Origin of the sequence: Bacteroides fragilis (assembly GCF_019583405.1) — a bacterium.
Lineage (GTDB): Bacteria > Bacteroidota > Bacteroidia > Bacteroidales > Bacteroidaceae > Bacteroides > Bacteroides fragilis_B.
Genome location: NZ_SZUU01000001.1, coordinates 115,344 through 173,014, shown reverse-complemented (window position 1 = coordinate 173,014; position 57,671 = coordinate 115,344). Strand labels below are relative to the sequence as shown.

Below are 57,671 nucleotides of genomic sequence, written 5' to 3'. Positions count from 1 at the left end.
GGCACTTGCCGACGAGTTCCTTATCGGCTATGTTATTGATGAAATAGAGAGATCCCAGGATGCGTGCCAGAAAAAACACGGCCAGTCCCAGAATCACATTCCAGATATTGGTCAGCGCATCGAGCCCATGCCAGCCGTTGCCCCAATGGCTGATGACAGGCATAATCTCGTTCACCATATTGCCCTTATTGATATAAAAATCGGACCCTGTGAAGAAGGTAGCTACCGCACCTCCCAAGAGCAGAGGGCCGACCACACCGTTGATCACCAGAAAAGTACGGTAAGTCTTCTTCCCGAGCAGGTTGCCCGCTTTGCTCTGAAATTCGTAGCTGACAGCCTGCAATACGAAGCTGAAAAGAATGATCATCCAAAGCCAATAGGCGCCGCCGAAACTGGTACTGTAGAACAGAGGAAATGAAGCAAAAAACGCGCCACCGAAAGTGACCAGTGTGGTAAACGTAAATTCCCACTTACGTCCGGTGGAATTTACCATCATCTTGCGATGCTCCTCCGTTTTACCCAAACAAAACAGCAGAGAGTTGCCACCCTGCACAAACAGCAAGAATACGAGTATAGCCCCGAGCAGTGAGACTACCAGCCACCAATATTGTTGTAGAAAAATGTATGTACCCATAGTTTAAATGATTAATGGTTCGTGATTAATGATTAGCCGCCGGTCCCTTCTTGATCTCCCGGACCATGATGCCGATTTCCGCAATCAGCATTACCGTAAACAGAATAAGGAATATGAAGAATGTGGCCTGTACAGAGCCTACATCCAACTTTGAGATGGCTGCCGACGTGGGCAGCATGTCCCGTATCGCCCAAGGCTGGCGACCACATTCGGCCACTACCCATCCTGCCTGTCCGGCAATGTAAGCAAACGGAATGGTCCATAGTCCGATGTATTGCATCCATCGCATTTGCGACAGGTCTTTCTTATAGACAAAGAAGAGAATCGCAATGAAGAACAGGATAAAGTATCCACCCAAGATCACCATCACGCGGAAGGCATAAAAGTTGAGCGGCACATTGGGAACCAATTGGTTCACATCCTTAATATAACCATAACCAAAATAGGCAACATTCTCTTTCAGCGTGGCGGATGCCTGCTGCATAGCAGCCTCGTCACCGTCTTTTTTAGCCGCACGATAGGTGCCCAATGCAGTAATCGCTTTTTTACCCCGTTCTATTTTCTCGGCAGCCGAAAGCGCTTTCGTGCCGTCTTTCAGTTCGTATCCCCCCTCAATGATATTTTTGATGCCCGGCACAAAAGCATCTGCTTTACGCTCGGCCAGGAAGGAGAGCATCTTTGGAATCTCTATACGGAACAAAAACGGATTCTGACCGTCGTCATAAGTCTTCTTATCAGGATTCAGCACCCCGACAGCTACCAGCCCGGCTCCGTTCTGTCCTTCGTAATATCCTTCTACCGCTGCCAGTTTCATCGGCTGTGTTTGCGCAACGGCATAACCGGAACCGTCGCCGGTCCACACCGTCAGCACCGAAGCTACCAACCCGAAAATGGCACCAATCTTAATGCTGGCTATGGCAAACTCCTTGTCTCTCTTCTTCAGCAAGAACCAGCAACTGATGCCTATCACGAAAACAGCTCCCAGCACCCAACTCGAGAGCACCGTGTGGCAAAATTTATTAACGGCGACAGGCGAAAAGGCAACTGCCATGAAATCGACCATCTCGTTGCGCACTGTATCGGGATTGAACTCCATACCTACCGGATGCTGCATCCAGGCATTGGCTACCAGAATCCACCAGGCGGAGATCGTAGCTCCCAGTCCTGTGAGCCAGGTAGAAGTCAGGTGGAAACCTTTGCTGACCTTATCCCACCCGAAAAACATGACGGCAATAAACGTGGCCTCCATAAAGAAAGCCAAAATGCCCTCGATGGCAAGCGGCGCGCCAAAAATATCACCTACAAACCAGGAATAGTTACTCCAGTTGGTTCCGAACTCAAACTCAAGGATCAGTCCCGTGGCTACACCTACGGCAAAGTTGATACCGAAAATCTTCATCCAAAACTTGGCTGTCCGTTTCCAGAACTCATTGCCTGTTTTATAATAAAGGGTTTCCATGATACCCATAACGACTGCCAAGCCGAGAGTGAGCGGCACAAAAATCCAATGGTACATGGCTGTCAGAGCAAATTGGGCTCTCGACCAGTCAATAAGTGAAGTGTCAATACTTTCAATCATATCATTAGTAGTTAGAGTTAAACTTCAGCCGTTTATTGCCCGCGTTGTATCAGTTCGCCTGCAACGTATTCTTCCTTGTCCTTGTCGGTAGGCTGGCTGCTCAGAAAGTTAGGAAAGAAAAAGAGGCGGAGAATGAAGAACATGATGAAGAGTTTCACCAGTATAATCAGCCACAGGGTGCGGCCCAGAGTCATGCTTCGAAAACCTTCGACATAGAAGTTCCAGATATGGAGCAGTGTATTCTTCATAATACAGGGTAATTTTATAACATATCAAAATTAGTGTCTATACAAATAATAACAAAGATAATCTTAAAAATGTTGATGAAACAAGCAAAATAAACGGTTCTTACTCACCACAGAGGACACAGAACGACACAGAATCGAATCTAAGTTTCTGATTATTATAAAGATAGTCAGACAGCCCGAAGTTGAGCAGCACATCTCTGAACAACTCAACGGTACCGTTATTGCAACGCGCCAACTGGCTCAATAAGGAAGGTCTGTAACACGTCGTATAGGCAGGCTGATGACGCAAGTAGATCAGAATTGCCATATAGGCTCCCACTCCTCCCGGTCCGAGAGCTTCTATCAAGTCTCCCACTTCCCGTGTGTTCAGGAAATCTTTCTCAAGAATAAAAAATTGTTTTCTTTCCATTTGTTTTTGAGTTTAATTCACCACGGAGGACACAGAGAACACAGAGAGTATCTTTCTCTTAAACATCTTAATAAACAAGAGATTAAAACTCTGTGTCCTCCGTGTACTCTGTGGTGAATCGTATTCATTTCTATACAGTTCATCGTTCTAAACGTTCCGGCTTACAAAAGTAAATATTTACCTTTTAAGAAGTGTGACCTGACAGGTCACACTTCTATCAAAGTTCCTGAAACACACCTCCTTTTTACCTGTGAGGGCAGTTACCGGTCACCGGGACATTTCCCACTCAGGAAATCTTAAAAAAGATTCTCTGTGGAACTCTGTGTCACTCCGTGGTAAACTTCATTCATCGATTATAGTTCATCTTTTATCGTTAAAACCTCCGCTCCCGTCTATCGCTTTTGCGCCTCTTTCTTATACGCTGTACCTTTGTTTCAGTAAAATCAAAGAACCAAGCGTATGACAAACGTAAAAAGAATCACCCTGATAGCCCTCTGCCTGGCAGCCACCCTGCCCGAAGGCGGATTGTGGGCGCAACAAACCGGAACCTCCGGGCAAATGCAGGCCAGCGACTCGGTGGCAATACCTGCCCGGTGGGACCTGCAAAGCTGCATCGATTATGCTTTGCAGCAAAACATCAGCATCCGTCGCAACAGAATCAACGCACAAAGCACACAGGTGGACGTGAAGACAGCCAAAGCGGCCCTCTTCCCCAGCCTTTCATTCTCCAGCAGCCAGAATCTGGTGAACCGCCCCTATCAAGAGTCGAGCAGCATCATCAGCGGATCGGAAGTGCTGAAGAGCAGCAACAAGACAACCTACAACGGAAACTACGGGCTGAATGCACAATGGACCGTATACAACGGCAGCAAACGCCTGAAGACCATCGAGCAGGAAAAACTCAACAACCGGGTGGCGGACCTCGACGTGGCTACTTCGGAGAATGACATCCGGCAGTCCATCGCCCAGACCTACATACAAATACTGTATGCGGCCGAGTCGGTGAAGGTGAACGAAAACACCCTGCAAGTATCCGAAGCCCAGCGGGACCGCGGCAAGCAACTGCTGGATGCGGGAAGCATCGCCCGGAGCGACTATGCCCAACTGGAAGCACAAGTCAGCACCGACCGCTATCAACTGGTCACGGCACAGGCCACGCTTCAGGATTATAAACTGCAACTGAAACAACTGCTCGAACTGGACGGCGAACAAGAGATGCAGATATATCTGCCTGTGCTGGGTGACGAAAATGTACTGTCGCCCCTGCCCACCAAGGCGGACGTGTTTCAGGCTGCCGTGGCCCTACGGCCGGAGATCGAGGCAAGCAAACTCAGTGTGGAGGCTTCGGAACTGGGCATCGGAATAGCCCGGTCGGGATATCTGCCCAGCGTCAGCCTGACAGCCGGAATAGGGACAAACCATACGAGCGGAAGCGACTTCACCTTCGGGGAACAGGTGAAAAACGGATGGAACAACTCCATCGGACTCAGCATCAGCGTACCTATCTTCAACAACCGGCAGACGAAAAGCGCCGTAGAAAAGGCCAAACTTCAGTATCAGACCAGCCAACTGACGCTGCTCGATGAACAGAAAACGCTGTATAAGACCATCGAAGGGTTGTGGCTCGATGCCAACAGCGCACAACAACGCTATGCGGCAGCTGTAGAAAAGTTGCGCAGCACGCAGACCAGCTATGAACTGATCAGCGAACAGTTTAATGCCGGCATGAAGAATACGGTAGAACTGCTTACGGAGAAGAACAATCTGCTGCAAGCACAGCAGGAGTTGCTACAGTCCAAGTATATAGCCATTCTAAACACTCAACTGCTGAAGTTCTATCAGGGAGACGAGTTGACAGGACTCACCGCAGAGAACAAAAACATTTAATACGTATAAACGATATGAATAAGAAAAAGATCATCCTTATCGCCGCAGGCATCGTCGTACTGGCAGGCGGAGGGCTTTGGCTCTTCGGAAGCCCGACGGCCAAGCACAAAGTGACCTATACCACGGCGACCGTGAGCAAAGGCGAGATATCCGAATCGGTGACCGCCACAGGAACCATCGAACCGGTAACGGAAGTGGAAGTCGGTACACAGGTATCCGGAATCATCGACAAAATCTATGTGGACTATAATGCGGCAGTGACCAAAGGACAGTTGATTGCCGAGATGGACCGCGTGACGTTGCAGAGTGAACTCGCTTCACAACGCGCCACTTACAATGGAGCGAAAGCGGAATACGAATATCAGAAGAAGAACTATGAACGCAGCCGGGGACTGCACGAAAAGGCGCTGATCAGCGATACCGATTACGAGCAGTCGCTCTACAACTATGAAAAGGCAAAAAGCTCGTTCGAGAGCAGCCAGGCTTCGTTGGCCAAAGCGGAACGCAACCTGTCGTATGCCACCATCACTTCACCGATCGACGGCGTGGTCATCAGCCGCGATGTGGAAGAAGGACAGACCGTAGCTTCGGGATTTGAAACACCGACCCTATTCACCATTGCCGCCGACCTGACTCAGATGCAGGTTGTGGCCGATGTGGATGAAGCCGACATAGGCGGTGTGGAAGAAGGACAACGGGCTACATTCACCGTAGATGCCTACCCGAACGACGTATTCGAAGGAACGGTCACGCAAATCCGACTGGGAGACGCAAGCAGCACCAGCACGAGCAGTACGTCGACCACCGTAGTCACTTACGAAGTAGTGATCTCCGCCCACAATCCGGACTTGAAGTTGAAACCCCGCCTGACAGCCAATGTCACCATTTATACCCTGGACCGCAAAGACGTGCTCTCCGTGCCCGCACGCGCACTGCGCTTCACCCCGGAAAAGCCGCTGATAAGCGACAAGGATGTGGTAAAAGACTGTGAGGGCGAACATAAACTGTGGACACGTGAAGGAAATACATTCACGGCACATCCCGTACAGACAGGTATCACCAACGGTATCAATACCGAAATCACCGGAGGAGCCTCCGAAGGAATGGTAGTAGTGACCGAAGCAACCATCGGAAGCATGCCCGGTGGGAACGTAGCACCCGAAGCCGGACCGGACGGTGGCGGAGAGCAAAGCCCGTTCATGCCAAGCCACCCGGGCAGTAAGAAGAAAGGAAAATAAGTATGAGCAAAACAGTCATCGAACTTCAGAACATCAAACGCAACTTCCGGGTGGGAGACGAAACGGTACATGCGCTGCGCGGAGTTTCGTTCACCATCACCGAAGGGGAGTTTGTCACCATCATGGGTACTTCCGGTTCGGGAAAGTCGACGTTGCTGAACACGTTGGGTTGCCTCGACACACCCACCAGTGGAGAATATCTGCTGGACGGTATCTCGGTGCGTACCATGAGCAAGCCGCAACGCGCCGTATTGCGCAACCGCAAGATAGGCTTTGTCTTTCAGAGCTACAACCTGCTGCCGAAGACGACCGCCGTGGAGAATGTGGAGCTCCCACTGATGTACAACTCGGGAGTCAGCGCCTCCGAACGGCGCCGGCGGGCCATCGAAGCCCTCCGCGCGGTAGGGTTGGGCGACCGGTTGGAACATAAATCCAACCAAATGTCCGGCGGACAAATGCAGCGTGTAGCCATCGCCCGCGCGTTGGTCAACAATCCGGCAGTCATCCTCGCGGATGAAGCGACGGGTAACCTCGATACACGCACCTCTTTTGAAATTCTGGTGCTGTTTCAGAAACTGCATGCCGAGGGGCGTACCATCATCTTTGTGACGCACAACCCGGAAATAGCCCAATACAGCAGCCGCAACATTGTGCTGCGCGATGGGCAGGTCAAGGATGATAGTGTCAACCCGAACATTCTTTCGGCAGCCGAGGCACTGGCCGCACTGCCTGTGCAGGAAGAATAATACTGTGTAGAAACGAATACGATTCACCACAGATTACACGGATTCTCACAGATTAGTAATTTATTTTACTGAGAGTTAAACTAAAATATCTGTGTTAATCTGTGTAATCTGTGGTGAACTCAAAACCATTACCATTATGAATGGAACCAATTTATTTAAAATAGCCCTGCGTGCCCTGAACAACAACAAGCTGCGCGCATTCCTTACGATGCTTGGAATCATTATCGGTGTGGCATCTGTCATCACCATGCTCGCCATCGGACAGGGATCAAAGAAAAGCATTCAGGCACAAATCTCCGAAATGGGCTCCAATATGATCATGATCCATCCGGGAGCAGATATGCGCGGAGGAGTCCGTCAGGACCCCAGTGCCATGCAGACACTGAAACTGACCGACTACGAATCATTGCGGGACGAAACCAGTTTTTTAGCTGCCGTCAGCCCGAATGTTTCCAGCTCCGGGCAACTGATAGCCGGTAACAATAACTATCCGTCATCCGTCAGTGGCGTGGGTACGGACTATCTGGAGATACGCCAGCTCTCGGTCGACAACGGCGAGATGTTCAGCGAAGCCGATATCCAGTCCAGCGCCAAGGTGTGCGTGATAGGAAAAACCATTGTAGACAATCTTTTCCCCGGTGGAGAAGACCCCGTGGGACGCATTGTCCGGTTCAATAAAATCCCGTTCCGCGTAGTGGGCGTACTGAAGTCCAAAGGCTACAACTCCATGGGTATGGACCAGGATGACATCGTACTGGCCCCCTACACCACCGTGATGAAGCGCCTGCTGGCACAGACCTATCTGCAAGGCATTTACGCCTCTGCCCTCACCGAGGATATGACGGACAATGCTACTGAAGAAATCACAAAACTCCTCCGCCGCAATCATAAACTCAAGGAAGGGGACGATGATGACTTCACCATCCGCAGCCAGCAGGAACTGAGCAGCATGCTCAACTCCACCACCGACCTGATGACCACCCTGCTTGCCTGCATCGCCGGCATCTCGCTTGTGGTAGGCGGAATCGGAATCATGAACATCATGTACGTCAGCGTCACCGAACGTACCCGGGAAATCGGCCTGCGCATGTCAGTCGGTGCACGGGGAATCGACATCCTGAGCCAATTCCTGATAGAAGCCATCCTGATCAGTATCACCGGCGGCCTTATCGGAGTAATCATCGGCTGTGGTGCCAGCTGGCTTGTGAAAAGCGTTGCCCATTGGCCCATCTTCATCCAGCCCTGGAGTGTATTCCTGTCGTTTGCTGTGTGCACCGTCACCGGGGTCTTCTTCGGATGGTATCCGGCCAAGAAAGCAGCCGACCTCGACCCGATCGAGGCAATCCGATACGAGTAATCTATCACAGAGGACACTGAGAACGTAAAGTAAAAAAAAGTATAAAGAACGACGAAAGCCCGATATTCTATCAGTAAAGCCTATGATGCTGATTGCTTTCATTGCCTATTATATATTCTTTATACATTATATATAATAAACTCTGTGTCCTCTGTGGTGATCCCCCTTTATCGTTCATCGTTCAAAACCTCCCAAACGTAAACTAAAATTAGTATCTTTGTCCCCATGAAACAGTCTCTGACATCAGCCCGCCGCCCTCTGGAAATACTGATACATATTATCAGCTGGGGGATCGTGTTCGGTTTCCCTTTCTTCTTTATCGATCGTGCGGGAAACAGTATCAATTGGAGTGCCTATCTGCGCCACTCTGTCGTACCCATCTCCTTTGTCACCGTATTCTATCTGAACTACTTCCTGCTGGTCCCCTTCCTCTTGTTCCGGGAACAGAAGAATAAGTACATCATCTATAACATCCTGCTGGTCTGCATAATCGGCCTCCTGCTGCACATCTGGCAAAGCCTGAATGCCCCGGTCCCTCCCATAAAGAAACCTCACATGCCTCCCGGATGGATCTTCTTTGTACGGGACATCCTAAGCCTTATCTTCACCATCGGCCTGAGTGCCGCCATCCGCATGAGCGCCCGCTGGGGAGAAGCCGAAGCCGCCCGCCGCGAAGCGGAAAAAAGCCGCACCGAAGCCGAACTGAAAAACCTGCGCAATCAGCTCAACCCGCACTTCCTGCTCAATACGCTGAACAACATCTACGCACTGATTGCCTTCGACAGCGACAAAGCGCAGCAGGCTGTACAGGAACTCAGCAAGTTGCTCCGCTATGTGCTTTATGACAACCAGCAGAACTACGTCCCCCTCTGCAAAGAGGTCGACTTTATCCGCAACTACATCGAACTAATGCGTATCCGCCTCTCCGGAAACGTAGAGGTCATTACGCAACTCGACATACAACCGGACAGCCAGACGAAGATCGCCCCGCTGATCTTCATCTCCCTTATTGAGAACGCCTTTAAACACGGCATCTCCCCTACCGAACTGAGCTTCATCCATATCCTTATCTCCGAGAATAAAGAAGAGATCCGGTGTGAAATACGCAACAGCTGCCATCCCAAAACCAATATGGATAAAAGCGGATCGGGCATCGGCCTCGAACAGGTGAGCAAGCGCCTCGAACTGTCTTACCCCGGACGCTACCGATGGGACAAAGCCATCTCTGAAGATGGCAAAGAATATATATCGAAATTATTAATATTTAATCATCCACAGCCGTGAAACTACATTGCGCCATAGTAGACGACGAGCCTCTGGCACTCAGCCTGCTGGAGAGTTACGTCAACAAAACCCCTTTCCTTGAACTGGCAGGAAAGTATTCCAGCGCTGTACAAGCCATGAAAGAACTTCCGGGACATCAGATTGACCTGCTGTTTTTGGATATCCAGATGCCGGAGCTTAACGGCCTGGAATTCTCTAAAATGGTAGATGCCCGTACCCGTATTGTCTTTACCACCGCCTTCGGTCAATACGCCATCGACGGATACCGGGTCAACGCACTGGACTACCTGCTCAAGCCCATCTCGTATGTCGACTTCCTGCAGGCGGCCAACAAGGCATTGCAGTGGTTCGAACTCGTTCAGAAACCCGAGGAAATAGACAGTATTTTCGTGAAGAGCGACTACAAACTGGTACAGGTAGAGCTCAAAAAGATATTGTACATAGAAGGTCTGAAGGACTATATCAAAATCTATACCGAAGATGCTCCCAAGCCCATCCTATCACTTATGAGTATGAAGTCCATGGAAGAGCTGCTTCCCCCCACCCGCTTTATACGTGTACACCGCTCTTTCATTGTCCAAAAGGACAAAATACGCATCATCGACCGCGGCCGCATCGTATTCGATAAGACCTACATCCCCGTCAGCGATAGCTACAAACAAGCTTTCCAAGCTTTCCTTGACGAACGAAGTTGAAAGGATTTGCAGCTGATTTATCGGTAAAATGTGAGCATTTGTCGATTATTATTTATATATAAACAAAAAAATCTCTATCTTTGTAACAAACAGAACGGAAGTTGTGAAACTTCCAAGAATAGAATAGTTTAGTTAAGTCTAGTTTAGTTTTTGTGTTGAGTCGGAAGCCTGCAAGCGAGCATGAGCTTCCGGCTTTCTTTTTGCTGTAATTCAGTAAGTTACATTCACAATCGAACTTTTTTTATATCTATTAGTAGCCCATATTAGAGAATTAAAACAAATCATAATGTCACTTTTGACGCTATATAATGGTCGAAAAATGGTCGGATTATGGTCGGATTATGGTCGGAAAACATGATACGATCGAAAACAGAATAAAGTATGGCTACATTTTCATTGGTAATTGTCCCAGCTAAAAAACTATCAGACGGGACACATAAAATAAGAATCAGAGTAGCACATAACTCTGATACAAGATTCATCACAACAGAAATTGTCGTTCGTGAAAACGAACTAAAAAACGGAAGGTTACAGACCTTTATATACAGAAAGATTTCTCTCTAATTAATGAAGCAAACTTCAAGCTTATTGAATACATCTTCAGGAAAGAAAGTAAGTATAAAGGCAGCTTATTCGGCTGCCTTTAAAAATAGCACCAACTTAAATAACAGTCTTTGACCAGGTAGCTATTGACGGATTCTGGTTAAATCTATCCCAAACCTCAATAATCACCTTACGATTCAAAAGAAGAACTCTATTGGCAAGAATAATTTTATCAGCAGCAGCTTGATAGGAAGCTGTTTCCTCGACAGCTTGCCGTACTATTAAAACCGCGTTTGTAGCGGTATCTCTTATTTCTACATAAAATGTTTGCCACATAATCATAATTTTTTTCCTACTCTCTTAAAGGCTTTTCGGAACCCGCCTATAAATTAACTATCTCCGTAAGCTTACATTGCAAAGATATAGGGATAGAGAGCCAAGAACAATTATAAATTTTAGATAGGTTGATTGATCTTTCAGAAACGAAAAAATTTCTCTTAAATATCTTACCCTAAAAATTTAACGAATCAAATAACCAAGCCTAAAAATAATTTATGAAGAAAATACCCAAAAAATCTAACCGAACGAATCAAATGCCGCAACGCTTTGTTAAGGTACAACTCAAATGAAATAGAATGATGAAAAGAAAATTTGAAATACATAAGATAGACGTATCCAGCAGCCTTCCTTTGCAATACGCCAATGAACGCATACAAGCCGCTTTCCCTTCTCCTACACAGTTATCATAAGCTTATGATAACTGTGCATAAAAAATATTCTACCACTATTAAGTAACAAAATCTTATTAGCCTTTTTTCTCTTCCGAATATATTCCTTCATTTTCATCGTTAGAGTCTATTAAATTTGTACATTTGCTCACACTCTAAAAAATGATTATGGAAAATCATCGCATTTCTTTCATTCATGATAATATAGAATATTCATTCATTAAAGCCATAGGCGGGTATTTAGAAGGTTATGAACTAATGGTAGCTTGTCGTGCAGAAGTCCGAGCCTATATGAAAAAACATAATTTAAAAGGCAAATACATACTAACTGGCATGGCTAAATTTTAGCTATGCATTCATTGACAAAATGCACATTAACCATAATCCATAACACAAGATTTGATTATTTTCCCCAAAAGTAAGGCTCCGAGCCTTTCAACCCGGAGCCTTACACATTCTGTTAAATAACAATGTTAGCTTCTACGTGACAAAGATGGTATTTCTTTCCGGTATACCTCGAATCAGAAAGGCGGGGTATATAAAAAATTGCCAACTCCAAAGAGAAGGAAACCGGGAACAATTATAAATCTTAAATAAGCAGACTAACCTTCTGGAAGCGGGGAGATTTCTCTTAAATGAGAAAGCCCCGATTCCTAAGAACCAGGGCCATAAAAGTAGAAATTAAGTTGAAAAGCTCACTATTCCTTCACAATCTCACCTTTCTCATTCAAAAGAACAGTGACATCTTCTGTAGATTGATCTTCCTTGGTTACAGTCACAATCACTTTATATACCTTACCAGTTTCTCTTTCCGAAACGAAAGCCTCTTTTATAGAAGCACCTTCATAATCTTTGGCCAATGCATTGATGACAGGAGTAGGAAGTTCCTTTGCGGCAACTTTTGTAAATTCGTCCTGAGGAGTTTGCAGAGTTCGTTCTACTGCTAAAGTGTCACCCGATACGCCGGCAAATGCTACTGAAGTGCCTAATCCCATAATCATTGCTAATGCTACTAATACCTTTTTCATAATCGTAATTTTTTAGTGTGAATAATTAAAACTAACTCTTATGCTAAATAAAAGACAAAGGACATGCCAGAATACTAACAGGCCACAAAGCAACTATAAAACAGCAAGTTACATTCAATATAATAAAAAAAAGATTGGGAAATAAATGGGGAATAGACACACACTTTGGGGAATAAATACACAATAAGCTCCGAATCTTTCGATCCGGAGCCTTACACGATTATAAGAGAAACAACGAGAAGAATCGCGTAGTTTTCCGTTTACACAATATTGGAGATAGTTACTTTAGGTGCCAGGGTTACCGATTTACTACTCAAGCAATATATTTCCATACTACCTCGGATATTTCTTCCTACCCTGTGATCACTTTTCAGAACCCGCCCATAACATTTAAAGCACATCAACTAAAGTACCGGACAAATAAAGAACTCCTTGGTTTTGCTGCTTTGTGCAAGTATATAACATGCTTGATTCTCTTTGAACGAAGTAACCGTATCATAAAACGAATCAAGATTTCCATTATTTAAATCTTTGTCTGTTTTTCTATCTGTAGAAAGTTCCCACATAAACCAACGTCTATCTTTCTCGCTGTGGAAATATGCAATAGGTTTGCCCAAATGCACAAATGCAGTCACACTTGGGTAATAGCGTGCCCAATTGCCACATCTCAATTCTGATTGACCGTTCCATTTTGTAGATAACTCAGAAACAAACCATCGATTGTCTTGTGCACTATGCGCAAACAAATAACTACGCCCATTTTCGACAAAAGGTATCAAAACCTTGTAAAAACGTGCCCAACGCCCTTCTTTAATCCTGTTCTTTCCATCCCAATTAGTGGACAACTCAGTCATAAACCAACTCTTATCCGAACTGCTATGAGCAAAAATATAATTTTTACCGTTTTCATTAAAGGGGATCATAACATCATAGTCTTTGCCGAATCCCTGGCCATTTTTTATTTCTTTCTGTCCATCCCATTTAGTAGATAACTCAGAAATAAACCACCGATTTCCTCTGTTACTATAACAGAATATGTAATTTTTTCCATTCTCAACAAACGGAACCTGAGAATTATAATACCAATGCCATTTATCATCGATAAAAACCTGACCTTCTCCCTCTGACGTCAGAGATGACAACTTAATCTTATTTCCATCAGCACTATGAGAAAAAAGAAAATTCTGACCATTCTCCTCAAATCTCACCATTGGTGAAAAGAAATAACTCCAATTTCCTCTCTTCATACCTTTCACATTAAGCAGGTTGCCCGCTTTTCCGTTACCCGCAATATTTCCTATGTTGAAACCTGCTGTGTCCATCTTTTCATTCATAACCCTAAAAATATTGTTCTACTCTATCAAAGGCTTTTCGAAACCCACCTATACGTTTTAACTATTTCTGCAAGCTTACGATACAAAAATATGGGATAAAAAGGGCGGGAACAATTATGAATTTCTGATGAGCATATTGGCCTTCCGAAAACCGGGAGATTTCTTTTAAATCGAAGAGAAAAAAACGAAATAGCATCAGTCAGATGGATGCCGAAAAGGTAATATTACCAATATCATCTAACATATTTGTGGTATTTTTCATATAAATTTTAAAAAAAAGCAATGAAATGTGTTTGTTTTCCAGCATAGAATAATAGTTTTGTAAAATATAGAAGTACCTATTTTAATCAAAACCTGAATATATATGAAGAAATTTAAAGTTTATAGAGATAATCAGATGTAGGCGGATTCTTTCCACAAGAAGAATTCGCCAAGTGATATTTCAATCATAAGATACCTGAATATGATTGAGCATGCTATGGATCTGAATAGCATAAAATCCCATTGATGATACAGTTCCGTTGCACGTTTCTCGTGACAACATTAATACACAGTCTATACCTGTTCGTATTATACCTAATTTAATCCACTATAATTTGCTTATTCGAACCACAACATCCGTTTGGTTCTTTGTTTAATTTAAACATTAATTTTATGAAAAAACAAGTAGCAATTTTCATTCTGTTAGGAATTATAACAATTCCTTCATCTGTAAAAGCACAGAAATTAAAAGTTAGTTTGGATGTCGGTATCTCCAGGAGTATTTTAAGTAGCGACGTTTCCAATCTGGTCAATACACGTTACAATACCCAAACAGGGGTTGCAACCGGTGTAAATCTTGAATATAACTTTTTTAAAGACTTTATTGTGGGAACAGGTCTGGGATTCATACAAAGAAACTATGAATATAAAAAGACGGATAATATTACGGGAACGCATACACTGTATAAAAACAACTTTATAAATGTACCGCTGAATGTAGGGTTATATATTTTCAATAACCCTTATAAAGAGAATGGTGTATGGCTCAAAATTCAAGGCGGTGTTTACTATGAATACTTTACAAGAATGCACCGGAAAGGAGAATACCCGATCTTTGCACAATTACAGAAAGACGGTTCCTATATCAGAGCTCAAGTGAATGAAACGTATGATTTCAAGCGAAATGAAAATAACTTGAAAAGAAACCTGTTCGGGATAGAGGGCACAGGAGAAATCGGTTATTCTTTTAAAAAGATCGATGTTTTTGCTTCATACACCTATCAGTATGGTCTAACCGACATATACAAAGCAAAAACTTCTTCGAATCGTAAATCAAGAAGAATCTCAAACATAATATCATTGGGCGTCGCCTATAAATTCTAAAACTATAGATTATGAAAACTAAAAAATATAATTGGACATTACGTCACTTCTTTCTTTTATTTCTTGTGCTCTTTATTTCTGGAAGTTGCGTTGAAGACGTTACAGAATCAACCAAAGAACCAACACGGTATACAGCAAGTGATATAAAATCGTATTCTGACCTGTTCAATGTGTTTTGGAATACAATGAACCAGAAATACAATTATTTTTACGAACAAAGTAGTTTGAACTGGGAAGCGATATATAAAGAATATACTCCAAAGTTCAAAGAATTAAAAACGTTTAACAGGGATAAACAGTATACCAAAGCTGAAATATCAGATGATTGTAACAAAGCAATAGAATACTTTACAGAAATCATTGATCCTATCATAGACCGACATTTCTATGTAAAAATATCACTTCCCGTGTCACATAGTTATTTCAAAAGCGCCATTTTTTATGGTGGAATGAAGAGTAAAGACAAGATATATGCTTATCCTTTTGATCTAAAGTATGAATATATGAAATCTAAGATACAACCTGACACAGGAGTATTCGGACATAAAAATGATATGTTAGGTGGCTTCTTATCAGACAATCCCGACATATACTATTTCGGTTTTAAGTCGTTTACAATAAGTAATGATTATATAGTTTCTTTTGGTGATGAATACTTGGTTATAGATGATAAAAGCCCGTATTATTTAACAGGAAAAGAGATAAGAGATACCATTGAAGCGAAAATAAAAGACCCTGCTGTAAAAAGTGTCCTGATTGAGAAGTCTATAGAATATATAGATAAGTTTAACTCTTTCATGATGTCCGAGATCGCGCAAGATGCAATAAAAAAAATAGAGAACTTTAAGCAATCCGAAACTATAGATGATGGTTTTATCAAGGCATTATCCAAAGCCCAACAGAATGCCCCTAATATAAATATAGAACTATCACAGCTAAGTGGTCTGAAAGAGTTTAAACAAAATCCGAATTATACCAAGTGGTTTAAACAACGCTCGACCGAGCATTTACAATTAGCGTGTGAGTATACAATTTTTCTCTCGGATATAGACAATGTTATCAATAACCGATATAAGATAGATTTCTATAAGAATTTCCTGGTACCCCTCAAAAACGGGGATATAAAAAAGATAATACTGGATCTTAGAGGAAACGGTGGTGGTATGGTTCTTGATGCAAGAACATTTACAGATCGCTTTATCACCAAAGACGCCATCTTTGGCTACCAGAGGTTCAAAGAAGACAATAATCCATTCAGTTATACCCCATGGACACCCTGCATGACAAAGCCAACAGACATTGGGATAAAAAAAGAAATACCGGTAGTTATTCTCTTAGACAAGAACAGTGCAAGTATGTCTGAAATCAGTACCCTAATGCTAAAAAGCCAGGGGAAACATGTCACTGTCGTAGGACATTATAGTGCCGGTGCAACTGCCGGATTAGGAGATTCGGATCAGTTTAACGGAGGGCTGAGAGGTAAAGTCGGTGATTACTTAGAGTTTTATATGCCTTTACTTGCAATGCAGGATGCAACTCATACTGTAATAGAAGGAATCGGAATTAAACCGGACTTCCTAATGGAACCACTAACCGAAGAAGAAATTTATGAAATGGCCCTTTCACCTTATACCCATATTGATCGCACGTTAAAACAGGCTGTAGAAATATTAACCAACAATTAACAGCCCTTTTACGATTAAGACCGGAGAGAGCCGGGAATCAACTAAAAATTAATTGCCGCATTGATGTTCCGGTCATGATGTGCCCTGTATTCAGTGTACAATCATTGACGGGATATCAAGCGGCATCCCTCCCGGCATAGCAAATTTGAGAATGTAAATCGAAGCCAGTTGATTTCATCCTTCTCTTTTTAAACTATATTTGTGACCCAATAATAAAAAAATGAATATATGCTTATATTAAGAACTATTTTAGTCTTCATACTTGCCGGCATTTGTGAAATTGGTGGCGGATATCTGGTATGGTTATCGGTTAAAGAGGGTAAGTCGGTATGGAGATCCATCTTTGATCCAAACCAAACATAAATTCAATTTATTTGTTAATTATATAATCATAATAACGAAAACAGATATGACGCAACTAATCAAGAAATTCTCGGTAATTATTATTTTATCCCTCCTGCCCTTCTCTATCTATGCCCAAACAGAAAGCCATCAGCTAAGTACACACATACTTGATATTAGTAAAGGAGAACCGGCACAAGGAGTTGACATCACCCTCTATAAATTAAATCCTTCCACTCCAAGCCAATGGAAACAGATTGCAACCGGCAAGACTGATGTAAATGGAAGAATCTCCAATTTTTTACCAGACATAGAGGATAATACAGGTATATATATGCTTAAATTTTATACAGAGCCTTATTTCCTGAAACAAGGCTTAAAATCAATCTATCCGTTTGTCGAGGTTATATTTAGAATTGAAGGCAAAAAGCATTATCATATTCCCATTACTATGTCAGCCAACGGGTATTCTACATACAGAGGGAATTAATATATTCCTTATTACAATTTATAAAGTAAGGCAGCCGCTTGCGGCTGCCTTACTTGTTAACTTTCGTTTTTGTTCTTCTACATTACTCTTTGTATTCATCAATATTCTTTCTCAACACGAAGTTGCCAGAAAGCGATGGCAGACGCAGCAGCCACATTGAGCGAATCAACCCCATGTGACATGGGGATGCGAACGACATAGTCCGCTTCGGCAATCCTCTCATGCGAGAGCCCGTCTCCCTCGGTACCCATCACGATAGCCAACTTGGGTTCGGTTGTCAGCACAGGATCATCGATGGAAATAGAATTATCCGTAAGTGCCATGGCAACGGTACGGAAGCCCCACCGAGCCAGATCACTGAGAGGACCATCCAGCCAAGTCCATGGTACAAGGAAGACCGCCCCCATAGACACCCGGATCGCACGTCGGTTTAATGGACTACAAGAGTTGCGCGTAAGCAATACCGCATCTATTCCGAGAGCGGCCGCCGAACGGAAGATGGCACCGATATTGGTAGTATCCACCACCCCGTCTATGATCACGATGCGCCTGGCTCTCCGGCATACTTCCTCCATACTTCGCGGAACCGGAAGACGCATGGCACAAAGTACACCACGTGTCAAAACGTATCCGGTCAGCGTAGCAAGCAGTTCTCTGTCACCTGTATAGACGGGTATATCACCACAGCGTTCAATGATATTCGCAGCATCCCCCGTGATATGTTTTTGCTCACACAAAATAGCTAAAGGTTCATAGCCTGCATCCAAAGCCACTTTAATGACTTTGGGACTTTCCGCTATAAACACCCCCTTTTCAGGCTCGAGGCGATTACGCAACTGAGCTTCGGTAAGGGTACTGAATATCTCTACTCCGGGATGGGACAAGGATGATATTTCGATAATAGGCATATTGTTATCCTTTATAACATTTGATTAAAGCATTCATATTTCACAGGCTTTATTCCGTTTTAAATCCCTTCTTATCCAGATAGGCTTTAAATTTATGAAGATATTCGTCCGATGGTCCGTCAAAGAAAGAGACACCGGACGCACCATTATCAAACGCCTCATCCAATGCTTTCTCAAAATCATTTTTTATATCAGGAAACATCAATCCTGCATACACTTTCGCACGTCCGTCAACCGTCTTCACACTCTCTTGAACCGAACGTCCGATCCACTCCGGCCCTTCGTAATAAAAGCCGTTATAGATCATCGGGAAATAAGCATCCAGTGTCCAATTTCCCCAATCCTGACGTACCATCTTCTTGGCCATAGAAGGTCCCGGGAATACTGCGGCAGAAATTGCTTTTCCGTCAGCTTTCACCGCTTCAGTAATCCGGTCTACAACACGGGTAATGGCATCCAAACGAAAATTGATCCATGACTGATCTTCCATCGGATACTTCAATTCTAACGGATCACGTCCCGTCTGCGCCTTAAACTTGGCACGACAAACCTCACAATAGCAATAATCATATTCAGGATGTTCACTCGTCTGCTCTATGCCATAATTTTTCCACAAACTGACAGGCAGAACCACATCCGGAAAACGAACATAATCCAGATGTACCCCATCTACATAAGGCAAATGAGCTATTTTCACATAATCATCCGCCAGGTATTGCGCCACTCCTTCATGGTTAGGACAGAGAAAACGGTAATAATCCACATAAGCAGGTTTATCATGCGTAGATTCCCCCTTGCGGTTCACCGCAAACCAATCGGGATGCACGTTCAGCAGTTCCGCACGATTCATTGTCCATTTCCAGAAATGGGCCTCAAGACCGGCTTCTTTACACATGCGATATAGATTTTCATCATACCCTTCAAACATCACCCCACTGATTCCGCACTCCTTAAGCAAAGCAAACCACTGACGGTAATCTGCTTCACTTTTATTCTTATTTATACGTGTCCATACCCAGTTCTTCACCTGACGCGGAGCAATCTTCTCTGTCCAGAAACGTCCTTCATTATTAATAACGTAACGCTTGTTTTCACCCGGAACAGTAATAGCTATCTGGTATGTATTCCGGGTAGCCTCAACTGAGATTTGCGCACCCTGCGGGAGTCCTTTCAACTCCGCGTCCGTCAGGAAAAAATCTTTTTCCGTACGTAAATAGTTTTTCTCTTTTGCATATCTCTCCTGCTGTGCATAGAACATAGCCCAAAGCAGTTTATACACAGCAGTATTATACGGTAGCGCAACAGTACGTTCGGGCGCTCCTACTGCCTCGTCAGCGAAAAACAAATATCCCCAACGATCCGGCATGTGCATATCCACCTTTCCCGTAGGTGTCCAAACCCAATTTTCTTCAGGCCCTCCGGCTTTCAACCACTGTACCCGTGAGAAGTTAATTCGCCAGCAATTGCCTGCTTTCAACGGGTTGTTAAAATTCATAGTCAATGCCTTATGAGGAATAGCCATCTCCACACTCCAATATTTATCTTTGTCTTTCGATTTATTCAACGTACCTTCACGATGAATAGCCAACTTTAATCCCGGACAATCCCATTGCACCATAAAGTTGCCTCCCGACCGATAAGGTTTGTCCAGCATCAAATCGAATATAACACCTCGGGCATTGGTCTCTATTTCAAAATAGTTGTGTCCATCCCAATCAGGATCTATAAAAACCTCAAAATCATTATCATAGTAAATAATGGTATCCCGCTGAGTAAGACGTGCCTTGATGTCGTCTTCCTGTAAAATTGCCCCGACATACAAATATTCATCATCCCACAACATCTTAGCTGTAGTTTCATATTTAGGCGTAGGGAATCCTTCGCCACTGATATCTACAAACGGAGCTGTCGATTTTGCCTTCTGCCATGAAACTTCATCCAGTTTACCATCTATTTTCAGTTTACCGTCCACACGATAACACACGTATGAACGAGGTTCCGTCAGGAAACGATCGTATTTCTGAAAAATGCTCTGTGCCCCGGACGGCAAACTAAAAAGAGAAAAAAAGAGAAACAGCTTCACTGCCAGGCAATCTAAATGTATTTGCTTCATTACTGATTAGTTTTAGTTACAGCTTCAAAGATATGAATTATTCTGAAACCCGTAAATAATACCACCCATAATTATAACTTCCATAAAGTAGATATGACTTTTTTATTTACTTTTTTGATAAATCCGAAAAAACGGGCAGTGAACAAATGCCGCCATTTATTCACTGCCTATATAACCCGTGCCTTATCCACTGTCTTCCTTATTTCAGGCCAGGCATTTTAGATAAGTTCTTAGTCATTTCTGTCTGCAAATCTCCTGTCCCTGCAAGCCTACAGTACAAAAGTATGGCAGGGGAAAAGCGGAAACAAATATAAATTTCAAACCATTCTATTTACCTCTCAAATACAGAATCATTTCTCCTGAACAAAAAAATAGCCCCGGTTCTTTCGAACCGAGGCTTAACATAAATTCAGTTGTGTGCTTTCTTCAAAGATTGGGAAATTATCTATTCAGTATATTCCCTCTTTCATTCAAGAACACTGCCTGTTCATGAAAATCGCTCGATAATATAATCACTTTGTAGAGTTTGCCCTCCGAACGACTATAGACTATAAAAGCTTCTTTAATCAGTGCTCCTTCACAGGATAACTCATCAATCACCGCTTCGGGAAGATTATTAACTTCAATTGGCGTAAAATCTTCCCGTGAATCTCTCTGTTCCACTTTCGTAGATTTTTTCTTTAGAGGTTCATCTGCTTTTGCTACTGAAAATCCCAATCCCATTACTATTACCAATGCTACTAATACCTTTTTCATAATTCTTGAAAACTTAATTGTTTTAGATCTACTAACTATAACTAAACATCTGAATATTATAATGCAATACACATGCCAGACATATACCAATCCAGATCGACAACTCATTTTCAGGTAATTATATAAAAACAGCTTCCATTGGAATAGTGGAATATGAAGGAGTATTCCACATTTATTGTGGAAAAATTCCACAGAATCGCAAATTGATTACATACTTTTAAGTCACTTCTCCTCCAGCTTCTCCCTGATACGATACAGGCGAGTAATAGCAGGATTGTAGAAAGCATCCGGATAATGGGCCCTGATGCAGGATAAATCAGATTCCACACAAAGTTTCACATCGAAAATGCGCTCCGCTTTACTCAGTTCAAGTTCCTGAGGCAACTGTGCAGTCTGTGCCCATTCCATTAATTCTTTCACACTTTGTTCGTCAAATTTATATTCCATCTTACTCTTGTTTTTCCGCAAATTTACAACTTAAAGAGCATAAAACAAAACACACTCCCCTTTTCCCTGCGGTCCGATCCCTACTTATAGTGATTGACCTCTTCACAATACCTAAATCAAGTGATTGCTCCACAACACCAAACCAGCTATCTTTGCCAATACATTAATTAGTCATAATTATTACGTAAGTCACATTTAAGTGAGATAAGCCAATCCGGCCGAAGTGATTCTCCCGGATTCCATTTTGTTGAGTTGTTATTTTAATTATCATACTGTTTAATTGTTGTATGTAAATAACGTATTCAAATAGAGCGAAAAACGTCCGGTCTGTGAAGATCGGACGTTTTTTTATTTCTTATCTGCTGACAACCTTTTCGGCAGCCGCATTATCCATAAACAACTCCACGTTATCGGCGTGATGCGCTATATAAGCGGCCGGCCCGGTATCCCCCGAATAGAAGATATCTTCTACAACCGGACTTTTTACCTTTCCCGTTATCAGAAAAATGATCCTGCGGGCATTCAAAATCGGAAGTCCTGTCAAAGCTATTCTCTTTTGGCCGTTATTCGGATTAAAATTTGCCTCATATATATGATCAGTTGAAAGCAGTTCCTCCTGTCCGGGAAAGATAGACGACGTATGTCCGTCATTACCCGCTCCTAACAACACTACGTCAAACACCGGAAAATCATTCTCCATCGGTACCTCTTTCATCACCAGTTTTGAATAGCGGGCGGCTTCCTTTTTCGGATTCTTCTCCCCTTGTATTCTAAATACATTTTCGTATGGAATAGGTACAACGCTCAGCAATAACGACCGCATCATGCCATAATTACTATCCGAGTTCTCAGGAGGCACACAGCGCTCATCCACCCAAAACACTTTCAGTCGTTCCCAAGGAGTGATATCCGTATATTCATTCGCCCATAAGTCAAACATCAGTGCCGGAGTGCTTCCACCACTAAATGCAATGCAGAAAGTCTTGTCCGGTTCATCTAACATCAGTTTTACCAGATGTAATATCAGTGCGCGTGCCGTCTCTATGGACGAAGGAAAAATATAGGGTTTCATAGTTCGCAATATTGATCTGTGTTTGTTAAATTCTTACATGGATTGGTCCAGTCAGCACCATGTTCATGCATCATAGCTTCACTCTCCAAAGGTCCCCAAGTTCCAGCAGGATAACCATACAACGGCACCTCGGGATGTTCATTCCAATAACGCAGAATCGGATCGAAGAAATGCCAGGATGCTTCTACTGCATCACTCCGTGTAAAGAGAGTCTGGTCACCCAGGATACAGTCTTCTATCAGACGGGCATAAGCATCTCCGCTGGGAACACCTCCCAACTGATCATAGCTGAAATCCATCATTACCTGTTTGACCTCAAATCCGGGTCCGGGTACTTTCATGCCAAATTTCAATACAATACCTTCATTGGGCTGTAAACGCAGAATCAGCTTATTTGCTCTCGGACAATTACCACCCGCACAATGGAACATCTGGTGCGGAGTTTCACGGAAATGCACCACTATCTCGGTCACTTTTGTCGGCATCTGTTTTCCGGTCCTGATATAAAAAGGTACTCCACTCCACCGCCAATTACTAATACCCAGTTTCATTGCGATGTAAGTCTCTGTACGTGAATCCGTCGAAATATTCTTCTCTTCCCGATATCCCCTTTTACTTCCTCCGGCCGTATATTGCCCGCGAACAATATGCTCACTCAAATCCGTTTCGGTCAAAGGAGTCAGAGATTCGTATACCTTCACCACTTCATTACGGAAATTATCCGCGTTAAATACAGCAGGCGGCTCCATAGCAGTCAATGCCACCAGTTGGATCAGATGATTCTGTACCATATCCCGCAGTGCACCCGTCGTATCATAAAAACCGCCGCGTTGCTCGATTCCGAGATTCTCCACGGCAGTCACTTCCACATAATCTATATAATTACGGTTCCATAGAGGCTCGAAAATACCATTGGCAAAACGAAAAGCTAACAAATTCTGAGCTGTTTCTTTACCTAAGAAATGATCGATTCGGTAAATCTGATGTTCGTCGAATACAGAAGCATAAATCTTATTCAGTTTCTCAGCTGATTCCAGATCATACCCGAATGGCTTTTCAACGATAATTCGCGCACGGCCTTTATTCAGATGCACCGACTTCAGGTGCAACGGAATCACTCCATACAATGATGGAGGCGTAGCAAGGTAAAACAGCAAGTCATCCGGTCGGCTGTCTCCACTCAGTTCTTCAATTCGCAGGCGGAGTTGTGCGTATCCGTTTTCCACTGCCGGGTCTATTGCCAGATAGTGAAGATGTGCAACAAAAGCTTCCATCTTCTCCTTGCTTTGCTCTTCCGGCTTCACAAACTTTTCCATCTCACTATAAATGTAAGCCCGATAGTCCGCATCTTCATAAACCGTACGTCCCACCCCGAGAATTTCAAATTCTTCCGGAAGACGCTTGGCTACATACAACGAATACAATGCCGGCATCAACTTACGCTTCGTCAAGTCACCCGAAGCACCAAAGATAGTCATTACAAATTTACTCATATTTCTTTTTCTGCTTATACATTATACGTACCCGACTTTGTATCTCCTCCGTGCCCAGTCCAGTTTTCATGGAAAAAGACTCCTCGTAACTCATCTTTTCGCTCGAATGTATGAGCACCGAAATAATCGCGCTGTGCCTGCACCAGATTAGCCGGAAGATCAGCAGACACCAACGAATAGAAATAATTCAAAGCCGAAGAGAAAGCCGGAACAGGCAGTTCCTCACGCATGGCCTGTGCCACCAGATTCTTCCACCCGGACAACAGCCCTTTGATCTCTTCTTCAAAATAAGGAGCCAGCAGCAGATGTTTAGGCTTTTCTTTTGCCTCAAATGCCGCAGCAATATCATTCAGGAAAACACTGCGAATAATACAACCACCTCTCCACATCCGTGCAATCGAAGCCAGATCGAGGCTCCATCCAAACGCATCGGAAGCGCGCTGCAATACAGCAAACCCTTGAGCATACGAAACCAGTTTCGAAGCATACAATGCCGCGAAAATCTCTTTTTCCGTATCTTGTTTATTATATACAGCCATCGAATGTTTAGATTGATACTGTCGGGCGGCGGTTTCACGCAGTTCCTTCTGAGCCGACAAGCTACGTTCAAAAACGGCCGTAGCTATCAATCCTAATGGCATACCTAATTCCATGGCGTTGATCACCGACCATTTACCTGTCCCCTTCTGACCGGCAGCATCCAGAATCTTATCAATCAGATAGGTCCCTGTCTTATCTTTATGACGAAGTATATTGCCTGTGATTTCTATCAGATAACTCCGCAACTTACCTTCATTCCAACGGGTGAACACAGATGCCATCTCTTCATTAGTCATATCCAGCAGTTCTTTCATCACCCAATAAGCTTCAGCAATCAACTGCATATCACCATACTCTATCCCGTTATGGATCATCTTCACAAAGTGTCCCGATCCGGCAGGCCCCACCCACTGACAGCACGGACTGCCATCGGGAGCTTTGGCTGCAATGCTCTGCAAGATGGGCTTTACCTCCTCCCATGCTTTTTCCGAACCGCCCGGCATGATAGAAGCTCCATTCAAGGCTCCCTCTTCTCCACCCGACACACCGGCACCGACGAACAGAAAGCCTTTCGACTCTGCCAGTTTCACTCTGCGGTTTGTATCTTCATAATTTGAGTTACCACCGTCAATCAATATATCACCCGGAGAAAGATACGGGAAAAGTTGCTCCATCAGCTCATCTACGGGGCTACCGGCGCGCACCATCATCATTATCTTACGAGGCAAAGCGATCGATTCTACAAAAGCCTCTATATCCGTGAAGCCCTCTATATGCTTGCCTTTAGCCCTTCCATTGATGAAACGTTCCACCACTCCTTCTTCCACACCCGGCACCGTACGATTATACACCGATACGCTCCAACCTCTGCTTTCCATGTTCAGAGCTAAATTTTCTCCCATCACAGCTAAACCAATCAGGCCTATATCTGTTTTATTCTGAGTTGCCATAATTGTAATATGTATCTAAATTAGTTGATATTTTGTTCTATTTCTTATTATTTATAACACATATCGAAAATATTTGTTCGGATAGTTTCAGAATAAAATATTACTTTTGCAACAAACTTCTAAAACCTCGTAATGAAGAAAATACACATAGGACTTTTGCCACGTATCATCATAGCTATTATACTTGGTATTGCTATCGGAAATTTCCTGCCGACACCTTTGGTACGGCTGTTCGTGACCTTCAACTCCATCTTTGGGGAGTTTCTAAATTTCTCCATACCACTTATCATCCTCGGACTGGTCACCATTGCCATAGCCGATATTGGTAAAGGGGCCGGACGAATGCTACTCGTGACGGCACTCATTGCATATGGTGCCACTCTTTTCTCCGGATTTCTGTCCTACTTTACCGGAGCCGCCATTTTTCCTTCGCTCATTACTCCCGGAGCACCTCTCGACGAAGTGAGCGAAGCACAAGGAATCCTCCCTTATTTTTCTGTTGCCATTCCACCCTTGATGAATGTCATGACGGCACTGGTCCTTGCCTTTACCCTCGGCCTGGGGTTGGCAAGCCTGCATAGTGACGCCTTGAAAAACGTAGCACGAGACTTTCAAGAGATTATCGTACGTATGATAAGCGCAGTCATCCTCCCGTTACTGCCCATTTACATCTTTGGCATTTTCCTTAACATGACACACTCCGGACAAGTATTCTCCATCCTTATGGTATTTATCAAGATTATCGGCGTTATTTTTATACTGCATATTTTCTTGCTGGTTTTTCAATATTGCATTGCGGCATTGTTCGTCCGTAAAAACCCGTTCCGCCTGTTGGGACGGATGCTACCGGCTTATTTCACCGCTTTAGGTACTCAGTCGTCAGCCGCCACCATCCCTGTCACACTCGAGCAGACCAAGAAGAACGGCGTATCAGCTGATATAGCCGGATTTGTCATCCCGCTTTGCGCTACCATTCATCTATCCGGAAGTACCCTGAAGATTGTAGCCTGCGCTTTAGCCTTAATGATGATGCAGGGCATGCCTTTCGATTTTTCCCTGTTTGCGGGTTTCATTTTCATGCTCGGCATTACGATGATTGCTGCTCCCGGCGTTCCCGGAGGCGCTATTATGGCTTCTTTAGGTATCCTCCAGTCCATGCTCGGTTTCGACGAATCAGCTCAGGCATTGATGATCGCCCTTTATATCGCTATGGACAGTTTCGGTACAGCTTGTAACGTAACCGGTGATGGAGCCATCGCTCTGATTATAGACAAGATCATGGGGAAAAGAAAAACTCCCGAAAGCCTCTAATGGCGATCGGGAGTTCACCCTGTTTAGTTATTAATTCCGTTTTATAATGTCATAGCCTGCCCACCGATTACACCGGCTACAGCACTTGCCACAGCAATAATCAACTTCAATATAATATTCCATCCCGTTTTCTTCATATTCTTCATACCTCCTTTCATTTCCAATAATTATTATATCTGCAATAAACTTTATCAAGCTGTCGGATCATCTACAATATCTCCATCTCCACTACCCGATCCACCATTAATTGCTCCCCCTATCGCACTGGCTTTCTGGAATTCCACTCCCTGAAGCAAAGCACGGGTAGTACCGATAGCTGCCGGACGAGTATATTCCGCGGTAAACAGGCAGCGAAGAGCCTTCACCTGATTCGGATTCACCTCCTCCTCTTGATCTACCCCATTCCCTTGTGTACAAGCCTTCATCGTGAAAGTGCCTAATCCCTCCAGACGTACCGAACGGCTATTCAACAATTCTTTACGCATGGCAGTCATCAGGTTACGAATCACATTATGAACATCACCCGGTGTCAACGATGATTTTTCAGCTATTACTTCAGCCAACTGTTGTGAAGTTACCATTTTTCCAACTTTCACCAGAGTCAGGTGCCACTGTTTCTTTCCCTCTTTCGTTTTCAACTGCGATTGTCTCGCTCTATAAAATAAAGGCATAATTTTTCTCCTTCTTTACTAATGTTACTACTACGTTTCATTCATATTTCGTTGATCAACACTGCAAAGATGAAGATTTACAAATTATCGGCAAAGGAAAAAACGGTCCGGAAAGCAGTTTTCTCAGAAAAAGTTGTAACACCCTTATTATCTGCACAATAATTTTAGGAGCCTCATTCAAAGAAACGCAAAGCAATTCGCCCGTAGTTGCCACACGATAGTGTTCACTTTTGTTTTGGGAGACAAATCAAACCTTTTGGTAATAAAATATTAGCTGCAAAAACCTCTCATAGGCATCTTGAAGATTCCCCGCATTCACTCGAAATAGTTTTTTTCTAAATTCTTTTGCGAAAAGAAGAAAAAACTTAGTCATCTGATAATATGAAGATTATTCTATATTAAGAAAAAATAAGTGTAAAAAGAGATGCGCAAATAATAGCTTTTACGTATATTAGTAAATCATTTGCGAAAAAAGGATAGATATGTTATGCGCTCTTTGAAATATTGTTCTATATATCAGCAACTTACGCAACATAGTTTTAAGGTTGTTTTCGAAACTCGCCCACCCCTAAATATCCAACGATTATTTGCGAAAAATGAAGTTTACACAGTATTCTAATTATCAATCATTTAGGTCAAAATATCACTATTTACACATCAGAATTACAGAAAAAAAGACCTACTTTTGCGAAAAAAGACTTAGATTCGCATCTACTATTCTGGTTTACAACCTATTATGATCACAAACAAATACATTTAAGAATATATAATAGTCTAATAATCAGAGTATGTAGATCTATTCCAGTATAATAAGGATTAAGACACCGTGAGAAGCAGCAATTCTCTGGGCGTGCTTGTCATGTAGATCTATTCCAGTATAATAAGGATTAAGACAATTAAAGCAAAAGGCTCATTTGAATGCCTTAAATGTAGATCTATTCCAGTATAATAAGGATTAAGACAAACAGTAATGTTTAATGCTTTTTTGTTGGTATTTTAAATGTAGATCTATTCCAGTATAATAAGGATTAAGACATCAATCGCTTCAGCCAATACCATTTCCTTACGATGTAGATCTATTCCAGTATAATAAGACTAACGGTTGGTTCTTCTTCAAATTTGGTGGTAAGCTTTCTTCTACTCATGAATCTAATTCAGTTTTCGGAAGTGTAAGCTCTCGTTTATAGTTGACAAGAAAGCAAGTATCCCAGCTTTCGCCCGAAAAGCCCATTCGTGAGGCGGAGAAGCGAATTTTAGACTAAACCATCTGAAAATCAACATCTTTAAAAAGTAAGATTTCTATCCTCAAGCTTTGTTTTAACACAGAGTTAAAGCTTATTCTTTGGATGTAAATAACAAGTTCTTTAAATGCAAAAGACTTGTTATTTGCGCACAAGAACCTGACAACCTGAAAAAGCGTTAACAATGTTAATTGAAGAAAGGTATAAGGATGAAGATACCGGTTCAGACGGTGTAGATTCACTTCCGAAACTTGAGTTATCTGATTCAGCCAGTGTCTGTTTTTTCTTATTAAAGCGTAAGCATTCGGCCTCGTGCGTGTTTCTCTCCAAGTTATAATAAAGTCAAAAGCCAGACGTATTTCGTCTGGCTTTTGACTTTATCAATTTATCTTGTTTTACAATCTGACAAAAAATGCCTTCCCTTGCATACAGATAAAAAAACTCCCGATCGCCTTATGAGCAATCGGGAGTTAACTCTATATAATATTGTTTTGTAACCCTATTATTTATCCGACTATAACTTATCTTATTTTTTGGAATATATTAGACCTATGGCAGAAAGCATAATATTGCCAATATCACTTCGCTTGATACAAGCAAAAGAAACGCTTCATAAATAGAATATAGACCAAACTCAGCGCAATAATGGTACCCGACAAATACCCATATTCATTCCCCGGAAATAGAAGATACCCGGCTATAACTACTGCCTGCACCGACATATACACCAATGAAACCACCACGTGAGGAATTTTCAACTCATTTGCCATAATCTGGTACAAATGTTTTCGATGTGGCAAACCAATATTCTCATGCAACATCAACCGATGAATTATTGTCAGCACACTATCCACCCCATAAACTGCCAACAAGACAATCCAGCTGAAATTTTCCGTACGGATTATCAGCATACCGATCAGGAAGAGGATCACGAAAGCAATGCTAACCGAACCTACATCCCCCGCAAAACACTTTGCCTGTTTCCGGAAATTGAAGAAGTTAAAGACCAACACAGCACAAAGCATGGTATAAATCAAAGCCGGCTCTACAAATGGAACATATACCCCATTTATAAATGCTAACGCCGCCAGCACCACCAACGAGTATCCACCTGTAATGCCATTAATACCATCCATAAAATTATAGGCATTGATAATCCCTGTGCAAACAATCAAAGCAACCACAATGGTCCACCAAGGCAGGCTGAACAACCCCCATTGATAGAACATCAAAGCCATCGCCGTAAAATGAAACACCAAACGTAACCCCTGAGAAGTAGAACGAATGTCGTCTACAAAACTGATAAAAGTAATCAATGTCAGAGCCAGCATAAACCAAGGATACTCAAACTGATTCGTCAGAAAGTAAGCTAACGCGCCAAAGAAGAAAATGATTCCTCCCCCTCTCAAAGTGATCCGGGTGTGCGAACTCCGCTCGTTCGGTTTATCGATGATATTGCATTTATCAGCAATACGGAAATAAAAAAGTTCTGCCAGAAATAGCAGAACTAAGATTATTAAATAGTACATAACTTATTTAGTTTCTTCAAATGAACGAATGGTTTTAATCAACCCCTCTTTAGCTGTCACAGGCATTTTATCAATCCCGAGAGCAGCTTTGATCTTAGCATTACTTACCACATAATTCTCTGTCAGTTTACGAAGCCTTTCCGTATTCAGTGGCAAATGGAGTAAAGTTCCCAGTCCGGCACATCCTTCCATAAAGCCCTTATTCATCTTCCAGATATGAGGCTGTTTTCCCATTGCCTCACACATGATGGCAATCAGCTCATTTGTTGATAAAGCTTCATCATCCCCCATGTGATAAATGCCCGTAGGTACCTCTTTAGTCAATAATCCCTCAATCACATAGCATAGGTTATCAATTGAAGTAAACGAACGACGATTTTCGAAGTCACCCAATGGCCAGGGAATTCCTTTCTTCACCACATTATACAATAGATTCAGATTTCCTTTATTCCCCGGACCATGAATCATACAAGGTCTTAATATATAAACCTGTTTTTCTGTAACCGAAGTCATCTCCCGAAAAGGAGAACACTCGCAGGAGGAGACAGTGGGAAATGCAAAATGTTCCTTTATATACTCTTCAGCTCTTATTTTACTTTCCCCATAAGGACCAATAGGAGCCGGAATAACATCCTCAGTAAGCATATCTCCCACTACACTATCCGCCGCAGCTTTTACTGAACTAAAGAATATGAATTTCTTCGCAGAAGACTCCAAAAAGAAATCAAATATCTTTTGAGTCAGACCGGTATTAATATCAAAATAAGACTGAGCAGCTGATTGGTTTTTCGTATCATGAGCCTTTCCGGCAAGATGAATGATTGCATCAAATTGGGGGAGAGTTTGTAATGGGAAAGATGTGGGTACGATCTCTCTCCAAGAAAAAGTTGTTACGACTTCCTCTTTAGCAGGAGAAACAATATCAAGCCCATACAAAGTATGTTTATCTTTCAAAGCCCTAATAAAATTAGAGCCTACAAAACCATGAATTCCAGAAATAAGTATATTCATTTTTTTATAAAAATCAGTTCAAATACTTTTACTAAATATTTTAATAGAAGCAAAGGATAACAAGTCCATATTCCATTCTCCTTACAGGCTCTGACTATCTCTTTATTCAATAAGATATTACTCCTAATAGAAGCCGTACTCGTACCTCCTGTCCTCATTTTCATAAAATCCAAAGGCAAATATTTACTCTTTAATCGATGCACATATAAAAAACGAAGAAGCAATTCATAATCAGCAGCTATTTTATAATTTGTTTTATAATAACCCAACTGATCAAAATATTTTCGATAAGTAAAAAAAGTTGGATGAGCAGGCATAAAGCCAAATCGAAACAAGGATGGAACAAACCTTTTAGAAGAATAATAGCGAACTGTCCTATCCAAGTTATTAGGGTTTACAAAGCGTACATCACCATAAATAGCCTGTACATTATTATCATTAAAAGCCTCTACTATTTTCGTAATGACATCATTTCTGAAGTAAAAATCATCTGAATTAATTATACCAACTATCTCTCCAGTAGCCATATTTATTCCTTTATTCATAGCATCATAAAGTCCATCATCCATTTCACTAATCCATTTGAGATTACCATGAAACAAAGGTTCATATTCTTTAATAATTTCAATAGTTTCATCCTGAGATAAACCATCTATTATTATATATTCTATATTAGAGAATGATTGTGATAATACAGATTTAATCGTATCACGAAGAGTTGTACTACTATTAAAAGTCACAGTAACTATAGATATTTTCAATGAGTGCATATCACTCCCCCTTTCTTTCTTTCTCACATATTTCCAAGTATAAATGAGCCCGTTCACATGGCAATGGGAATTCTCGAAGTTTCAATTCGCTAAACAGCAACAAATTACGAACACAGTCATCATCGTGATAAATTAACAATATCTTATCAACTGCATCCATAACATTTAAAGGAGTGAAATAAAGAGCAGCATTTCCACACACAGTTCGTGCAAAAGGCAAATCAGAAGTTAATATTGGTTTCTTCATAATCATCGCTTCAGGATAATTAGCAGAAAAACATTCAAGTAGACTTGGTAAAAAGACAGCATCACAATCATTATATAATGATGGACATTCACTTGCAATAACCGGACCCACATTTTTAACCTCTTCCACATAATCAATTCCAAAAATTTTTTCATAATCAGAGGGTGAGATAGTCAACACAAATTGAATATCTTTAATATCGTTCTCCCTTAATTTATCTACAATCAATCTTATTATCTCTAAATTTTTGTGTGGATAATAACGGGAAACCGTTAAGAATCTAAATTTTGAAGTATCTTTCAATTCTATAAAATCCCGACACAAAACCTTTTTCTCAAAAAAGGAACTGTATGTATTTGAAACCTTATAACATTTCTTTTCCGGAAATAACAAAGCTAACCTAGTCTGCACATCATCTGTTTCACAAATAAAAGCCGAAGCATCCCTTTTCAAGAAATACATATGAAAGAATTCTTTTATCTTCATTTTCAGCCTTTCTTTAATAGAGATTATATCCCAATAGGGGGAATCCTTATAAATATAATGAGGAATTGCATACCCCATTATATGAGGGACAGATGGCTTCCAATATACAGGTCCAAAAATAGAAAAAACAACGTCCGGCAATATCTTCTTTTCTAGTTGAGACAAATAAAAGTTATACTGATAAAATTTCAAAGGTGGAATGTCATAAAAGATAAAATTATCAGGAAATATTGACTTATCCAACTGAGATACAACATTTCTACTTGCGAAAACATAATATTGATTACCTCTAATATAAAGACATTCATTAATAAAAGATAATGCAACTTGTAACCCGCCTCCTCCATAAGCTAAAGACGCATTTATTATCAACTTCATAAGGTTAAGCTCTATTATTATTTAATTACTCGTTCTTTTATCTTATTCCCTGGTACCCCTTGATATATTGAGTAAGCATCTACATCACCACTCACAACAGTTCCCACAGACAAGACAGAATATTCTCTCATATTCGTACCTGGACAAACAATTGATTTTGCTCCAATCCAACAACCATCATTTATATGTATAGGCTTTATTATTAAATCAAACCCCCTCTTTTTATAATTATGATTACCACATAATAGCATAGCTCCTTGACTTATACACACATTGTTTCCGAGTATAACATAATCTAAATTATCTATCCAAACTTTCTCACCAATCCAAACATAATCACCAACCCAAAGTCTCCACGGGTATTTTATATTTACAGAAGGTTTTATATACACTCCCTTACCAATTTTAGCTCCAAATAATCGCAAAATATACACTTTGAAGCTTGAAATAGGAAACATAGGATTTATGAAAACAAGAATATTTACAATATACCATAGCGCTCTTTTTGAAAAAGAAGCACCTGTATTATACCAAGAATTATCATATTCCTTTAATCTCATAACAATAAACCGTAAGTCTTTATACTATCCTTTTATCTGTTATATCTCAATGATAAGAATAGGTTATTCCATTGTTCCATAATAGATTCCATATCAAATAACGTCGATTTATTTTTACCCATCATTCCCATTTTTTTTCTTAATGTAATGTCCTCAATCAATAATAGGATATATCTAGCTAAACTATCAGTATCACCACTTGGAACTAAAAAACCATTCACTCCATTATCTATAATTTCATTAGGACCGCTTTCACAATCAAAAGAGACAATCGGCAAACCAAACGACATCGCCTCAAGTAGAACCATAGGAAAACCTTCATAACGAGATGACATTATATATCCCGAACTATTTAAATATTCAAACTTAACATCATTAGTCAGCCCTAATAATAAAACCGAGTTTTCAAGATGAAAAGTTCTTATCATATTAGAAAGCTTCTCTTTCCATTCTCCTTGACCAAAAATACATAATGTCCAATTTGGATATTTTGTCGCAACTAACTTCCACGCTGAAATCAAATAATCAAAACCTTTTTGTGCATCCAATTTCCCAATAGCTAAAAATTTTTGTTTTTCCAAAGAAGAAGTAAGTCCTTCTCCAGAATAAATACATGGATTATAAATCTGGTAAACATTTGAATGACTTACTTGCCATATTCTTAAATCCGCTTTTGTCAATACAACAAAAGCATCTAACTTTTGTGTTGTTTTTTTTAGTTGCCAAGTTCGGATATTACCAAGCAATTCCCAAAATTTTCCATGCTTACGTGCTAGCAAAAACTGTTTTCTAAAATTACGAGCAAAATGGAGTTCAGCTACTTTTTTACTGCCATCCTTTAAATCTGCTAAAAAATCAATTTCCTTACCACATAAAGACACACATATATCAACAGAATTATCTTTCAAATAATTATAAAGAAGAGTTTTATACAAACACAATCTTCTATTATGAAGAATAATTTTACTTATCAAAGGGGCAGAAAAAAAAGAATTGAAGTTAATATTAAAATTAACAATACTAATTTTCTTATCCAATAAAAAATAGGGTTTATAACTTCCTTCAGTCGTAATTATAGCTATATCATAGCCATAATTACGAGAAAGAAAATTAACTTTTTCTGTCAACACTCTTTCCATTCCACCTGGGTTTTGAAGAGAAGGAATACAATATACAATCTTCATAAACAAAAGAATAAGTAAAACATTTTCCTATATCAAATAAACATTAATATAAACCTTATATTTTTAGAAGCAACTTCAATATTTTCTTTATAATATCTCTCATGAAATAGATACAAGCATAATAGGTACCTACATAATCTTTCCAAATAAAAAACGCATCTGTACACCTAATTGTATTCTTACTACTAACTCCTCCAAGAGTAAAATGTGCTAACACTTTATCAACACAATAAAACGTATAATTATGTACAAATGCCCAAAGAAGAAAATCATAATCAGCAGCAACGCTATAAAGTAATGAAAACATTTTTTTATTATATAGTGATGATTTGACAAAACAGGTTGGATGATTTATAGACATTCTTTTTTTAAGTTCATTAGAGTTAGAATGTAATAAATATTCATCCCCAGACAAGCTATGAACAATCATATCCCCACAAAAAATATCAACCAAATTATTTTCTAGCACATAATTAGAAATAATTTCTAAGGTATCATCTGAATACCAATCATCACTATTTATTATACCAATAAAGTCTCCTTTACTTTGCAAAATACCCTTATTCATCGCATCATAAATGCCATCATCAGGTTCACTAATCCAAAAAGCCAATTTATCATCATATTTTTTTATTATATCCACAGTTCCATCAGTACTTCCTCCATCAATAATAATATATTCATAATTTTTATAGGTTTGATTTAAAACACTCTGAATAGTTCTTTCTATTGACATTGCAGCATTATATGAAACTGTAATAATTGAGATCAAAGGTCTGCGCTTTCTTTTTTCACACATATATATTTACACTTAAGTTTTTTATTTGTATTTACTTCGTTAATCAATGAACAAAAAATTAAAGAAATTATTGCAGGCGAAAAATCCGGACGATGAAATATATTTATAAAGATTAGTAATATAATCTTTCCATAAAATAGTAAATCATTTCTTCCACTAACAGATCTTAATATACATAAGATATAGAACAAGTAAAAAGAATAATGGAACACAGCTCCAATTAATCCAAACTGGGCTAGAACGCTACAATAATTAGAGTGCATTATGTGCTCTTTAATATTACCAGAACCTAACATAGGATATTTAAAAAAAACCCTTTTATCATTCTCAACTCTATCACTTCTATTATCAGCATTAAATTTTCCCGTTGACTCATCAAATGAAAATCTTTCAATAGTTTGTGTTCGAAGCAGCGTGACCCTTTCATCCTTAGAATACTGAATATAAGTTACGGCTAATGTAAGTAGAAAAATTATTCCTAAAGATATTTTTAGATTAGCTCTATTGAAATAGAATAAAACAAAATACAAAATTAGAAAGGCATAAAAGGCTGTTGAAAAAACAAAAACACCTGTTATTATCAGTATCTTATCATAACGAGAATTATAATTATATACACGGTTCAGAATTATAGCAAATATCGAAAAAAGTGCATATTGTCCAGGCTCATCAAAAAAGCCTGAATAACGAATAAACCGAGCTCCACTATCCAAATTATAATAGACATTAGTAGTTGTTAACCATAAAAAATAAGAAGTTCCACTATCCGAATAATCTACTGAAAAGAGAGGAGGAACTCCTATAATTAAATGAAGAATAAAAATAAAAGTACCCCCACATCCCATGATCATAATAACATAAATATACGACTTCACAAAAAAAGAGAATCCGATAGTCTTATAAATATAAGTTGATATTATGATGAAAGCACACAACTGTATAATATAATTTATATAAGATTTATCTTCATGATAAAAAATCAATAATATGTAAAAAAAAGACAATTGAAATACAATAAATAAATAGTTGCGGTTGATCTTGAGAATTTGTTCTTTCAACATTTCATAAGACATTGCTAAAAGACAAAATAGTGTCAAAATTTTATAAGGATGAAAAGGCCATGTATAAAAGATAAATGGCGCAGTGCTTGTAAGGCAAAGCCATATTAAAATAGTCGAATATATTAAACTTCTTCTGTTCGGCATAATCTCATCTTTAGAATGACAAAGAAATAATACACTAAGCATCCGATACCAATATCTTTTTTCACAAAAGTCAAATATTTTCTTACATCTTTCCACGAATGTGATTTATAGTAATATATAAAAGAAGAAAAAAAGATACGTGCTAAAGAAATCTTAGGCAATAAATCTCGAAAGGCCTCATACCGAATTTGAAAATTATCATTCCTCAATTCGATATCTATAACATTGCTACTAACTCCCGTTTCATTATTATATAAACACACAACAAAAGGAAAATAAACAACTTGGTCAAACATAGTAGTGAAAACACGAATATTAAAAACATGATCCGCATTAATCTTATATTTCAAATCATACATCCCATATCTATCAAAGATCTCTCTTTTATAAAAGATTGCTTGATGACAAATCGCATGATTACAAAATTTTGACAAAGAATACTCCCCATCATACCGCAAATTTGACGAAGTAAAAATTACATCTCCATAACAAACATTTGCAGATGGAGTATTTGTAATAAAAGATGCTACAAAAGACAAAACCTGATCATTATACAAACAATCATCTGCACCAAGAAAATAACACCATTCACCCTTAGATAACCGTATTCCTTTATTCATCGCATCATATATTCCATGATCAGTCTCAGATATATATCTAATTCTACTATCCAACAGTGAGTAATACCTCAATAAACCCACAGTTCCATCAGTCGATTTTCCATCTATTATTAAATATTCAAAATCTGAATAAATCTGGTTTATAACACTGTCTATCGTAGCTCGAATTGTTTTCTCAGCATTTCGAACAACTGTTATTATTGAGAATTTCATCTATATTTACTTGACAATTTTTATTACTTACAATAAGATCATCTATGGGGTTATATTCTTCATCAACTTGATTCAGATTATTCGGATACTCACAACCTATTTGGCATAAGAATCTCTTAAAGGAATCATGGGAAGTAGAAGGTTTAAACTGATTAAAGATCTCTACCAAAAACACTGGGATAATTCCTTGCTTAATATGATTTAAAGTACAAGTTGAAGTATAGGAAATAGAATATTTAACCGGATATTTATTTATTATTAATTCTGCTGGTTCTTTATCCTCTATAATTTTTACTGATGAAAAATTCTTTTCTATTAATTGCCGAATTTTATTCTCCATAAAATTGGTATCTTGAGGATGAAATTTAAAATAAAAAACAGTAAATCGAGTGTGCAAACTTAATATTTGTGAGATAAAATGTAAATACTCGTCTTCTGTACAAAAAAACAAATACATTGGTTGATTAAAAAAAATAGCCCCTGAATTAGCTGCTTGATGAGAAATAATACCCATACCAATATTTAAAACAGGAATATTACGTAATGTTTTATTCCCCCATGACACAACAATTTTGTTAAATAGAGCATCCTTAACTCTCAAATGTTTATCATCTCCAAAATCCACGACGTAAGTGTTCTTAAGACCACAAACATACTTTATCAAATAAGTTCTCAAACGCTCAACCCAACCTAGATTATTTGGAATTCTATTGAAATCGCACATTGTCGCCGTCCCATCTTCTAACAAAAAAATTTTTGCATGATATTTAGCAAAAAGTTCTATAACTACTGCATTTATAATATTAATATCAGTATGAATAAAAAGAGCGTCTTGCGATGAGATGGTAAACTGCGACGAAATAGCTTTTACTATATGTCTTATCTGCTGAAAGTTCAACAGTAGCCTTTTCAAAGAAATTGATCTATTAAAATCCAAACGGACTACATTGGAATAACCATCAGTATCATTCAAATTTAAAGAATAAGGTACTTGTATCAATGTTTTATCTCCAATCAAATCACGGATTATCCGCCTATCAAAATGTAAATGATAATTATTATTTACACAAAAATAATACATAGTTATTTATTTAATCTACAAAATTTTCGATGATAAAAATAGACAAATATAGCTATCAGAAAATTTGTCAATAAGTTAATATAAGCAGTTAACAAAATCGAATATTTTGTTAACCATACAGAGAGTATTACATGTAACACAGAGATAGATAAAGTAATATACATTAATTGCTTCGTGCGTCTATAAAAAAACAGATAGTTAACATACAACAGATAATAACACTGAAACATAGCTCCAAAACATAATGGAAAGAGGAAAACTATAGAATCTGAATACTGAGGAAGTACGATTGGAATAAAAATAGCACATCCTCCACATATACAGACAGTAAGACCTAAAAAAAATAGTAACATCAATCGCTCCTGCTTTCTCAACATCTTTCTTGTTGTTTCAGAGTCCGATGATAAACTCCTAAATAAAAAGACTGAATTACTTGCATTAAATGCTGTACCCACAATCTGAATCACGTTAGCAAAATTGAAAGAGAAGCTAAACATTCCCACGATCGCCTGCGAATAAACATAATTAATGATATACCTATCTAGTCCTTGACGAGCCCAAAAAGAAAGTCCATGTGGAATTAATGGAATTCCAAAACTTAGAGTATCTTTGATCCTTTTCGCAGAAGGCACCGTAAACGTCAAATAATTTCCTTTGCTAAGAAAAACAATACTTACACTAGAAAATAATATGCATGTAACCAATTGAGCATATAGCCGCCCCTGCCAATCCAAACTTATTGATATCACAAAAAATAGAGTAAGAATGCAATTACATAGAGACATTAACACAGAGAATATTCCATATTTCGAAATTTTTTCTTCTAATCGCCATAAATCTAAATTAAGATTAAGCACGACATTGAAAAGACAAATTACTAATGCAATAATCTGATATTTAGTATCTAATCCTGTATAAATAACTAGTACATGTGAAAAATAGATCAGAATAAATAATAATATACTAAAAGTAACTAATGTAATTAGTAAAACAGAATTAAACGATTGTCTAAACTCCGCTCTAGATGAAGAAAAATAGTTTACAGATAATACACCCACTGAATTTAAAGATATTAGTATGCCAAATAAATAAACTAAAGTATTAAATAGATTAAGCTCTCCATACGCTGATGGAGATATATATTTAGCTAATACTATTAATAACAAAAAACTAACTCCATTATTAAAAAATGAAAACACGGAAAACAATATCCCATTTTTAACATTAGGATTGCCTAGTATTTTATTAATTATTTTTCGAAACATCTATAATAAGGCATAATACCATTAAATGAATAGAGATACCTTTATTCTAATAATACCCACTTATTCAACATATTCTTCTTAAATAACTCTCTATTGTATTGTTTGTCTACAATATCCCAAAATTCCTTTTCCGTATATCCCAGGAATTCACAAAAATCTCTCACACAAAGAGGATCCAATGCATGGTCATGTTCCTTTACCAATTTAAAAGCTTCGTCTCTTGTTATCATACCGTAGCGTACCATACGGGCAGCATAATCTGTAGCAGAGGCATGACCGAATTTGGGATACTTCATCCAGGAATGTACCAAATAAGCACGACTGTCCACTTGGTCCATCTGCTCCACATGATGCGTTCTATTCCATTCGTGAGTTAAGTCATGAAAACCGTATCGCTTAGCTATTTCATAATTCTTAAAACTATTCCACTCCACAAAATAACTCATATAGATCGGGTCAAGACTATTGATATCTTCAAGCGCAGGAGGTTCGAAAAAATTTAAATCTTTCAGAGTAACGCCATCACCTAATAAATCTCCAGTAGGTATACCGGCTCCTACTCCATTAGATATCTGATCCTTGGCGGAATAAGTTTCCACAGCACCATTACCACCATATTCATAGCTGACATTCTCTCCGTAAACTAATAAAGGAGTATTAAATTTCAATGCCATGTGCAAAGGATAAGTATAGATATATCTATCTATAAAATAAGTGGGCTTACCATATCGTTCAAAAGTTTTCTTCATTATTATCTTTTGAGCGCGGATATTGGGTTTCATACTTATAATATCACACCCGAAAGCTTCTGAAATATTTTTTAAGTTATGAATGCCGGCCTTAGTCATCGGAAGATTATCCTCCACAGAAACAAGCAACGGGTTCATATGAAGCACTTCTTTCATCATATAAACTTGAAAATGGCTATCTTTTCCCCCACTTACAGCAACCATACAATCATAGCCATTAGGTCCATTCATACCACGATACTTATCGCAAAGAGCCTTAAACTCCTCAAAACGAACTTTATAATTCACTTTCTTACGATTTTCGTAAGACTGGCAAGCTGAACACACGCCTTCTTCATTAAAAGTAATACCCGGCCTCGTATCCGGCATCACACATTTTGTACAATATTTCATAATCAAATAATTTACTTATTTTTATTTTTTACAAGATAAGACTCTACTAAATGGCCGTCCAGCCACCATCAACTATTAAATTCTGTCCCGTTACATATCGGGCACCATCTGAAAGCATAAACGAAACAGCTGGAGCAATGTCCGCAGGAGTACCCATTCGACGCATTGGCACCTTAGCACAGTAACGCTCAACAAAAGAGGGAGGTTGATGATCAAAAATGCCACCGGGAGAAACACAATTAATCCGAATATTATTCTTACCATAATAAGAAGCCAAATAGCGGGAAAAATTAATGATACCTCCTTTTATGGCGCAGTAAGCGGCCGGCGAAGTTCCCCCATATTCTTCATAAAGAGTAAAATCATTACCCACAACTCCATAAATAGAGGCGATATTGACAATAGAACCATATCCTTGCCCGGACATAACCGACAATACAGACTGGCAAATGACAAAACAACTATTCATTTGCAGATCTACATTCTTCCTCCAGGAAGCGGGAGCAATATTTTCGAAAAAAGCTCCCCAGTCTGGAGTACGCGGATACGCACTATTTACCAGTCCGTCTATCCGGCCAAACGTTTCTTTGACCATAGATACCAGGCTGTGAATTGATAAATCATCTGAGATATCCAAATGATAGGTACCTTTTTCAAGGCAAGTATCGACATTGATATCTGCGTTTATTGCAATTCCACCTTGACGACGGATGTCCGAGACTATTTCACGTCCGATAAGGCCACTGCCTCCCGTTACTAATATTATTTTATCTTTTAATATCATGATTCCAAACAAATTTGAAGTACATTATATGCATCTGTTATTGTATTGAATGTAGGTTTTCCCACACGTAAGCAATCCAAAAAATAAGCAAGTTGGAGTTGATAAGTATCCGCTATTCTTTGGCTGGAGCGAAAAGCTATTTCCCCGTCTATAGACACACAATTCTCCAACAAGTCAACATAAATCGTCTCACCCTCACAAACGATCTCTAAAGAACGCCGGGCATCACGACGATAATAATTAAGAATAATACTCACATGATAATCATCATAGCACAGACAGTAATTGGCATAATCATACGATTTTATTCCCAAGGAAGAAGAACTGGAAAATATTCTTTGAGTGCATGATGGAGTACCACACAACCAATAAATATAATCGATTTCGTGTATCAAGTCTATATGGACGCCACCACCAAGTTCAGGAATAGCACTATAATTCATTGTATAATCAACCCCTTCCCCCCTCCAGGAAGGCAAATAAGAGCCACAATAAACATTGATCTCATTGATTCGTAAGCCGGATCCGGCAATATATTGCTTAGTAAAAAGAAGAGCATCCAAAAAACGAAGGTTACATGCGACATAAGTTAGAATGTTTTTTCGTTCAATCTCTGCAACTGTTTCCTTGACGTCCAGTTGATGAGAAAGAGGTTTCTCGATAAAAAGCGGAATATTTAATACTCCCATTTGTTGAATTGTCTTCTGATGTTCTGACGTTGGATTAGAAATAATTGCAAAATCAAAAGAATATTCTTCTACCTCTTTCATGGAAAACAAGTCTGTTACTCCATCGACAGAATTAGAAAACCTGGTTGAGCGTAAAGCATAAATTCGCACTTCAGGATCAAGACTCCTCAAAGCAGCGATATGTTTCCGGGCAATTGAACCTAATCCGACAATCAAAACATTCATAATAAGAAATCCAGTTTATTATTCGACATTAAATAAGAAATTATCTCAAAATCGATCGGATGGTCCAAGTCAAAACAAATGTGGGGTACCTTATAAACCAAAGAACGGTCTGTGATCGCCCCTTTATAACCCATGTCAAAAAAAGATCTTTTATAGAAATAAAAAGAAGCATTCAAGTCGTAAACCTGAGGAGCAGATTGTCTGGTAAAAACATTATTATCAGGCATTTTCACTTGGGCATAATATCCATTTTCTTTTTGTTCTACCATATTGAAATAAGGACTTCTGCCGGCCTCACTTACTGAAAATAAGTTTATTGCATTTTCATCAGAACGGAGAATATCAAAAGCAATCTTTAAATCTTGTAAATTCCTTAATGGAGAAGTCACATCCAAATCTAAAATATAATCATATATTTGCCCTTGTTTACTCTCCGAATATAAAACAAGATCTTTTATAGCATCAATCTTACCAACCGTATCATTAGCCAAATATTCCGGACGTTTATAATCTGATTTAAGCCCGTATACTCCAGCCACTCGAATAATTTCTTCCGAATCGGTAGAAAGCATAATGTCAGTACCTTCAAATACTGACTGAAACTCTTTTGCCACGGCAATCGAATATCCTATTAAAGGCTGCCCGTTCAACGGCTTAATATTCTTACCGGGAATTCCCTTAGAACCGCCACGAGCGCATATAGTGATCAAAATTTTCATATATCATAAATGTTTAACTAAATCTTGTGCCTTTTTATAATCTTCATGTTTACCTATATCAATCCAATAGCCGGTTATAGGATAACGGACTACTTTCAGGTTATTATGAATCAACAGTTCCATAAAGTCCGTGGCATTATAAAAACAATTATCAGGCATCATATCCAACAAACTCTTTTTTATCAGATAAATTCCGGCATTCGCATAATAGTTATAGGTCGGCTTTTCTTTGACCCCATGAATGTTACGCCCTTCTAATTCAAAAATTCCATAGGGTACAGAGATAGAATAAGGAACGGCAGCCACGGACATATCAGCATCGTGTTCTTTAAAATGGAGATAGAAATCTTCATAATCTATATTGGTAAACAAGTCTGAGTTCATGACTAAAACCGTGTCATGACAAAAAGGATATACAAATTTGATTGAACCGATAGTGCCCAAATAGCGAGGTTCACGGACACATTTGACCCGTATACCATCACGCGGTTCCTTGAAATGATCCTCCAATTGCTCTCCCAGGTAATTCACAGTAACCGAAATATGTTCCACTCCATAAGAAATCAGACGGTCTACGTTATAATCAATAATGGCTTTATCACCGACATGGAGTAACGGCTTAGGAATTGTCTCTGTTAACGGACGAAGTCGCTCTCCTTTTCCACCCGCCATTAACACGGCATCTATAGGAAGAATGGATTTCCGTTTCTTCAGGTTAATAACCTTCAGTATTCTCTTCTTCCCATCCAGGCAAGGAACCAAAGATATACCACGATCTTTGTACTCTTTTATTGTTGAGAAAGGGGAATCTTCCGTCATAAACAAGAAAGACCTGGTCATTGCGCCACAAACACAGTCTTTTATCTCACCTCCGCCAATCAGATAGCGGCGAATATCACCATCAGTCAATGTCCCGACCATCTGGTCAAATTCATTCATAACAAAAAGGACAAGTACATCGTGAGATAAATCATTCAAAGCAACCAACGCTTCGCGGATAGTTGCCGTATGAGGAATTAAATATTTGGAATAATCAGACATTGTAATTAAAGGTCATAAAAGGATTTTGATGTCAGGCCATCCAAAGAGACGGTCTTCAAAATAGTGCATATGGCATCCGCCGTGCCCTCCTTATCATAAGGATTCCGTTTCTGTTTGGCGATTCTGGCAACCGGATCCGACAATACCGTTTGTATACCCAGACAGATATCTTCTTTCGAAGTTCCACAATGGACAACACTGCGGGAGCTTATCCGTCCTTTTTGTCTATCGCCGATATTCAATGTCGGAATACCGAAGCTGGGAACTTCAATGATACCGCTGGAAGAATTACCGACAACGGCCGATACATATTGTAAAGTGGAAAGATAACGGACCTTACCCAACGAAACGAAAGCGACTGACTCACTACGGTGTCTTTCCACAAATCGCTTGATTAAATCAATTATTATACGACCATCCGTATCCGAATTGGGAAAAGTAAAAATTATCCGATAATCAGGAAAGGACTCCAAAGACTCCAAAAGATTCATGCATTGCTGTTCGGCCGTAGAGTTTTCCAAGGTGACAGGATGGAATGTGACCAGCAAAGACTTATCTCCCAACTGAAAATTAAGGCTCTTTTCCAGCTCCTCTTTGGACAGTAAAGGCACATGTTTGATATTCTCCACTCCAAGAGCGCCGACATTAAAAACCCTATCAGGACTCTCGCCCAATTGAATGACCCGTCTGCGATAAGGCTCTGCCGATGTAAAATGAAGATGGCTCATCTTCGTAATGGCATGCCGTATATTATCGTCATAAGCGCCTTCCGTTATCTCTCCTCCATGTATATGCGCAACAGGGATCTTATAGAAAAGGGCGGCACTCACAGCAGCCAGTATCTCAAAACGGTCTCCCAAGACCAATATCAGATCAGGAGACAGGTCTTCAAACGCATCGGCAAAACCTATGGTAGCCAATCCGACTGATTTGGCGGTCCCATTGGCAGTATCAGAAGAGAGAAGCATCTCCACTTTCTTATCAATGCGGAAACCATCTGTTTCAATCTCTTTATAAGTCAGGCCAAACTCCGGAGAAAGGTGCATATTAGTAGCTATGATTTGCAGCTGCAAATCCCTGTCAAATTGAATCTTGGCCATCAGACTACTGAGTAGGCCATATTCCGCACGGCCGCCCGTTATAACACATATCTTCCTCATTGGAGTACTATCAAATCATCCTTTTTAAATGAACGGCATGCCTCAGTACCAATGACGGACTCCCATTGCATGGGTGAAATACCGGTACCGGGACGTTTGACAGTCAGGTTCTCTTCAGTCAACGGTTCCCCCTTTCGAATATCCCTCGCGGCAACAATACTCTTGCGGGCGACAATACGATTCCCGGATTCTGATAAAGATACAACTTTCTCTTCCCGGCCCAAGGCCTCTTCCACATTACGAATAGCCGAAACCATTTGTTTTAATTCGGAAGGCTCCAAAGAGGCCTTATGGTCGGGACCTTCCATGCAGCGATCAAGGGTAAAATGTTTTTCTATCACTGTAGCACCAAGAGCGACAGCGGCCAACGGGATCTCTATACCGAGCGTATGATCCGAATATCCTGTACGTACTCCAAACTCTTCATGGAGCTTGCACATAGCCTTCAAATTTACATCACACATGGGAGTAGGATACTCCGTATTACAATGAAGAATAGTTATTTGATCTGTTTTTACACCAAACCGGTTCAATAACGAGATGGCAGATTGGATTTCCTCCACTGTACTCATTCCGGTAGAAAGGATAACGGGCTCTTTCTGTTCCGCTATAAATTTGATATATGGATAATTGGTTATTTCACCTGAAGGTATTTTCCATAATCCAAGGTGAAGACCGGATAGGAAACGGAGGCTATCCATATCAAAAGCTGTAGATAAAAAGCGTACGCCTTTCAATTTACAATATTCTATTAATTCAAAATGCTGGTCCACAGACAATTCTAATTTCTTAAGCATAGAATACTGTGAACAATCAGTATCCGGCATGTTCCTTTGCTGATATTCCGCTTTGGGAGCGGAAAGAGAAACTAAATTCTCTGTCTTAAAGGTTTGAAATTTTACATAGTCCACACCGGCCTCCGAAGCAACATCTATTAACTTTTTAGCAAGGGCAATAGAACCGTTATGGTTTACCCCGGCTTCGGCTATAATCAAAGTATGCATTAAATCTTTATTTTCAAAGTTGCGGGATTACCCGAATAAATTCCCTTTTCCAGAATATCCTTACGTACTACCGAACCCGCACCGATGATACAACCGGAAATGATGGATGTACCATTCACCATTACCGACTGGCTGCCCAAAAAAGAACATTCGCCCACCTTGCAATCTCCATTAACCATAGTACCGGTTGATATATGACAATTGTCACCGATCAGGGCATCATGCTCCACATTTACAAAAGTATTGATGATACAACCACTGCCAATCCGTGCACCGGCATTCACAAAGGCATGATGCATGACCACAGTACCCGCACCGATCTGAGCATGTCTGGAAACATAAGCGGTGGAAGCAATCAGGGTACCAAAATGTCCGCCGGAAGTTCGTATTTTATCATGAATCTTCAATCGTAGAGAAGATTCCTTTATAAATCCGACAGTAACAATAAAATCAGCCTGATCCACAAATAAGGGGATATCATCATCAGTACCGAGAACAGGATAGCCTAAGATGGAATGGCCGACATTTTCCGGAAGATCCAATATACCCAGGATGGAATGCCCCATACTCTCAGCGACATCAATCACCGACTTGCAATGTCCGCCGCCACCGACTAAAATTAAAGGCTTCATACTCCCAAACGAACACTACTTGGTATATTCACAACTCTTTCTTCCAACCACACAGTATTCTCCAAACCATCCGTCTCGCATCCCCGAAACATCTCAAGTCTGTTCATCAATTCCCAAACGGGGCGGGTCATTACACCATGGTCATTCGTATATTCAAGGAAAGACTGTTGGGCCCGGCGGTCTTTCAGAAGTACAGCGTTCAACCAATAGTTAGAACGGCTGTTCGCAGGCTCAACAACAAACTCAACATCAGGAATACGAGAGAAAAACTCACGGTACCGTTCCGCTGTCTCACGTTTATTGACAACATACCTGTCAAGATTCTCCATTTGGGCACAACCCAATGCGGCATTGATATTAGGCATACGGTAATTGTAACCGATATGGTCATGAACAAATGCCCAACGGTGCGGAACTTTGGCCTGGGTCGTCAAATGTTTGGCAAACTTGCCCAGCTCTTCGTCCTGGAAAAGCAACATACCCCCACCACCGGTGGTGATCGTTTTATTACCATTAAAACTGATGGCTCCCACTCTTCCGAAAGTACCCGTATGACGGCCTTTATAGAAACTGCCGATACTTTCGGCCGCATCCTCGACAAGTTCTATATGATATTCGTTGCACACTGCCGACAATTCGTCAATCTTCATAGGATGCCCGAACGTATGCATAGGAACACAAGCCTTGATACGGCGTCCCGTCTTCTTATTATAACACTGCCCATTCCTTACTTCCGCATGCGTAGACAACCACCTTTTTACAGCAAGAGGAGAAAGACCCAAAGTATCTCTATCCACATCAAGAAATACAGGATGTGCGCCAATATAACTGATGGCGTTACAGGTAGCGATAAAAGTAAGAGCCTGAGTTAAAACTTCATCATCACGCTCAACACCGACAAGAAGCATACCCATGTGTAATGCATTAGTACCACTTACACAGACAACAGCTCTTTTTGAACCCGTATAGCAAGCAACCTGCTCCTCAAAGCGATCAACAAATTTGCCCACACTCGAGACAAAAGTAGTATCAATGCATTCTGCAAGGTATTTTTTTTCGTTACCGATAAATAAAGGAGCGTGCAACGGAACAAATTCATCCGTACCAAACAAGTTATGGATGAAAGTAGTTATATTATTATACATACTTGTAAACATTACATTTTCTGATCCAGATTCTTTCCTTTCTCCACGTGTTCAAAATTGGGAAGGAATCTTTTAAGTGCAGTCACGATATCAGACTTATGGCAATCCGGAAGGGCAAAGAGGGACTCCAGCTCATCAAAGAAGGAATCCAATTCAGACAAAGGACGTTTACTGACATCCTCAATCACACCCAAAGAAGAAAAACGTTCTAAATTTAACTTTTCACCGGGCACATAGAATTCTTCGTAGTCCTTTTCACCCGTAGTATCACTTTTAAAATAAACAACAGGGTATATCTTACTGTCATCCGCCATTTCGGCAGCATATCTTCTGGCTTCTTCATCTGTAGCACACTCTTTCTTTTCATAGCCCAGAGTACGGAGGAAACGGTCACAGATAGAAGAAAAAGTGATCATCTTTTCCTCACCCAGCTTTGGAAAGAAAATCTCTCCGTTATTTCCAAGAACACAGGCAAGCATACAGATCTGGCCGCTTTCCTCAGGCGAAACGAAATAGCGTTTCACGTCATTGGGGGCAGCCAGAGGCTGTTTCTTCATGATACGGTCAATAAAACCGGCCAATAGGGAGCCATTGGAAAAGGCGACGTTGGCAAAACGGGCAGTAGTGACCTTAAATTTAGATGAATATGCCATTATCATATCTTCCATGATACGCTTGCTGGCACCCATTATATTCACAGGATTGGCTGCTTTATCCGTAGAAACACAAAAGAAATGACGGGGAGGAAATTCCGATAATAGATCAAGCAGTTTCTTGGCTTTTATTACATTATTTTCAATCAGAGCCTGTACCGAATATTCATCTTTCTCACTCCGTACATGCTTGTGTGCCGAAAAATTGGCTACAATATCAAAACCCTGCTCCTTACGGAACATCCGCTCGAAGATGGGATCTGCAAAGTTCAATGTATAAGTACGATACTCGTCCGGAATATACAGACCGTAAGTGGAACGCAAATCGCGGGTGAGTTCGGCCAATCCATTCTCGTTTAAATCGATCACAACAAGTTTGGAAGGCTTAAAAGGAAGAATGGCTTTTATATAGGAAGAACCGATGGAACCCGCACCACCAATCACCAATAAACTCTTACCTTCAACCTCCTGACGAAGACGATCACTGTTTGCTGCAATATCGGGAGCAAACATGCTGGAACGACGAAAAGTGATATGATCGCCGATAAAATTATCTACATTAAGCATAGGAACTATATCTCAGTAATTATTTAAGTGTATTCACCTGATAATCAATCAATGAATTCAACGACCGTTCAAAAGCCGGACGATTCATATAGTACTGCCACAATAACTTCAACGTATTTCTGGCATGAAGTTTCATCTCACCCTGATCGAGAATTAATTGATAATCAAAAACATCTCCTATTGAACGACTATCCTTGCAATTATAAGGAGTTTGCAACACCACTTCGCGAGTCGGAGATTCCAAATAAACATCTTTTTTTAGTTTATCATCTATATAAAAATGGCTTTGATCCCCATTCAATGCTAATTTTGAAATACCAGCAAAGACAAAATAGCTAAAACGAATATTGTAAGGATTATATTCTATCAACAGATCTGAAACTAAGATATTTGTGTACGGAACAGCAAGCTGTGGATCACTTTTAATAATATGGACAATTGCAGCACTTTTTATCCAGCCTTTTTGGAATTGAATTTGCGTATGTATGTTACATAAAATACCCAAACTAACCAATAATCCCAATACAATCTTTCGTTGTTTAATTGTTTTAAATTGTAAAACCATCCAAAAAAGCAGTAGAGCAACAGGAATCAACAGCAAGGATTGATAACGTGATAAATAAGAATTAAACACTGCGGGTCCCATAGATGATGTAGCCAGAATTGCTGGAACATAAAACCATAGCCCCGCCCATAACAATCCTTTTTCATTCTGCGATTCATTATCCAAAGAATTCCTCCGCAGTATTCGATAAATAGCACAACTCATTCCTCCAACAATTACTACGAATAAAACGATATAGCTAAATCCATCTAAAGGCGCATTAAAACATTGCCCTAAATAACCGAAAGTACTATCAATAAAACTTTGGAGTATAACTAGCGGCAAACTAATTATTTTTTTTAGGCTTAATGCATAAGCATCCTCATAAACCTCCGTCGGAGCCAACCACAGAAGACGCATTATCCATGCAATTATAGGCAACAATAAAAACTCTGTCCACCCGATCAGTCGTTTAAAGGTTCGAAGCAAATAGACTTTCTTACCACTAATTGATTCCGGGTCTAAATAAACTGTCATCATTATTAGAAAAGCCGGAATCATAGCGATAGCTACCAACCATACAGCCAAACTAGATAGAAAAAACAAAAACGAACATATACGATAAGCAATTAGTGATTTCCGTACATAACACAAGAAAAAAACAACTCCTAATAAAAACAACGGAACAGATATGTAATACTGAATACAAGCCATTGTTATTCTAGCGGAGAACAGCGGAGAACTAGCTATTAACAATAAAAGACCAACAATCCATGACTTATCAATTTTAAACCATTTTAGAATAGCCCATGTCATCCATAAACATAACCCTCCGCTAACAAAAGAAAGCAAATGATACAATTGAGGTACATATTCGATAGATACATGTTCAGCAATCCATATATGCAAGACGGCCATATGAGGTAAACCGCCACTTACAAACTGATGTCTAAGCACCTCAATATCAGGATTATAAATAGTCCAATCATCCCACCAAACTCCGGGACTAAGCACCATCAGTCCATTTGACAAAACATAAACTAGAAAAACTAAAAAAAATACGATTTTCCCACTTTGCATTTTCATATATCATTTATTTTTTATTATATATCCCGGCCTATCTTTAACCTCATCATAAATGCGCCATAAGTATTCAGCAACGATTCCCAAGCTCAAAAGGATAATACCTCCCAATAATAAAAGAAACAGAATAATGGAAATCCATCCCGGAACAATTACTCCCCAAAATATGCGATTACCCCAAACTGCTATATAAAAATATAGAGCAAAAGCACATAAAGAAATCAGAAAGGACCCAAGCCCAATATAACTTATTAAACGAATAGGAAAAGTAGAAGCGGCAAAAAATGAATCCAAAGCTAAACGAACTTTTTTACGAAATGTCCATCGCGATTTTCCTTTATTTAGTCCTATAGGCCTATGATAAGGTAGAAAACAAGGTGAAAAGCCCAATCTCAAAATTTCCGCTATAAACATTGTATTTCTGGGGTGGACCGAATGATTTACTATATCAATGATCTCCCGATCAATAAACGCTAAATCCGCACCTCCTTTAGGATAAGTTATATCCGATAAAGAATTCATCAATTTATAGTATGAATTTGAAAAAAAGACAGACAATGCACCATCATCCCTATTTACTCGATAAGGTATAATTATCTTCTGTCCCGCTTCCCACAATCGATACATCTCTACTACAGTATCGTATGGCTGTTGCTCATCATCAACCAATGGCAAAGCACAAGCCCCTTTACACAAGGATAAACCAGCAAAGCAGGAATACATGCTACCATAATTACGGCTCAACTGAAATGCTCGTACATTATCATATTGTTTTTCTAAAGAACAAGCAAGATCATAAGAGTTATCTTTTGAACCATCATCCATAATAATAAATTCAAAAGGAATATTATTCTTCCCCAATACAGCCTTAAGATCTGTATAAACCTTTGATATTCGATTATTAGAGTAATAACTTAATAGTATTATTGAAAGAAGTTTATCATTCATAAAAATGGATTTACTTTGATAATATTATATTCACAAAAATATAGTTCCATAGCATAGTAAATGGAATCGTTAAAAAACTGATTAACGTATGATTCCACTCAACTAAAAATGATTCCAAAGCATAAAGAACCCCGAGACCTATCAACATACTCAATAAATAAATTACGAAATACTTAACAATAGCACCCAATGAAGGACAAACTTTCCAAACCAAACAAGCATTTAAGAAATATGAAAGTAATATTGATAAAAAATAGGATATAAAATAAGCTAAATACAAATTAAAAGACAGAAGTTCATTACATATATACAATAGCAATAATGAAACTAAAGTAACAACGATACCAACTAATGAGAAACCCGTAAGTTTCTTAATATGATTCTTTAAGAAAATCATTAAAACTGATTGAGAACAGAAATAATATATTCAAGTTCTTCAGAACGAATTACCTGACTCATCGGCAAACTCAACTCCTCTGCATGAATTTGTTCTGTAATTGGAAGACTTAAATGATTCCATTCTTTATAGCATTCTTGTTTATGAGGAGGAATGGGATAATGGATGATAGTCTGTACTCCATTGGCAGCTAAATATTTCTGCAATTCATCGCGTTGTTCGCAACGGATGGGAAATATATGAAAAGCATGGCTATCCCAATCATTTACTATTGGAACAACTATTTTAGGATTCCTGATATTATCAATATAATATTTCGCTACTTCTTTTCGAATAGCTAAGTCTTCATCTAAATATTTCAATTTTACATTCAATACGGCTGCCTGTATTTCATCCAAACGGCTATTACGGCCTATATATTTAAATACATATTTCTCCGTTGAACCATAGTTAGCAATGGCACGTATTACCTTTGCCAATTCTTGATCATTAGTAGTTACAGCTCCGGCATCACCAAATGCACCAAGATTCTTACCAGGATAAAAGCTATGACCGGCAGCATCACCTAACGAACCCGTTTTTTTCCCATTATACAAACAGCCATGCGCTTGCGCATTATCCTCAATCAACTTTAAATTATACCTTTTACAAATATCCCCAATCTTATCAGTATAGGCACACTGACCATATAAGTGCACAATCAATATTGCCCGTGTTTTAGAAGTAATTGCAGCTTCTATCAAGTTATCATTGATTTGATAAGTCTCAATAGAAGGTTCTACTAGTACAGGTTTTAAACCATTTTCTGAAATGGCCAGAATAGAAGCAATATAGGTATTAGCCGGTACAATCACTTCATCACCTACCTGCATAATTCCCAATTCAATATAAGCCCGAAAAATCCAAATCAAAGCGTCTAAGCCATTAGCACATCCCACTGTATATTTCGTCCCTATGTACTTGGAGTAATTCGTTTCGAATTCTTCATTTTCTTTGCCTTGAAGATACCAGCCACTGTCAACAACCCGGTTAACAGCCTCATGAATTTCCTGCGAGTATTTCTGTGTTATTTTTTGTAAATCTAAAAATTTTATCATTACTTTATATTATATGTTTCAATCCATTTTTATCTTTTCTTTCTAAATCTAATAATACCCCCTCATTAGTAATATATCCATGATGAACAGCCGGGTTACCATACCAAACAGTATTGGCCGGAATGTCTTTGGTTACGACACTACCTGCACCCACAAACGCATATTCACCAATTGTATGTCCTGCTACAATTGTTGAGTTAGCGCCTATTGATGCACCTTTTTTAATTAAAGTCTTTAAAAATAAATCTGGATACATTTTAGAACGAGGTACTTTATCATTAGTGAAAGTTACATTAGGACCGATGAAGACATTATCTTCCAAGGTTACTCCGTCCCACAACTGAACACCGGATTTTACCGTAACATTATTGCCCAATTTAACATCATTCTCAATTAGCACATTGGCGCAAATATTACAGTTCGAACCGATTTCTGCACCGGGTAAAATTATACAATACTGCCAAATATAGGTATCATTCCCTATCTGTTGAGATAAAACTTCGGAAGATGGATGTATTCTAATCATTTTTGTATTCTATAAAATCTTGATAATCTCTTAAATAATCACCCTCTTCGTATCCGTGAGACGCTAATACTAAACAAACTGAACCGGAAGAAAACCCCTGTTCAGAAGCCCAAATACCCGGAGGAATATGTAAACCGTAAAAAGGGCGATTCAACAATATCGTACGTTTATTAACTCCATCATCCAGTACGACCTCAAATGATCCACTTGCCGCTATCAGAAATTGATGACACTCCTTATGGGCATGAGCCCCACGTGCTTCACCTCCGGGGATATCATAAGAATAAAAGACTCTTTTTATAATAAAGGGGATATTTAAATTCCCATGAACAGGAGTTATATTTCCTGAGCGATTCTCTATTTTAGGGAGTTCTATTACAGAACAGTCATAAACAGTGTAATTTTTCATTGTTTCGAATTAACAAACTCTTTATAATCATATATATAATCTTGAGGATTATATGAAGTAGAAGAAAGAACCAAAGCCAATGAATTCGTAGAAAAGTTATTCATTTCACGCCATAATCCTTTAGGTACATAAAGCCCATAATAGGAACGATTTAAAGAAAAAACTTTCTTATTGTTACCATCATCCAAAACCACATCAAAGCTCCCGGATAAAGCCACAATAAATTCTTCATTTTCTCTATATGCATGTCCCCCACGTGACTCTCCTCCTGGAACATCATAAATCCAGTAAGTTCGTTCTATTTTGAAAGGAATATTCTTGAATTCTTCGATAATGGATAAATTACCTCGTTTATCCAAGATTTTAGGAAGCTTTATGATTTGAGCTGATTCAGTTTTCATTTTTAGAAAGTTCTTCTATTACTTTAAGCAAATACTGCCCGTACTGATTCTTTATCATAGGTTGTGCCATTATTTTCATTTTCTCTGTAGAAATCCAACCTTGCCTCAGAGCAATACCTTCTAAACAGGCTATTTTCAATCCCTGGCGTTTCTCTATTACCTCAACAAACGTACTTGCTTCCGACAATGAATCATGTGTACCTGTATCCAACCAGGCAAAACCACGACCCAGTAATTGAACCTGTAAGCCTCCCTTATTCAAATACATTTGATTAACTGTTGTGATTTCTAATTCTCCGCGAGAAGAAGGACTTATATTCTTAGCTATATCTACCACGCTATTTGGATAAAAGTATAATCCTACGACTGCATAATGAGATTTAGAGACAGTAGGTTTCTCCTCAATACTAACCGCCTTGCCTTCTTTATCAAAATCCACTACTCCGTAACGTTTGGGATCATTCACCCAATAGCCAAAAACAGTGGCTTTTTCTGCTCGCTCAGCCGCATCAACTGCCTCTTGTAATTTAGGAGTAAAACCTTGCCCATAAAAAATATTATCTCCTAAAACTAAACAAACAGAATCACTGCCAATAAACTTCTCTCCAATAATAAATGCTTGTGCTAAACCATCAGGAGAAGGCTGCTCTGCATACTCAAAATGTACTCCAAAATCAGAACCATCGCCCAGTAAACGTTGAAAACCCGGTAAGTCATGAGGAGTAGAAATAATTAGTATTTCTCGTATCCCAGCTAACATAAGTACAGAGATGGGATAATAAATCATGGGTTTATCGAAAATTGGAAGAAGTTGTTTGCTTACTCCTTTAGTAATAGGATATAAACGTGTACCAGATCCCCCAGCTAAAACAATGCCTTTCATAAGTCAAATAAATAAAAAAAATAGAATTATTCTATTCCATTTCACTATAAGGATATGGATTCTCTTCCAAATTTCTCAAATTATTGATTGCCTCTTTTTTATCTTCAGAAAGTTCTTTATCTTTCCAACTTTCTATGATAGTATGCGCCTCTTTCGCCAACTCCTCTTCAAACACCTCACCATAACAATAAGTCAACAACTGGCATTTCAATAAAGTAGCAGGAAGTTGGTCAAGCACGTCCCAACAACGATTGAGAACAACTTGCTTTTTCTCCTCCTTGTCACCCTGATTATAGATGGTTGCATTGTAACCCATCAATAATGCCAGACAGATGTTTGCTTCCTCTTCGGGAGTAGCACCACGCTGAGGATACAACGCATCGGATTGTTCTAAAACTTCTTTGTTCAACTGACGGAAATGATCGGTATAAATAGGAGCACCATCCACACCTAAATAGAGTAACTCGTGCGCGAGACTCTGTAATTGTTCAATTTGAGAAGTGAGTGTATTCATAACTTAAATGACACGTAAATAACTTTTAGGAACTTTGACGCTGGCGCTCAATACACCGGCAATACGAATAACAACATAAGTTTTATTGGCCTCGCTGGCAAGTTCGCCCTCGACACCACAGAAATCACCTTTAACTACCTGAACCCTGCTACCGACAGATAAATGGTCATTATCGAAACTGACGCCATTCGGATCTAAATCCATGACAAATATGAAGTCCTGCATCTGTTTATCAGGAACTATCAGCATAGCCCTGGTAAGCAGGTCTTTCATATAAAAAAGCTGGATATTGTATTTATTAGAAATATCACAAGCATCTTGCTTGGTAGCTTGTATGAAGATAAGATTCTTAATAACAGGGACTTCCACCCGTTTTCGACGATACTTCAACTGTCGGATGACAAATTGAGTGGGAAGATAGTAATTGAGATCAAGTTCAGTCTTCAATTTTTCAAGAGAATCACGAATAGCAAACTCTTGTTTATCTCGGGTACGGGCGGCAAACCAATACTTCTGTTGTTCAGACATTTACGATTTATACTTGGGGAAATTTTCCTTTGTTTCGGGTGCGCTTCGCGGTTTGAACGAGACATCTTTTCTCTTTCAAACCGTCAAATTTTACGAAACATTTTTAGAAGTTGAGAACGAACGAATGTGTTTCAAAAA

At 39.6% G+C, this 57,671-nt stretch carries 59 protein-coding genes and 2 pseudogenes (1 of these 61 only partly in view); 14 read left to right on the top strand and 47 right to left on the bottom strand.

What is annotated here, in order from left to right:
- The 4 genes from cydB to FDF36_RS00700 form a co-directional block, all read right to left on the bottom strand.
- Window positions 1-634, bottom strand: the 5' portion of a protein-coding gene (cydB, locus tag FDF36_RS00715) for a cytochrome d ubiquinol oxidase subunit II (protein WP_220389950.1). 515 nt of this gene lie to the left of the window's left edge; 634 of the gene's 1,149 nt are visible here — the first part of the coding sequence; its start codon is at window positions 632-634; its stop codon lies beyond the left edge, outside the window.
- 25 nt (window positions 635-659) lie between these two features.
- Entirely contained in the window at window positions 660-2,213 is a 1,554-nt protein-coding gene (locus FDF36_RS00710; RefSeq protein ID WP_005776681.1) for a cytochrome ubiquinol oxidase subunit I, read from the bottom strand.
- 32 nt (window positions 2,214-2,245) lie between these two features.
- Complete coding sequence (locus tag FDF36_RS00705) at window positions 2,246-2,461, bottom strand: DUF4492 domain-containing protein (RefSeq protein ID WP_005776680.1); 216 nt, start codon at window positions 2,459-2,461, stop codon at window positions 2,246-2,248.
- 100 nt (window positions 2,462-2,561) lie between these two features.
- Window positions 2,562-2,870, bottom strand: coding sequence for a hypothetical protein (locus tag FDF36_RS00700; protein WP_259281341.1), 309 nt, complete (start codon window positions 2,868-2,870; stop codon window positions 2,562-2,564).
- 459 nt (window positions 2,871-3,329) lie between these two features.
- Between FDF36_RS00700 and FDF36_RS00695 the strand changes: the two genes are divergently transcribed.
- From FDF36_RS00695 to FDF36_RS21430, 7 genes and pseudogenes are all read left to right on the top strand, one after another.
- Window positions 3,330-4,757: a TolC family protein gene (locus tag FDF36_RS00695; protein ID WP_220389949.1), complete on the top strand. Its 1,428-nt coding sequence runs from the start codon at window positions 3,330-3,332 to the stop codon at window positions 4,755-4,757.
- A 14-nt stretch (window positions 4,758-4,771) separates the two neighbouring features.
- Window positions 4,772-5,995 carry an efflux RND transporter periplasmic adaptor subunit gene (locus FDF36_RS00690; protein WP_005808799.1) on the top strand — a complete coding sequence of 408 codons (1,224 nt, stop codon included), beginning with the start codon at window positions 4,772-4,774 and terminating at the stop codon, window positions 5,993-5,995.
- A gap of 2 nt (window positions 5,996-5,997) precedes the next feature.
- Complete coding sequence (locus tag FDF36_RS00685) at window positions 5,998-6,741, top strand: ABC transporter ATP-binding protein (RefSeq protein WP_005776674.1); 744 nt, start codon at window positions 5,998-6,000, stop codon at window positions 6,739-6,741.
- Window positions 6,742-6,877: 136 nt separating this feature from the next.
- Entirely contained in the window at window positions 6,878-8,098 is a 1,221-nt protein-coding gene (locus FDF36_RS00680) for an ABC transporter permease (RefSeq protein WP_220389948.1), read from the top strand.
- 225 nt (window positions 8,099-8,323) lie between these two features.
- Window positions 8,324-9,382 carry a sensor histidine kinase gene (locus FDF36_RS00675; RefSeq protein WP_220389947.1) on the top strand — a complete coding sequence of 353 codons (1,059 nt, stop codon included), beginning with the start codon at window positions 8,324-8,326 and terminating at the stop codon, window positions 9,380-9,382.
- Window positions 9,379-10,077, top strand: a complete 699-nt coding sequence (locus tag FDF36_RS00670; RefSeq protein WP_005819743.1) for a LytR/AlgR family response regulator transcription factor — start codon at window positions 9,379-9,381, stop codon at window positions 10,075-10,077. The genes FDF36_RS00675 and FDF36_RS00670 overlap by 4 nt, the downstream gene beginning before the upstream one ends.
- Window positions 10,078-10,458: 381 nt before the next feature.
- Window positions 10,459-10,608 (top strand): annotated as a pseudogene (locus FDF36_RS21430) (recombinase); the annotation flags it as partial.
- A 129-nt stretch (window positions 10,609-10,737) separates the two neighbouring features.
- On the opposite strand, the gene FDF36_RS00665 reads toward FDF36_RS21430, so the two are convergent.
- Window positions 10,738-10,956 carry a hypothetical protein gene (locus FDF36_RS00665; protein ID WP_220389946.1) on the bottom strand — a complete coding sequence of 73 codons (219 nt, stop codon included), beginning with the start codon at window positions 10,954-10,956 and terminating at the stop codon, window positions 10,738-10,740.
- 560 nt (window positions 10,957-11,516) lie between these two features.
- Here FDF36_RS00665 and FDF36_RS00655 point away from each other — a divergent pair.
- A complete protein-coding gene (locus tag FDF36_RS00655; RefSeq protein WP_220389945.1) occupies window positions 11,517-11,696 on the top strand; it encodes a hypothetical protein in 180 nt (59 codons plus the stop codon).
- 350 nt (window positions 11,697-12,046) lie between these two features.
- On the opposite strand, the gene FDF36_RS00650 is transcribed toward FDF36_RS00655, so the two are convergent.
- Complete coding sequence (locus FDF36_RS00650; protein ID WP_220389944.1) at window positions 12,047-12,376, bottom strand: hypothetical protein; 330 nt, start codon at window positions 12,374-12,376, stop codon at window positions 12,047-12,049.
- A gap of 404 nt (window positions 12,377-12,780) precedes the next feature.
- A complete protein-coding gene (locus tag FDF36_RS00645; RefSeq protein ID WP_022012967.1) occupies window positions 12,781-13,710 on the bottom strand; it encodes a hypothetical protein in 930 nt (309 codons plus the stop codon).
- A gap of 630 nt (window positions 13,711-14,340) precedes the next feature.
- Between FDF36_RS00645 and FDF36_RS00640 the strand changes: the two genes are divergently transcribed.
- The 4 genes from FDF36_RS00640 (at window position 14,341) to uraH (ending at window position 17,592) form a co-directional block, all read left to right on the top strand.
- The gene (locus tag FDF36_RS00640) at window positions 14,341-15,075 is read left to right on the top strand and encodes an outer membrane beta-barrel protein (protein ID WP_220389943.1); all 735 of its coding nucleotides are present in this window, start codon (window positions 14,341-14,343) and stop codon (window positions 15,073-15,075) included.
- A gap of 11 nt (window positions 15,076-15,086) precedes the next feature.
- The gene (locus FDF36_RS00635; RefSeq protein ID WP_220389942.1) at window positions 15,087-16,760 is read left to right on the top strand and encodes a S41 family peptidase; all 1,674 of its coding nucleotides are present in this window, start codon (window positions 15,087-15,089) and stop codon (window positions 16,758-16,760) included.
- A gap of 228 nt (window positions 16,761-16,988) precedes the next feature.
- Window positions 16,989-17,123, top strand: a complete 135-nt coding sequence (locus FDF36_RS00630) for a YnfA family protein (protein WP_005819730.1) — start codon at window positions 16,989-16,991, stop codon at window positions 17,121-17,123.
- A gap of 46 nt (window positions 17,124-17,169) precedes the next feature.
- Window positions 17,170-17,592 carry a hydroxyisourate hydrolase gene (gene uraH, locus FDF36_RS00625; RefSeq protein WP_122141937.1) on the top strand — a complete coding sequence of 141 codons (423 nt, stop codon included), beginning with the start codon at window positions 17,170-17,172 and terminating at the stop codon, window positions 17,590-17,592.
- Between the two features lie 98 nt (window positions 17,593-17,690).
- Here uraH and FDF36_RS00620 read toward each other — a convergent pair whose 3' ends face one another.
- The 7 genes from FDF36_RS00620 to gnd form a co-directional block, all read right to left on the bottom strand.
- On the bottom strand, window positions 17,691-18,500 hold the full coding sequence (locus tag FDF36_RS00620; RefSeq protein ID WP_220389941.1) for a TrmH family RNA methyltransferase: 810 nt from the start codon (window positions 18,498-18,500) through the stop codon (window positions 17,691-17,693).
- 49 nt (window positions 18,501-18,549) lie between these two features.
- Window positions 18,550-20,613, bottom strand: a complete 2,064-nt coding sequence (locus FDF36_RS00615) for a sugar-binding protein (RefSeq protein ID WP_220389940.1) — start codon at window positions 20,611-20,613, stop codon at window positions 18,550-18,552.
- A gap of 441 nt (window positions 20,614-21,054) precedes the next feature.
- Window positions 21,055-21,369, bottom strand: a complete 315-nt coding sequence (locus FDF36_RS00610) for a hypothetical protein (protein ID WP_032543910.1) — start codon at window positions 21,367-21,369, stop codon at window positions 21,055-21,057.
- 222 nt (window positions 21,370-21,591) lie between these two features.
- Window positions 21,592-21,816: a DUF6965 family protein gene (locus FDF36_RS00605; RefSeq protein ID WP_005808830.1), complete on the bottom strand. Its 225-nt coding sequence runs from the start codon at window positions 21,814-21,816 to the stop codon at window positions 21,592-21,594.
- A gap of 355 nt (window positions 21,817-22,171) precedes the next feature.
- Window positions 22,172-22,888: a 6-phosphogluconolactonase gene (gene pgl / locus FDF36_RS00600; protein WP_032536425.1), complete on the bottom strand. Its 717-nt coding sequence runs from the start codon at window positions 22,886-22,888 to the stop codon at window positions 22,172-22,174.
- Window positions 22,885-24,381: a glucose-6-phosphate dehydrogenase gene (gene zwf / locus FDF36_RS00595; protein WP_220389939.1), complete on the bottom strand. Its 1,497-nt coding sequence runs from the start codon at window positions 24,379-24,381 to the stop codon at window positions 22,885-22,887. The genes pgl and zwf overlap by 4 nt, the downstream gene beginning before the upstream one ends.
- 14 nt (window positions 24,382-24,395) lie before the next feature.
- On the bottom strand, window positions 24,396-25,871 hold the full coding sequence (gnd, locus tag FDF36_RS00590) for a decarboxylating NADP(+)-dependent phosphogluconate dehydrogenase (RefSeq protein WP_005819718.1): 1,476 nt from the start codon (window positions 25,869-25,871) through the stop codon (window positions 24,396-24,398).
- 132 nt (window positions 25,872-26,003) lie between these two features.
- Here gnd and FDF36_RS00585 point away from each other — a divergent pair, with 132 nt between their 5' ends.
- Window positions 26,004-27,182 carry a dicarboxylate/amino acid:cation symporter gene (locus FDF36_RS00585; RefSeq protein WP_005808836.1) on the top strand — a complete coding sequence of 393 codons (1,179 nt, stop codon included), beginning with the start codon at window positions 26,004-26,006 and terminating at the stop codon, window positions 27,180-27,182.
- A gap of 41 nt (window positions 27,183-27,223) precedes the next feature.
- Here the strand turns inward: FDF36_RS00585 and FDF36_RS00580 are convergent, their stop codons facing one another.
- Complete coding sequence (locus FDF36_RS00580; protein WP_005786866.1) at window positions 27,224-27,319, bottom strand: smalltalk protein; 96 nt, start codon at window positions 27,317-27,319, stop codon at window positions 27,224-27,226.
- A gap of 54 nt (window positions 27,320-27,373) precedes the next feature.
- Entirely contained in the window at window positions 27,374-27,853 is a 480-nt protein-coding gene (locus tag FDF36_RS00575; RefSeq protein WP_005808839.1) for an HU family DNA-binding protein, read from the bottom strand.
- 1,342 nt (window positions 27,854-29,195) lie between these two features.
- Between FDF36_RS00575 and FDF36_RS21420 the strand changes: the two are divergent.
- A pseudogene (locus FDF36_RS21420) lies at window positions 29,196-29,431 on the top strand (hypothetical protein).
- Window positions 29,432-29,672: 241 nt separating this feature from the next.
- On the opposite strand, the gene FDF36_RS00570 reads toward FDF36_RS21420, so the two are convergent.
- The 31 genes from FDF36_RS00570 to upbY form a co-directional block, all read right to left on the bottom strand.
- Entirely contained in the window at window positions 29,673-30,623 is a 951-nt protein-coding gene (locus FDF36_RS00570) for an MraY family glycosyltransferase (protein WP_220389938.1), read from the bottom strand.
- 3 nt (window positions 30,624-30,626) lie between these two features.
- Entirely contained in the window at window positions 30,627-31,634 is a 1,008-nt protein-coding gene (locus tag FDF36_RS00565) for an NAD-dependent epimerase/dehydratase family protein (protein ID WP_220389937.1), read from the bottom strand.
- Entirely contained in the window at window positions 31,631-32,395 is a 765-nt protein-coding gene (locus FDF36_RS00560) for a glycosyltransferase family 2 protein (protein ID WP_220390456.1), read from the bottom strand. Before FDF36_RS00560 ends, FDF36_RS00565 begins: the two co-directional genes overlap by 4 nt.
- A 10-nt stretch (window positions 32,396-32,405) precedes the next feature.
- The gene (locus FDF36_RS00555; protein WP_165014455.1) at window positions 32,406-33,515 is read right to left on the bottom strand and encodes a glycosyltransferase; all 1,110 of its coding nucleotides are present in this window, start codon (window positions 33,513-33,515) and stop codon (window positions 32,406-32,408) included.
- A gap of 17 nt (window positions 33,516-33,532) precedes the next feature.
- A complete protein-coding gene (locus FDF36_RS00550) occupies window positions 33,533-34,075 on the bottom strand; it encodes a WcaF family extracellular polysaccharide biosynthesis acetyltransferase (RefSeq protein ID WP_220389936.1) in 543 nt (180 codons plus the stop codon).
- Between the two features lie 32 nt (window positions 34,076-34,107).
- The gene (locus FDF36_RS00545) at window positions 34,108-35,259 is read right to left on the bottom strand and encodes a glycosyltransferase family 4 protein (RefSeq protein WP_220389935.1); all 1,152 of its coding nucleotides are present in this window, start codon (window positions 35,257-35,259) and stop codon (window positions 34,108-34,110) included.
- Between the two features lie 55 nt (window positions 35,260-35,314).
- Window positions 35,315-35,995 carry a glycosyltransferase family 2 protein gene (locus FDF36_RS00540; protein WP_409013141.1) on the bottom strand — a complete coding sequence of 227 codons (681 nt, stop codon included), beginning with the start codon at window positions 35,993-35,995 and terminating at the stop codon, window positions 35,315-35,317.
- A gap of 32 nt (window positions 35,996-36,027) precedes the next feature.
- The gene (locus FDF36_RS00535; RefSeq protein WP_220389933.1) at window positions 36,028-36,909 is read right to left on the bottom strand and encodes a hypothetical protein; all 882 of its coding nucleotides are present in this window, start codon (window positions 36,907-36,909) and stop codon (window positions 36,028-36,030) included.
- 332 nt (window positions 36,910-37,241) lie between these two features.
- Window positions 37,242-38,096, bottom strand: a complete 855-nt coding sequence (locus tag FDF36_RS00530) for a glycosyltransferase family 2 protein (protein WP_220389932.1) — start codon at window positions 38,094-38,096, stop codon at window positions 37,242-37,244.
- Window positions 38,059-39,177: a hypothetical protein gene (locus tag FDF36_RS00525; protein WP_220389931.1), complete on the bottom strand. Its 1,119-nt coding sequence runs from the start codon at window positions 39,175-39,177 to the stop codon at window positions 38,059-38,061. The genes FDF36_RS00530 and FDF36_RS00525 overlap by 38 nt, the downstream gene beginning before the upstream one ends.
- Before the next feature lie 2 nt (window positions 39,178-39,179).
- A complete protein-coding gene (locus tag FDF36_RS21500) occupies window positions 39,180-40,442 on the bottom strand; it encodes a lipopolysaccharide biosynthesis protein (RefSeq protein ID WP_220389930.1) in 1,263 nt (420 codons plus the stop codon).
- Window positions 40,443-40,483: 41 nt separating this feature from the next.
- A complete protein-coding gene (locus FDF36_RS00515; protein WP_220389929.1) occupies window positions 40,484-41,584 on the bottom strand; it encodes an N-acetyl sugar amidotransferase in 1,101 nt (366 codons plus the stop codon).
- A 46-nt stretch (window positions 41,585-41,630) separates the two neighbouring features.
- The gene (locus tag FDF36_RS00510; protein ID WP_005798400.1) at window positions 41,631-42,368 is read right to left on the bottom strand and encodes an SDR family oxidoreductase; all 738 of its coding nucleotides are present in this window, start codon (window positions 42,366-42,368) and stop codon (window positions 41,631-41,633) included.
- Window positions 42,365-43,282 carry a Gfo/Idh/MocA family protein gene (locus FDF36_RS00505; protein WP_220389928.1) on the bottom strand — a complete coding sequence of 306 codons (918 nt, stop codon included), beginning with the start codon at window positions 43,280-43,282 and terminating at the stop codon, window positions 42,365-42,367. Before FDF36_RS00505 ends, FDF36_RS00510 begins: the two co-directional genes overlap by 4 nt.
- Window positions 43,279-44,001, bottom strand: coding sequence for an acylneuraminate cytidylyltransferase family protein (locus FDF36_RS00500; RefSeq protein WP_220389927.1), 723 nt, complete (start codon window positions 43,999-44,001; stop codon window positions 43,279-43,281). Before FDF36_RS00500 ends, FDF36_RS00505 begins: the two co-directional genes overlap by 4 nt.
- A 3-nt stretch (window positions 44,002-44,004) precedes the next feature.
- The gene (locus FDF36_RS00495; RefSeq protein ID WP_220389926.1) at window positions 44,005-45,042 is read right to left on the bottom strand and encodes a nucleotidyltransferase family protein; all 1,038 of its coding nucleotides are present in this window, start codon (window positions 45,040-45,042) and stop codon (window positions 44,005-44,007) included.
- Between the two features lie 5 nt (window positions 45,043-45,047).
- Window positions 45,048-46,202 (bottom strand): UDP-N-acetylglucosamine 2-epimerase, encoded by a 1,155-nt coding sequence (gene neuC / locus FDF36_RS00490; protein WP_220389925.1) that lies wholly within the window; start codon window positions 46,200-46,202, stop codon window positions 45,048-45,050.
- The gene (gene neuB / locus FDF36_RS00485) at window positions 46,199-47,206 is read right to left on the bottom strand and encodes an N-acetylneuraminate synthase (RefSeq protein ID WP_220389924.1); all 1,008 of its coding nucleotides are present in this window, start codon (window positions 47,204-47,206) and stop codon (window positions 46,199-46,201) included. Before neuB ends, neuC begins: the two co-directional genes overlap by 4 nt.
- Complete coding sequence (locus FDF36_RS00480; protein WP_220389923.1) at window positions 47,206-47,838, bottom strand: acetyltransferase; 633 nt, start codon at window positions 47,836-47,838, stop codon at window positions 47,206-47,208. The genes neuB and FDF36_RS00480 overlap by 1 nt, the downstream gene beginning before the upstream one ends.
- Complete coding sequence (locus FDF36_RS00475; protein ID WP_220389922.1) at window positions 47,835-48,983, bottom strand: LegC family aminotransferase; 1,149 nt, start codon at window positions 48,981-48,983, stop codon at window positions 47,835-47,837. The genes FDF36_RS00480 and FDF36_RS00475 overlap by 4 nt, the downstream gene beginning before the upstream one ends.
- Window positions 48,984-48,994: 11 nt before the next feature.
- The gene (locus FDF36_RS00470) at window positions 48,995-50,203 is read right to left on the bottom strand and encodes a UDP-N-acetylglucosamine 4,6-dehydratase (protein WP_220389921.1); all 1,209 of its coding nucleotides are present in this window, start codon (window positions 50,201-50,203) and stop codon (window positions 48,995-48,997) included.
- Between the two features lie 19 nt (window positions 50,204-50,222).
- Complete coding sequence (locus FDF36_RS00465; protein ID WP_220389920.1) at window positions 50,223-51,833, bottom strand: hypothetical protein; 1,611 nt, start codon at window positions 51,831-51,833, stop codon at window positions 50,223-50,225.
- 3 nt (window positions 51,834-51,836) lie between these two features.
- Window positions 51,837-52,778: a glycosyltransferase gene (locus FDF36_RS00460; RefSeq protein ID WP_220389919.1), complete on the bottom strand. Its 942-nt coding sequence runs from the start codon at window positions 52,776-52,778 to the stop codon at window positions 51,837-51,839.
- A 10-nt stretch (window positions 52,779-52,788) separates the two neighbouring features.
- Complete coding sequence (locus FDF36_RS21495; RefSeq protein ID WP_220389918.1) at window positions 52,789-53,175, bottom strand: GtrA family protein; 387 nt, start codon at window positions 53,173-53,175, stop codon at window positions 52,789-52,791.
- Entirely contained in the window at window positions 53,175-54,272 is a 1,098-nt protein-coding gene (locus FDF36_RS00450; protein ID WP_220389917.1) for a DegT/DnrJ/EryC1/StrS family aminotransferase, read from the bottom strand. The genes FDF36_RS21495 and FDF36_RS00450 overlap by 1 nt, the downstream gene beginning before the upstream one ends.
- 4 nt (window positions 54,273-54,276) lie before the next feature.
- Window positions 54,277-54,798: an acyltransferase gene (locus tag FDF36_RS00445; RefSeq protein WP_032539857.1), complete on the bottom strand. Its 522-nt coding sequence runs from the start codon at window positions 54,796-54,798 to the stop codon at window positions 54,277-54,279.
- Window positions 54,791-55,207: a sugar 3,4-ketoisomerase gene (locus tag FDF36_RS00440; RefSeq protein ID WP_220389916.1), complete on the bottom strand. Its 417-nt coding sequence runs from the start codon at window positions 55,205-55,207 to the stop codon at window positions 54,791-54,793. The genes FDF36_RS00445 and FDF36_RS00440 overlap by 8 nt, the downstream gene beginning before the upstream one ends.
- Window positions 55,204-55,608: a sugar 3,4-ketoisomerase gene (locus FDF36_RS00435; protein WP_220389915.1), complete on the bottom strand. Its 405-nt coding sequence runs from the start codon at window positions 55,606-55,608 to the stop codon at window positions 55,204-55,206. The genes FDF36_RS00440 and FDF36_RS00435 overlap by 4 nt, the downstream gene beginning before the upstream one ends.
- Window positions 55,598-56,491, bottom strand: coding sequence for a glucose-1-phosphate thymidylyltransferase RfbA (rfbA, locus tag FDF36_RS00430; RefSeq protein WP_032570318.1), 894 nt, complete (start codon window positions 56,489-56,491; stop codon window positions 55,598-55,600). The genes FDF36_RS00435 and rfbA overlap by 11 nt, the downstream gene beginning before the upstream one ends.
- A gap of 31 nt (window positions 56,492-56,522) precedes the next feature.
- Window positions 56,523-57,005 (bottom strand): UpxZ family transcription anti-terminator antagonist, encoded by a 483-nt coding sequence (locus FDF36_RS00425; protein WP_005786815.1) that lies wholly within the window; start codon window positions 57,003-57,005, stop codon window positions 56,523-56,525.
- Between the two features lie 3 nt (window positions 57,006-57,008).
- Entirely contained in the window at window positions 57,009-57,533 is a 525-nt protein-coding gene (upbY, locus tag FDF36_RS00420) for a capsular polysaccharide transcription antiterminator UpbY (RefSeq protein ID WP_005786813.1), read from the bottom strand.
- Window positions 57,534-57,671 lie beyond the last annotated feature (138 nt).

Bases quoted from the DNA above. Each gene is read 5' to 3' on its own strand.
- rfbA (WP_032570318.1), bottom strand. From the start codon at position 56,491: ATGAAAGGCATTGTTTTAGCTGGGGGATCTGGTACACGTTTATATCCT.
- upbY (WP_005786813.1), bottom strand. From the start codon at position 57,533: ATGTCTGAACAACAGAAGTATTGGTTTGCCGCCCGTACCCGAGATAAA.
- FDF36_RS00710 (WP_005776681.1), bottom strand. From the start codon at position 2,213: ATGATTGAAAGTATTGACACTTCACTTATTGACTGGTCGAGAGCCCAA.
- FDF36_RS00680 (WP_220389948.1), top strand. From the start codon at position 6,878: ATGAATGGAACCAATTTATTTAAAATAGCCCTGCGTGCCCTGAACAAC.
- FDF36_RS21495 (WP_220389918.1), bottom strand. From the start codon at position 53,175: ATGATTTTCTTAAAGAATCATATTAAGAAACTTACGGGTTTCTCATTA.
- FDF36_RS00445 (WP_032539857.1), bottom strand. From the start codon at position 54,798: ATGATTAGAATACATCCATCTTCCGAAGTTTTATCTCAACAGATAGGG.
- FDF36_RS00580 (WP_005786866.1), bottom strand. From the start codon at position 27,319: ATGAAGAAAACGGGATGGAATATTATATTGAAGTTGATTATTGCTGTG.
- neuB (WP_220389924.1), bottom strand. From the start codon at position 47,206: ATGCATACTTTGATTATAGCCGAAGCCGGGGTAAACCATAACGGTTCT.
- FDF36_RS00525 (WP_220389931.1), bottom strand. From the start codon at position 39,177: ATGTATTATTTTTGTGTAAATAATAATTATCATTTACATTTTGATAGG.
- FDF36_RS00545 (WP_220389935.1), bottom strand. From the start codon at position 35,259: ATGAAGATTGTATATTGTATTCCTTCTCTTCAAAACCCAGGTGGAATG.
- FDF36_RS00450 (WP_220389917.1), bottom strand. From the start codon at position 54,272: ATGATAAAATTTTTAGATTTACAAAAAATAACACAGAAATACTCGCAG.
- zwf (WP_220389939.1), bottom strand. From the start codon at position 24,381: ATGAGTAAATTTGTAATGACTATCTTTGGTGCTTCGGGTGACTTGACG.
- FDF36_RS00685 (WP_005776674.1), top strand. From the start codon at position 5,998: ATGAGCAAAACAGTCATCGAACTTCAGAACATCAAACGCAACTTCCGG.
- FDF36_RS00615 (WP_220389940.1), bottom strand. From the start codon at position 20,613: ATGAAGCAAATACATTTAGATTGCCTGGCAGTGAAGCTGTTTCTCTTT.
- gnd (WP_005819718.1), bottom strand. From the start codon at position 25,871: ATGGCAACTCAGAATAAAACAGATATAGGCCTGATTGGTTTAGCTGTG.
- FDF36_RS00585 (WP_005808836.1), top strand. From the start codon at position 26,004: ATGAAGAAAATACACATAGGACTTTTGCCACGTATCATCATAGCTATT.
- FDF36_RS00630 (WP_005819730.1), top strand. From the start codon at position 16,989: ATGCTTATATTAAGAACTATTTTAGTCTTCATACTTGCCGGCATTTGT.
- FDF36_RS00695 (WP_220389949.1), top strand. From the start codon at position 3,330: ATGACAAACGTAAAAAGAATCACCCTGATAGCCCTCTGCCTGGCAGCC.
- FDF36_RS00700 (WP_259281341.1), bottom strand. From the start codon at position 2,870: ATGGAAAGAAAACAATTTTTTATTCTTGAGAAAGATTTCCTGAACACA.
- pgl (WP_032536425.1), bottom strand. From the start codon at position 22,888: ATGAAACCCTATATTTTTCCTTCGTCCATAGAGACGGCACGCGCACTG.
- FDF36_RS00540 (WP_409013141.1), bottom strand. From the start codon at position 35,995: ATGTCAATAGAAAGAACTATTCAGAGTGTTTTAAATCAAACCTATAAA.
- FDF36_RS00425 (WP_005786815.1), bottom strand. From the start codon at position 57,005: ATGAATACACTCACTTCTCAAATTGAACAATTACAGAGTCTCGCGCAC.
- FDF36_RS00575 (WP_005808839.1), bottom strand. From the start codon at position 27,853: ATGCCTTTATTTTATAGAGCGAGACAATCGCAGTTGAAAACGAAAGAG.
- FDF36_RS00650 (WP_220389944.1), bottom strand. From the start codon at position 12,376: ATGAAAAAGGTATTAGTAGCATTAGCAATGATTATGGGATTAGGCACT.
- FDF36_RS00460 (WP_220389919.1), bottom strand. From the start codon at position 52,778: ATGAATGATAAACTTCTTTCAATAATACTATTAAGTTATTACTCTAAT.
- neuC (WP_220389925.1), bottom strand. From the start codon at position 46,202: ATGAGGAAGATATGTGTTATAACGGGCGGCCGTGCGGAATATGGCCTA.
- FDF36_RS00555 (WP_165014455.1), bottom strand. From the start codon at position 33,515: ATGAAGTTGATAATAAATGCGTCTTTAGCTTATGGAGGAGGCGGGTTA.
- FDF36_RS00535 (WP_220389933.1), bottom strand. From the start codon at position 36,909: ATGATCATGGGATGTGGGGGTACTTTTATTTTTATTCTTCATTTAATT.
- FDF36_RS00635 (WP_220389942.1), top strand. From the start codon at position 15,087: ATGAAAACTAAAAAATATAATTGGACATTACGTCACTTCTTTCTTTTA.
- FDF36_RS00565 (WP_220389937.1), bottom strand. From the start codon at position 31,634: ATGAATATACTTATTTCTGGAATTCATGGTTTTGTAGGCTCTAATTTT.
- FDF36_RS00505 (WP_220389928.1), bottom strand. From the start codon at position 43,282: ATGAATGTTTTGATTGTCGGATTAGGTTCAATTGCCCGGAAACATATC.
- FDF36_RS00475 (WP_220389922.1), bottom strand. From the start codon at position 48,983: ATGTATAATAATATAACTACTTTCATCCATAACTTGTTTGGTACGGAT.
- FDF36_RS00500 (WP_220389927.1), bottom strand. From the start codon at position 44,001: ATGAAAATTTTGATCACTATATGCGCTCGTGGCGGTTCTAAGGGAATT.
- FDF36_RS00470 (WP_220389921.1), bottom strand. From the start codon at position 50,203: ATGCTTAATGTAGATAATTTTATCGGCGATCATATCACTTTTCGTCGT.
- FDF36_RS00605 (WP_005808830.1), bottom strand. From the start codon at position 21,816: ATGGAATATAAATTTGACGAACAAAGTGTGAAAGAATTAATGGAATGG.
- FDF36_RS00645 (WP_022012967.1), bottom strand. From the start codon at position 13,710: ATGAATGAAAAGATGGACACAGCAGGTTTCAACATAGGAAATATTGCG.
- FDF36_RS00510 (WP_005798400.1), bottom strand. From the start codon at position 42,368: ATGATATTAAAAGATAAAATAATATTAGTAACGGGAGGCAGTGGCCTT.
- FDF36_RS00665 (WP_220389946.1), bottom strand. From the start codon at position 10,956: ATGTGGCAAACATTTTATGTAGAAATAAGAGATACCGCTACAAACGCG.
- FDF36_RS00610 (WP_032543910.1), bottom strand. From the start codon at position 21,369: ATGAAAAAGGTATTAGTAGCATTGGTAATAGTAATGGGATTGGGATTT.
- FDF36_RS21500 (WP_220389930.1), bottom strand. From the start codon at position 40,442: ATGTTTCGAAAAATAATTAATAAAATACTAGGCAATCCTAATGTTAAA.
- FDF36_RS00495 (WP_220389926.1), bottom strand. From the start codon at position 45,042: ATGTCTGATTATTCCAAATATTTAATTCCTCATACGGCAACTATCCGC.
- FDF36_RS00570 (WP_220389938.1), bottom strand. From the start codon at position 30,623: ATGTACTATTTAATAATCTTAGTTCTGCTATTTCTGGCAGAACTTTTT.
- FDF36_RS00530 (WP_220389932.1), bottom strand. From the start codon at position 38,096: ATGAAATTCTCAATAATAACAGTTGTTCGAAATGCTGAGAAAACAATT.
- FDF36_RS00655 (WP_220389945.1), top strand. From the start codon at position 11,517: ATGGAAAATCATCGCATTTCTTTCATTCATGATAATATAGAATATTCA.
- FDF36_RS00515 (WP_220389929.1), bottom strand. From the start codon at position 41,584: ATGAAATATTGTACAAAATGTGTGATGCCGGATACGAGGCCGGGTATT.
- uraH (WP_122141937.1), top strand. From the start codon at position 17,170: ATGACGCAACTAATCAAGAAATTCTCGGTAATTATTATTTTATCCCTC.
- FDF36_RS00550 (WP_220389936.1), bottom strand. From the start codon at position 34,075: ATGAGATTAAAGGAATATGATAATTCTTGGTATAATACAGGTGCTTCT.
- FDF36_RS00480 (WP_220389923.1), bottom strand. From the start codon at position 47,838: ATGAAGCCTTTAATTTTAGTCGGTGGCGGCGGACATTGCAAGTCGGTG.
- FDF36_RS00435 (WP_220389915.1), bottom strand. From the start codon at position 55,608: ATGAAAACTGAATCAGCTCAAATCATAAAGCTTCCTAAAATCTTGGAT.
- FDF36_RS00705 (WP_005776680.1), bottom strand. From the start codon at position 2,461: ATGAAGAATACACTGCTCCATATCTGGAACTTCTATGTCGAAGGTTTT.
- FDF36_RS00440 (WP_220389916.1), bottom strand. From the start codon at position 55,207: ATGAAAAATTACACTGTTTATGACTGTTCTGTAATAGAACTCCCTAAA.
- FDF36_RS00675 (WP_220389947.1), top strand. From the start codon at position 8,324: ATGAAACAGTCTCTGACATCAGCCCGCCGCCCTCTGGAAATACTGATA.
- FDF36_RS00465 (WP_220389920.1), bottom strand. From the start codon at position 51,833: ATGAAAATGCAAAGTGGGAAAATCGTATTTTTTTTAGTTTTTCTAGTT.
- FDF36_RS00690 (WP_005808799.1), top strand. From the start codon at position 4,772: ATGAATAAGAAAAAGATCATCCTTATCGCCGCAGGCATCGTCGTACTG.
- FDF36_RS00620 (WP_220389941.1), bottom strand. From the start codon at position 18,500: ATGCCTATTATCGAAATATCATCCTTGTCCCATCCCGGAGTAGAGATA.